Raw genomic sequence first — 50,474 nt, forward strand, 5'->3', positions numbered from 1 at the left:
CCATTTGGTGCGGTCAATTACTAGATATAGTATTTCTTTCTCTTCAAAGTATGTCTCTAACCACACTTCAATTAATGGTAGCCATATCTTCTTAATTGTCAATTTTGATCAGGAACATAAAATACCCTATCACCACTGGTAACTTCATACTCCCAAGCACCCTTATAAACTTTCCCTTTTAAAGGAAAAACCCGCTTAGGTTGTCTAGTTGTTGGTGCATTACATAAATCTTCATAACAACGAATACAATTTTCTGGATAAAGTTGCATTAAAGCTTCCCACTCTCGATTAACCCTTTTATTTTTAGCAACTACTAGCCAAGTTATAATTGTTTGAGATAATGCAGGTGCAGATAATTTTACTTGTGGGGGTTCTACATTATCCATTAACTCATTTTCAGCAGCATTATCCGACCTAAAAAATCACACACCGTTTTTATTCATAGGTGGTGTTAAAGGCATTTCATCACTCTCATCCTTAAAAGCTGCTGCTAACTCAGAACTACTAATAGCTATTGCACTTTCTTTCCACTCATGAATGATTGCATCAATCAAATCCCAAGCCTGATTAGAAGTATCAGTTAAACGAAAAGCCTCACTCACTTCTTTAATAAAATCTTGCAATTCATCAGCATCAAATACGCTTAACCAACCATAGGGATGTTCAGACCCTATTTCTTGACTCAACAACAACCGAAACGCTACTGATAAAACCTCAAAAACCGCCTTACTTTGATTTATTCCTTTCACTAAATAACCCACATCTTCACGGCGCAATAGCGCAAAAAATTGGTCATTTCTAGTAATAGTAATTGGGCGTTCATAAGCCTTATCTAAAATCTTTCCAGGTTGACGATTTAACTCAGTAGCAGTCACTAACTCATCTGAGAACGCATTACTAAAAATTGCCATTGACATGATACTGGCGTTTTCCAGAAACGCTGAATTAAAACTTATAGGTTAAATGGCTATACGTATAATAATACGTATCTCTTATTTTTTGTCAATAGGTAATATTAAAAGCCTCTTACTTTGCGTCTTTGCGTCTTTGCGTGAAATCAAAAATATTGATAATTGCTATACTCTAAACATTATTCCATACTAACTATAAAAAGATATGACTCTTAACCAATCTCACCCCTATCTTTCCCCAGAAGAATATTTAGAATTAGAGAAAAATAGCCCTATTAAACATGAATATATTCAAGGGCAAATTTACGCAATGGCTGGTGCTAGTGATGCCCATGTGACAATCACTACTAATCTAGTAGCCCTTTTAAGAAATCATATTCGTGGTACAGGATGCCGTCTTTACGTTGCTGATATGAAAGCTAGAATTGAAACTCTGAATATTTTTTACTATCCTGATATCATGATAACTAGCTATTCCAGAGATACAGAGTTTGATTATTTTAAATGCTATCCTAGTTTAATCATTGAAGTTTTATCACCTGCAACTGAAGCCTTTGACAGAGGTGATAAATTTAGCGACTATCAAGAATTAGAAACATTGCAAGAATATGCTTTAGTTAGCCAAAATCGTCAAAGAATTGATTGTTTTCGTCGCAATAGTCAAGGAAGATGGGAACTTTATAGTTATAGAGAAAATCAAGAATTAGAGTTAAATAGCGTGAATTTTAAATGTCTTTTAACTGATGTTTATGAAGACGTTATTTTTACAGATAATATGAATAAATAAATGTGAATTCGACGAAAATAGTATAAATATCTACACCGACTTTGCTGTACAGTGTAGGTTTGTTCACACTAGAGGAATTACCTCTGTTGTTTCAAGTAAAATCCAAATTGTGTAAACGGGTAAAGTTTAGCTTGAACTGACAGAAGCCTCTCGCTCACTGCGTTCGCGTTAGCGTTCCGAAGGAAAGCAGGAGCGATGAGATGAATGGGTCTTGTGTTGACGACAGTTCCCCGACCAATGCCGATAGGCGTTCGCGTAGCGTCTCGTAGAGAGGGAAGGGAGCATGGAGGAAACGAACAATTCTTAATCTTCTGGTTGTTGCTGATTTTCAATGTATTTTTTCAAAGTTGAAACGGTAACACCACCACAACTAGCGATAAAATAAGACCCATTCCAAAAGACATCTTTGCTATAAAAAGTGTTTAAATGTTCAGAAAATTCTTGTCTCAATTTTCTAGAGGAGATAGACTTTAAGTTATTGACTAACTTACTAAGTTCTAGATCAGGATGGTATTGGAATAGAAGATGTATGTGATTGTCTTCACCGTTGAACTCAACAAGCTTGCAATCCCACTTTACTAATAACTCCTCAAAGATAGTATGCAGGCGTTCTAGCATTGCTGAGTTAAACGCTTTGCGCCTGTATTTTGTTGTTAAAACTAGGTGAGCTTTCAGGTCACTAACAGACCTCCCTTTGGAAACAAAATCATTTTTCATTGGATGTAGACTTAAGATAAAATCAGTGTATACTAAAAACATAGCACTGATTTACAAAGGTGGTGATAAACAGTTGAGGACGGCATATCAGTACAGATTACGCCCGACAAAACAACAGGTGACAGAAATAGATAGATGGTTGTCTATGTTGTGCGCTCAGTATAACTATTTGTTGGCAGATAGATTTAATTGGTATGAGCAAAATCGCTGTCCTGTAAATGCCTGTTCTCTTGTTTGTCACCTTCCAGAATTAAAAGATAATCCAGACTATTACTCTCAAAAAAAGACATTACCTGAACTCAAAAAAACTCATCCTCATTATGGCGATGTTTATTCACAAGTTCTACAGGATGTAGTTAAAAGAGTTAAGATAACTTTTGATCGTTTTCTCAAGGGTGATAGCAACGGAAAACGCAGTGGTAAGCCGAGGTTTAAATCTAGAAGTAGATACAAAACCTTCACTTACCCACAAATTAAAGATGGTTGTTTACAGGGTAATTTAATTGATTTACCAAAACTAGGTAAAGTTAAAGTTGTGCTGCATCGTCCGTTGCCTGATGGCTTTAAGATTAAAACTGCTTCTATCACTAAAAAGGCTGATGGTTATTACTTAACTCTCAGTCTAGAAGATTCTACAGTCCCAGAAATTAATCCGGATATTAATCCAGAATCAATAACTGGTATTGACATGGGATTAAAAGAATTTTTGACAACGACTGATGGTGAAACAGTAGCTATCCCTCAACACTATCGCAAAACACAAAAACGATTAAGAGTTATCCAGAAGCGTGTTTCACGACGCAAGAAGGGTAGTGTTCGTAGAACAAAAGCTGTTAAACAACCGGGTAAACAACATAAAAAAGTTGCTGACAAGCGCAAAGATTTCCACTTTAAAACTGCTAACAACTTATTGAAAAAATATGACGTAATCGCACATGAAGATTTAAACATCAAAGGACTTTCAAAATCTAGACTTTCAAAATCTGTACATGACGCTGGTTGGGGAAATTTTTTATCAATACTGACAAATAAAGCCGAAAATGCTGGTTTGTTGGTAATACCTGTTAAAGCATCTGGTACAACTCAAGAATGTTCTAATTGCGGTGCGAAAGTACCAAAAAAATTACATGAACGATGGCATGAATGCCGTTGTGGTTGCTCTTTGGATCGTGACCATAATGCAGCCATTGTCATAAGAAAAAGAGCCGAGGGGCATCCGGTTCTTAAAGCCAAGAGTCTCCTACGCAATAGCCGGATTGTCTTGGAAGCCTACACTGTATGCGTTGGCGAAGCCTCTCGTAGAGAAGCATCAGCGTAGGAGTATGTCACTGTAGTGATTAGGATTTACGCTTGCGATTAACCAGTACGTTTAAATAAAGTGAGCAGATATTTATGACAGTGCCGTGGCTGGGTTAAGTCCCAGTTTGGATAATAAGCGGTCAATGTCAAAATGTTCTGTCATCAATTGACGGATGTATTCCACTTTGACGGGTTCATGAACACGAACCTGGCCAAATGTGCGGTCTACGATTTCAACGGTGGTCAAGGTGTCTAGATCCACTGACAAAATCGGGATTTCTAGCTCTTCAGCGCGATTGAGGATAAAGGGTGGTGGTGGTAGTTGTCCGGTGAGGATGAGACATTGGGTAGAGGTTTCTAAGGCGGCTTGTTGAATTTCCACACGATCGCCCCCCGTCACCACAGCCATATTTCGCCGTTTGCGGAAGTATTTCACTGCCGCGTTGACATTCATTGCCCCAATGGCCAAACTTTCCACTAATAAATCCAAGCGATCGCTACGACACAGCACTTCCGCATTCAACTGTTTCACCAGTTCACCCACGCTGACACTGCGAAGTAGGTCACTCTTGGGTAACATTGCCAAAACCGGAATCCCCTGCTGTTCCAAAAATGGCCGCAGAATATTATTTCCCGCTTCTAATTGTTCTGCGGGTACTTCGTTGATCACCACACCAATCAAGCGATCGCCCATTCTTTGTTTAGCAGACAATAAGCCTTCCACAGACAGCAGTGACTTATAGCGTGATACCAAAAGTACCGCCGCGTCTAATCCTTCTGCTACCTGCAACAAAGATAAACCAAATAAATTACCTTCCGACAAATCACCAGGCCCCTCCAGCAACACCAAATCACCTCTGGGGACTTGCAAATACTTTTGTACTAGTAGTTCCTGATAATCGGTTTTGTCATTCCCTTTTAACCGTTTGTGTACAGTTAATTCATCTAAAGATAACAGCGTTGGAGCTACACGGTTTTCAGTGAGATTCAAGCTATCAGTAATGAACTGGACATCTTCTTCAACGACAGTTCCCGTAGAGGTCTGCAAACAAGTCCCCAAGGGTTTACCGTAAGCAATATCCAGTCCTTTTTGTTGTAGCTGATGAGATAAGCCTAGAACCGTTGCGGATTTGCCACTGTAAGTCTCAACGGAGCCAATTAGCAAATATCTAGCAGATGTCGGCACACATGCACTCCTAATTTCAAACGTCTGTAGAACTCAGCTAGGTGTTTACTAATTTTAGTTGCTTCTGGCAAAAGGCTGATGCTATGACTAAATCAGTTTTTTCTCAAAATTGAGCCAATCCGCCTTTTTATTCATCCACGCGCAGCAGTTTGCGGTAAAAAGACTTAGAAAAATCACTAATGCGATAGCGTCGATAATTTTCGAGCAATTCAATTAAAAAGCTAATATATTCAAAACTGGCCATCATCACTTCATAATTTAATTCCCCATTGCCGTCAAACTGGATACGGCAACGAGTTAAATCTGAGGGTAGAGTAGCCACATTCCAAGTGGCGACAAAAGGAATATTATCACTGGACTCGATTTTGCGTTGTCCTTCCAAAACACCTTTTTGATAAAGACTGATGGCATAGGGTAATAAAGTCCGCTTACTACCCTGAATATAAGGCAGATAAACCGTTGCTTGTTGTTGACTAACAGGCTGAAGTTGATCAATAGACATATTTATAGCCTCCCTGACTGCTCAAATCCATAAGTATGTTTAGTTTTCACCAATTAAGTATGCCCATAAATGAGTATGTACACACAACTCCAGGTCTGTTATGGTAAAACTTCACCACTGGCGTAGCATTTTTACTTTATTGGAATTAATTTAGACCAAATTAGCTTCCATATCTGAAGATACATTTCTTGATGTATATTAATGACATAGCTCACGGTTTCTTTACCGTCTTTAACAGCTATGTAGACAAAATACTGGTTTTTTAATCAAATAACCTATGCCAGCGAATTCCTGGCCCGACAACGATTCTTACCATAGCAACTCTGATCCGATTAACTCCCTATTATCTGAGCTATCAGCAGATACGGAGCCAGAAGTAGAGACTGATACTGAGTCTTTACCATCATCTCGGTTTCAAGGACGTAGAGGTAAAGCCGCTCTAGTTTTAACCATCGTCTGGGGTAGCACCATTGCCCTACATTTAGTGTCTTGGTCTGCCATTTTTATCCTTGGACTGACGACAATTTTAGGCATTCATGCCATCAGGATCATTTTTGCCAGACCACGCCATCATTCCAAAGCGATGCAGGGAGACTTGCCTTCTGTCTCCATACTAGTAGCAGCCAAAAATGAGGAAGCGGTAATTGGCAGATTAGTCAAGAGTCTTTGTAGCCTGGAATATGCCAACGGGCAGTACGAAGTTTGGATAATTGACGATAACAGCACTGACAGCACCCCGCAGTTATTAGCCCAATTACAAGAAGAATACAAGCAGCTGAATGTTTTTCGCCGCTCTCCCCAAGCGAGTGGTGGTAAGTCAGGGGCGCTCAATCAAGTCCTACCCTTGACTAGAGGCGAAATTGTTGCCGTTTTTGATGCTGATGCTCAAGTAACGCCAGATTTATTGTTGCAAGTTGTACCTTTATTCCAAAAAGACAAAGTAGGGGCGGTACAGGTACGAAAAGCGATCGCCAATGCTAAAGAAAACTTTTGGACTAAGGGACAAATGGCAGAAATGGCCGTTGATACTTGGTTCCAGCAGCAACGCACAACCATTGGTGGGATTGGTGAATTACGCGGCAATGGTCAATTTGTCCGCCGTCAAGCCTTAGCTAGCTGCGGTGGTTGGAACGAGGAAACCATTACCGATGATTTGGACTTAACAATCCGTCTCCACCTACACAAATGGGATATAGAATGCGTGTTCTATCCACCAGTGGAGGAAGAAGGGGTAACCAATATAGTTTCCCTGTGGCATCAACGTAACCGTTGGGCAGAAGGAGGCTATCAGCGTTATTTAGATTACTGGGATCTCATCCTCAAAAACCGGATGGGTACACGCAAAACCTGGGATTTGCTGATGTTTTTCCTGACTATGTATATATTACCAACAGCAGCAATACCGGACTTGCTGATGGCAATAATTAGCGATCGCCCTCCAATTCTTGCGCCTGTCACCAGTCTATCTATTACTATGTCAGTAGTGGGAATGTTTGCTGGCTTAAAGCGAATACGTCAAGACCAAGAATTGAAAGGCTCGACCTATTGGCTATTAATCCTACAAACCATTCGTGGCAGTTTATATATGTTGCACTGGTTAGTAGTTATGAGCAGCACCACTGCCCGTATGTCGATCCGTCCCAAACGCCTGAAATGGGTCAAAACCGTACACACAGGCGCACATTAAAGAAGATAGGAAAGAGAACTCAAAAGGAAGATGAAGGAGAAAATTTTCACACTTCATCTTCTTTTATTAGGGAACAGGTGACAGGTGACAGGTGACAGGTGACAGGTGACAGGTGACAGGGAACAGGGGGCAGTGTTAAAAGCTGTCTGTTGCTATAAAACCTAATCATCGTCGTACTCATACACCTCTAAATCAGTTACAGCGATCGCATCTGGTAACTCCATCGCGTCATCATCCAGACGAATAATTTGCCCCTTAAAAAAATCTGCTAGGCTTTCTGCGGCTTTTTTCACCTCATCATGATCCCAATTGGATGGAGAAGGTTTAGGTTGGGGTGGTGGTGTAGTGGGGACTGGTACAGTTTTTGTGACTGGAGGCTCAATTCTCGCAGGTTGTGGTGTGGGTGTAGGGACTGGTGGAGGTGAGGGTGGAGGTGTGGGTGTGGGTGTAGGTATGGGTGCTGGTGAAGTAATTTGTGGCTTGTAAATAGATGTTGGTGGTTGTTGAACACGGGTGGAATCTTGGGGTGAAGAGTAACTTCTCGCTGATGTAGCTGTAGCACCAGTGGCTTTTTCCAAAAAGACTTGAATTTCCCGCTGATAAACCTGTTGGAAAGCCCCAGTAATTATCGCCGGTAGGGAAGATTTATATCTTTCATACCATGCAGCTTTAATGGCCACGCGGGCCACCTGACCATCAAAATCAGCTAAATGGCTCATTTGGCTGAGTAAGGATTTGGTTGATCCCTGGGGAATATAGGTACAAACTTGTTGCCAAATCTGATTTAAATCAAATTGTGGTTGGGTTAAATTTTCCTGGGGTGGGATCTGTTCTACAGATGGAGCTAATGTTTCTGTAGTGGTGGGGGTAACTGGTTGTGTAGCTGCTGTTTGATGTGGTTGGGTGACAGTGGCTGCAACAGAGTGAACACGAGAGTTTTCATTAACTGGTGTGTGAGTAGCTGCTGGTGATGGAACTGAACTATGGGTGAAATGATGGGGTTGGGAATTAAGGGGAGTATGAGCGGGAACGGCTGGATTTTGGCTTGGTTGAGGATGATTGACTGGTGGGGAAGAATTAATAGCAGGGGCAGCAGGTGTATTAATTTGTGGTGGTAGAGTTAATACTTTGGTAGGAATATTGGCACTAGGAAGTAACCCCAGTAATGTGACTTCTAACCATAAATGTGGCTGGGTGGTATTTTTCAGTTGGACTTCCGCACTTCTCAAATGCTGTTGTCCCTGCAAGATAGTGGTGATTTCTAACTTGTGAGCAAAACTAACTAATGCTTGCCAAGTTTCCTTGGTACAAGCCACTAAATCTTGGCGATTGGGTGCTGTTTTCGCTATCAGTAAATCTTTGTAAAAAGCCGCCAGATTTTGGAGAATCGTCAGCGGTTCACGACCACGATCTAAGATTTTGCGAGTACAATCTAATACAGTTTCTGGATGGTCTTGAGCGATCGCTTCTAATAATCCCAGTAAATCCTGTTCACTCACAGAACCGACCAAATCCCACACCTGGTGAGGTCTGACTTCTCCCGATAATAAAGCTAATTGATCCAATAAACTTTCCGCGTCACGTAATCCCCCTTGGGAAAGTTGGGCAACTAAAGTAACAGCATCAGGTGAAATTTGAATATTTTCATTAGCAGCAATATTGCTCAAATGCTTCACCATCGCTTCTAGCTGAATCCGGCGAAAATCAAACCTTTGACAGCGAGAAATAATCGTTGGTAATACTCTTTGGGGGTCGGTTGTCGCTAGGACAAAGACCACATGTTTAGGTGGTTCTTCCAGGGTTTTCAGTAAAGCATTGAACGCTGCCGTACTGAGCATGTGACATTCATCAATCACATAAACCTTATATCGACACTGTACAGGAGCAAATTGGGCCCGTTCAATAATTTCGCGAATATTATCAACACCAGTATTACTGGCAGCATCAATTTCTATAACATCAAGAGTGTAACCTTTGGTAATGCCTTGACAGGTATCACATACACCGCATGGCTGTGCTGTGGGTTTGTCACTGTTGAGGCAGTTGAGGGATTTAGCGAGAATGCGAGCGCTAGAAGTTTTGCCTGTGCCTCTAGGCCCAGTAAATAAATAGGCAGGAGCGATTTTGGCAGAATTAATAGCATTAGTGAGGGTAGTGGCGATCGCTTCTTGGCCCACCAGTTCAGCAAAACTCTTTGGGCGATACTTATGGTGCAGGGGTTCGTAAGACATGGAGGGAGATGTCAATGCCTTTGATAGTAGAGTCGTAGCACCCAGTCGAGTTTGGGGTTTAAATATTCTAACAACTGAGGCACATTTCCTTGTACGGCAAAATTAACTACGGATTTACAATTGATTACGATGTAGCAGCTTATCATCTAGGTCGCTACAATTTGAAGAGGCAAAAATTATTGGTACAGTAGATGCTCAAGCGGCTAATTCAGTGGATAAAAAGATTTTTTCAACGCTTTTTGGGGGGGAAAGCACGTCCTACTCCTGAGAGCAAGGCTGTACAAATAACATCAGCACCACCTCTAAGTGATACGGATCTGGAATTTCTCTTCACAGAACTTTTAGAAGGAGTTCATCAAGCCAGAGGCCAAACTTGGGCGCAAAAGTGGCTAAATAATCTTGAGCATCGGGTCAACACTGAACGCTGGTTAAGTTGGTTACAAGGATTTGGCGAAAGACTATTAGCAACACAAAATCCCCATAATGAATTAGCTGCCCGCTTAGTACAGTTGGGAGAATTAAATATCGGCCCAGTGGGCGACCTAGCTTATAATATTGGTATGCAGTTATTGACCCGGCATCAAGGCGAACCCATTTGGGAATATGATGGGCCAGACACTGTAGGTCAAACCGCTCCAGAACCAGCAATTGCCGCTTCTACCCAATCAGAAGAGTTTCCAGACGCAGAGTACCAAACCATTACTCTTGAACAGTTACTTGTACTGTTGCAACAAGATGAAAATCTGCGTCAACAAATTGCTCAACAGTTGTCCCTGGAAACCGATGATCCACAATTGATTATTCAGACCTTAGTTCATCAAGCGCAGATGGAAGAACAATCCTCTGTAACAGAAGATTAATTGGGCATCTCCTCATCTTTACTGCCTTCTCAGTGTAAGATTACCAATGTCATTTATGTTCCCCTCCTCTCTTCGTCCCTATCTTCAGGCACAAAAAGAGTAAACTGGGGATTGTCAATGATACCCTTTTGTATAGTTTTTCACTAACTCCACCATGCAGCTTCACCTTAATTACTTTGTTTTTTCCGTAATTCATGATTTTTTTGACACAACGATGGCTACAATCTAGGAGAAAGAAAATCCGAGAATGTGGCAGATGTTCAGGTGGCTATCGCAGTGGCTTAACAGTGTTTTACAGTATCTTCCTCACAGTCTTCCCCTGAAGGATATCAAGACTGGGAGAGAGGAGAATTTGGTAGATTCACTGCCAGAACTAACTAATGCGGATCTAGAATTTTTGTTTACCGAACTGCTGGAAGGTGTGCAACAAGCACGGGGCCAACAGTGGGCAGTAAATTATTTACAGCGGATGCAACCGCGTATTAGTGAAGAGCGGTGGTTAGATTGGCTGCTGATGTTTGGTGAACGATTATTAGCCTCTCCCGCACCTAATCATCACCTAGCTGGAAAGATGATTAAATTGGGTGAACTGGGTGTTGGTAGAGTTGGTGATTTAGCCTTTGATATTGGCATTCGACTCTTAAGACGGGATTTTGTTCAAGATACTGCTAATAGTAGGGTTGTAGTTGCAGTACCACCAGCAACAACAGTAGCAACAACACCTGTAGTCGATGCATCTTTAGATAGTCCTGGGCAGCAATTAATCCGGGAATTAGGTGAGCAGTTATGGGAATATGATGGGCCGGATGCACCCAATGTCGCTTCAGTAACTAGTCCGGTGGCAGAAGAATACCAATTCACCACGAATTTCCATATCCAAACACCAGCACCAACAGAGTCGGACAATAATGAAGTTTTCATCTATGAATATGCTGTAGATCCTGAAGCTGGGGTAGTTTTTGAATATACAGAGCCAGCTAGAACCGCCACAAGTGAGCCTGTAGAGGATAATAGTTTATATTCCCCATCTACTGATTTACATTCCTCTAGAGCCAATTTAGAGCCGGATACCATAGCCCAAACTTTAGATAATTTGGCTAGCAGGTTAGAAGAAAACACGAATCTTGTTCAACAAATTGCTTCGGAACTAGCCTTAACCAGACAAGGGCTGATTGAGCCGGCTAAGGCGCAAATCACCTTGATGAATCAGGCCCAAGTCTTTTTCTATGAAGGTTTAAAGCAGGCGAAAATCGGAGATTTAGAAGGGGCTTTAGCTTGTTATGGTCAAGCTACTAGGTTGCAACCAGATGCCTATGAATATTGGTTTAATCAAGGGTTGATTCTGTTTCATTTACACAGATTTGATGAAGCATTGGCAGCTTATGACCGCACCTTGGAGTTAAAACCTGATTTTTACACGGCTTGGTATAACCGTGGTGGTATTCTAGGGGAAATGGGCGATTTTGAAGGAGCGATCGCATCATTTGACCAAGCCATCAATGTGAAGCCAGATGATTCAGGAGCTTGGTCTAGTAAAGGTTTAGCACTACTGCGGTTAGGACTAATTTGGGAAGCAGTGGCTAGTTATGACCAAGCTTTGCAATTACAACCAGAAGACCAGGAAATTTGGTATTACCGGGGTGTGGCCTTGGCTGTAGGTGAACAATATGAAGATGCGATCGCTTCCTATGACCAAGCCTTAGAAATTCAACCAGATTATGATGAGGTATGGATTGACCGGGGTGTGGTTCTGTTTAATCTCAAACGTTGGTCACAAGCCATTGAATCTTGGGATAAGGCCCTAGCTAACCAGCCAGAACTATATTTAGCTTGGTTTAATCGGGGTGTCGCTTTAGATAACTTAGGCAATCAAGGGGAAGCCATCGCTTCCTATCAAAAAGCCATTGCTATTAAATCAGATTTCCACCTGGCCTGGTACAACCAAGCAGTCGCACTTTTCCATCTGGAAAGATTTACAGAAGCGATCGCTTGTTATGATAGCGCCCTCAGCATCAAACTAGATTATTGGGAAGCTTGGATTGGCAGAGGTACAGCCGCAGGTCATTTAGGTCATGAACACAACTCCCTCAGTTTAACTAGTGCGATCGCTACCACTAATCCTGCTTTAAATGTAGGCGGTTATGAAGGGAAAATCGCCAGTTATCAAGAAGGATTAAAACATCTCCGTCCCGACACTCACCCAGAGGGTTGGGGAAGATTGCATATCGTGATTGGTAACACCGACTATGAGCAAGGAAAGAAAGAAGATTTACCCCGTCTGTACTGGCAAAATGCCGTCCTTGCCTATCAACAAGCATTATTTACCCTCACACCTACAGATTTCCCGGAATTACACCTAGAGGTTTTACAATCCCTCACCAAAGTGTTAATTAGTTTAGGAGAAATCAGCGTTGCCCAAGCCTCTCAAGTCCAAGCAGTAGAAGTATTACAAGAACTCCTCAATCAAGCTGTTCGCAGCGATGAAAGTAAAAAACAATTGGCTTTGCGATTTGCAGGTTTAGGACAATTAGCCGTAGATTTGGCAGTAGACGCAGGTGACTTTGTAGAAGCGTGGGAAATAGCAGAACAAGGGAAAAATGATTGTTTGCAGTGGCTCTTATTTGGTTGGAGTGATTATGTTCACTCTACTAAATACAAATCGGTTCAAAAATTATTAAATCCCTCTACAGCTATAGTTTTTTGGCACCTTAGCCCTGCGGCACTACATACATTTATTATCAAAGACCAAGCACCATCACCGATATTAGTATTTACACCCATTCAAGATGTCCAAGCCATCCCAGAAGGGGTACAGCGGCTGATTGAGTTTGAAAACTGGCTAGCTGATTGGCAAGGTATGTATTATGATTACTGCCAAAATCATCAAGATGCAGAGAATCAGCATCATCCTTGGCGTGGGGAAATGGAACAGAAGCTTTTACATCTGAGGAGCATTCTGAATATTTCCACAATTGTGCAGGAACTAGAAGGGATAAATAATTTGATTTTAGTTCCCCATCGTGATTTAGCTAAGTTACCTTTACAAGCACTTTTCTCATTATCTTCTGCCGCTACGAGCAACAATTACACTATTTCCTATCTTCCTAGCACTCATTTAGGTATTACTTCCAAAATAGATATATTATCTGATTGGCAAAATCAGAAATTATTGATTGTTGAACAATCTAGTCTAGCAGGTGAATCTGAACTAAATCCGCTGCAATTTTCAATAGAAATAATTGGCAATTTATTTACTAATAAATATAGGTTACCAGGTTATCAAATTAATAAGAATTATCTCGATTCCTGGATAGTGAATGGCTACAATATCCTGCATCTAAGCAGTCATGCCCAAAATAATTTAAATCAGCTTGACCAATCACAAATTATTTTGAGTAATGAAGAAAGGCTAAATTTGACAGAAATCGTGCAACAATCACTATTCAATTTAAATTTGGTGACTTTAGCAGATTGCGCTACAGTTTATCAGAGCAATCAACATATCAACAGTGAATATTTAGGGTTAGAAACCAGTTTTATGAATGCGGGAGTGCCCTATGTCCTCACTACAATTTGGGATGTAGAATCCACAGCACAAGCTTTGGTGATGATTGAATTTTACCGCCAGTTGCAGTTGCAGCAGTCACCAGTGATAGCTTTAGCTACAGTTACCAATTGGTTAAAAGAAATAACTAATAAAGAATTAACCCAATGGTATGAACATCTACTAAATAATCTGCCTGGAGAAGAATTCAAGGTGAGGAATTATTTAGCTACACAACTGTATCAAACTAGTAAGCTGCCAGCAGACCAGAAGTTATATGATCATCCTTATTATTGGGCAGGATTCATACTTCTCGGTAAACCGTAGAAGCACATTTTCAATTTATCTGACATTTCTTGCCCAAGGGCAAATTTTGGCCATGGACTGAAAACCCATCCCTGAGGTTTTGTCCCAAACCATGATCTAGTCTATTCTTAACGTAATCTTTATAGTTACTAATAATTATTCCTCAGTAAATATACTATATATAATAATTCCTAATCAAATGCTGAAAGCTATTACTGAACAGATGATAGGGCAATGTTGACTATCTTATAATTGGTAGCAGACTTCTACTCGAATGGGTTTAATATTTCACTAGATGAATACCACTACTTGCACTCCCGTCATTCCGGGTTACCACATTAGCAAACTACTCTATGCAGGACATAGAACCACAGTCTATCGAGGGATTAAACAGCTAGACCAGCTACCAGTAGTCATAAAACTATTAACTTCCGAATACCCAAATTTCAATGAGTTATTGCAATTTCGTAACCAATATACAATTAGTAAAAATTTGTATATTCCTGGTGTTGTGCGCCCATTGTCATTAGAAGTATATGGCAATGGTTATATTTTAGTAATGGCAGACCAGGGGGGAATTTCCTTACGAGAGTATATCAAAACAAATTACCTGAACCTGGAAGAATTTTTAGCGATCGCCATCCAATTGACGCAGATTCTCCATGATTTACATCAAAACCGTGTTATCCACAAGGATATCAAGCCAGCCAATATCCTGATTCATGCACAAACAAAACAAGTTCAACTGATAGATTTTAGTCTTGCATCTCTGTTACCCAAAGAAACCCAAGAAATCAAAAATCCTCAGGTTTTAGAAGGAACACTGGCTTATATTTCCCCAGAACAAACCGGGAGAATGAATCGCGGTATAGACTATCGCAGCGATTTCTACTCTTTGGGAGTCACGTTTTATGAATTATTGACAGGCAAGTTGCCATTTAGTAGTGATAATCCCATGGAGTTGGTGCATTGTCATTTAGCCAAGTTGCCTAGTTATGTATCGGATATTAAACCAGAAATTCCCCTGGTAATTAGTAAAATCATTCATAAACTCCTGGCTAAAAATGCCGAAGACAGATATCAAAGTGCTTTGGGATTAAAGCATGATTTGGATAATTGTTTATCTCAACTTAAAAATACAGGGAAAATCACAGATTTTGCCATTGGTAACAGGGATTTGTGCGATCGCTTTCTCATCCCAGAAAAACTATACGGCAGAACACAGGAAGTTACCAGCCTCTTACAAGCTTTTGAGCGGGTGACTGATGGCACATCAGAGATTTTGCTTGTAGCAGGATTTTCAGGGATTGGTAAAACCGCAGTTGTTAATGAAGTTCATAAACCAATTACTCGTCAGCAAGGGTATTTCATTAAAGGTAAGTTTGATCAATTCAATCGCAATATTCCCTTATCGGCCTTTGTTCAAGCCCTCAGGGATTTGATGGAGCAGTTATTATCAGAATCGGACAGCCAATTAGCACAATGGCGGAGTAAAATACTCGCTGCGGTGGGGGACAATGGCCAGGTACTCATTGAAGTGATGCCAGAACTAGAACAGGTCATCGGTCAACAACCCCCTGCACCAGAATTAGCAGGAACAGCCGCCCAAAACCGTTTTAACTTATTATTTCAAAAATTTATCGCCGTCTTTACTACACCAGAACACCCATTAGTCATGTTTCTGGATGACTTGCAGTGGGCAGATTCTGCTTCCTTGCAGTTGATTAAACTGCTGATGGTAGACCAAAGTTATTTGTTATTGTTGGGAGCTTATCGAGATAACGAAGTGTCTCCTACCCATCCTTTGATGTTGACCTTGGAGGAACTCAAAACAGGGGGTACAACGATTGAGACAATTACCCTCACACCCCTCACCCTGAGTGATACCAATCAGTTAGTAGCAGATACCTTGCATTGTACAACTGAGCGATCGCTACAACTAACAGAATTAATCACCCGCAAGACCCAAGGTAATCCCTTTTTTATTACCCAATTTCTCAAAGCCTTACACGAAGATGGGCAGATTACCTTTAATCGTGATCATGGTTATTGGGAATGTGATATTGCCCAAATTCATGGCCTTTCCCTCACCGATGATGTGGTGGAATTTATGGCCCAGCAGTTACAGAAGTTGCCCAGTCAAACCCAACACATCCTCAAGTTAGCTGCTTGTATAGGTAATCAATTTGATTTAGCCACCTTAGCAATTGTTTCTCAACAGTCACAAGCAGACACAGCCGTAGCTTTGTGGAAAGCATTACAGGAAGGATTAATCCTGCCCCAAAGTGAAGTATATAAATTTTATTTATCTCAGGATAAACAAGACGAGAATCATCCACAAGTCCAGAACTTAACCTATCGATTTTTACACGATCGTATCCAACAGGCCGCTTACTCTCTCATTCCTGATGCCCAAAAACAAGCTACTCACCTGGAAATCGGTACTTTATTGTTAGCTAATTTATCAATTGCTGACAGAGAAGAACGTGTTTTTGAAATCGTTAACCATTTAAATATTGGCCAAAAATTACTCGCTCAAGCCAGCCAAAAACAAGAACTTGCCCAACTCAATTTATTGGCAGGTAATAAAGCCAAAGCATCTACAGCTTATGCTGCGGCTTTAACATACATTACCGCGGGAATGGAACTTTTACCCCCAGATTGTTGGCAAAGCGATTATCACCTGAGTTTGTCTTTGTTTAAAGCCAGGGCAGAAGTTGAGTATTTAAATGGCAATTTTGCCGCAGCAGAAACCTGGTTACATCAGACTATAGAGCGAGCCACAGCACCTCTAGAAAAAGCCGAAGTTTACAATATGGCGATCGTGCAGTACACCCTGCAAGCCAAGTATCCACAAGCCATTCAAGCCGGTCGTCAAGCCCTAGCTTTAGTCAATATTGACTTACCCGAAGCAGATTTTGACCTTGTGCGTGATGCCGAACTAGCAACCATTCAAGCCACCTTGCAATCTCGGTCATTTTCTGAATTGATTGATTTGCCCATCATGAGTCAACCAGAGCAAAAAATGGCCATCAAGTTATTAATTAGCATGGGGCCACCGACCTATCGTTCCCATCAAAGACTCTGGTCTGTCATCTGTGCCAAAGCCGTGAATTTGTGTTTACAGTATGGGAATACCCCAGAAATCGGCTATATTTATCCAGCCTTTGGAGGCTTACGGGGATATGCCTTGAATAATTATCAGGGTACTGATGAATTGCTAGATGTCACCCTGCAATTAATGCCAACATTTAATAACAAATCGGCGGAGAGTGTCGCTTATTTAATGATTGGTAGTTCCTTGCGACATTGGTCTCATCCCTTGGAGATGGCAACCCAAGATTACCTCTCATCCTATCGCGTAGGTTTAGAATCCAGTAATTTGCAATATGCAGCTTATGCCTTTGGGCATAATATGTACTGCCGGTTTTATCAAAGTGTTCATCTCGAAAAACTATTCACAGAAATATCTGAATCCTTAGCATTTAGCCGCAAATATAAAAACCAGTGGGCAATAGACCTATTTTTAGGTGGACAGATCATCCTGGCAGAATTAATGGGGCAAAGCTTTGAATTGACTGAGTTCAACTATTTAGAACAATGTCGCCAGCATAAAAATTGGCAAGTGATTTGTATCTACAATATTCTCAAAAGCCAAGCACTTTTTTATCATGAACAGATAGAAGCGGCATGGCGCTATAGTGAGGAAGCAGAAGCCGAAATCATCAATGTGGCTCCCCAAGGATTACTGCCCTATCCTTACCATTGCTTTATCTATACACTGTTGTCCATTGCCCGCTATCCTGACCTGTCGGACGCAGAAAAACCAAGTTGTTGGCAAAAAATTTCTACCTATCTGCAAAAACTAACAGTTTGGTCAGAAAATAATCCTGTGAATTTCCGCCATCTTTATTGTTTGGTGAAAGCGGAAATGAGCCGAGTCCAAGGTGATATGGTGGGAGCCATAGAAAATTATGATCATGCCATTGCAGAAGCGAAAACCAATGGTCATCTTCAAGTAGAAGCCTTAGGAAATGAATTAGCGGCTAAGTTTTACATCAACTGGGGTAAAGAGAAAGTAGCAGCTAGTTATATGCAAGAAGCTTACTATAGCTATGCTCATTGGGGTGCAGTAGCTAAAATTAACCATCTAGAAAGCCGCTATCCCCATTTACTACGTCCTATTTTCCAGCCAGGAACACCAACCCTCAACCCCTTGGAAACCCTAGCGGCTATGGTTACTCCTCATGTTTCCATCCATTCTTCGACCAATGGAACTCCCTCTACTAGTCAGGGAATTAATGTCGTTTTAGATTTTGCCACTATTCTCAAAGCCTCTCAAAGCTTATCTAGCACTATTCAACTGGATGAATTGTTGCACCAACTCACTCAAATCATTCTCCAACATTCTGGAGGCGATCGCTGTGCTTTAATCCTGCCCAATCACGAGGGAGAATGGCAACTGCAAGCGATCGCTACAACCTCAACCACAGAACTGTGTTCACAACCTCTAGAGGGTAATTCTCAACTACCAGTGAAGTTGATCCAGTATGTGAAGAATACCCAAGCAGTGGTGGTCATTAATGAACTCAAAACCGATTTACCTGTGATTGATGAGTATCTACGTCAGCACCAACCCAAAAGTGTGCTGTGCTTACCAATTCTCAATCAAGGCAATCTGATCGGCATTGTATTTTTGAAAAACTGTACTACTAGTGGGGTGTTCAGTAGCGATCGCCTCCTCATTCTCAATTTCCTTTGTACCCAAGCGGCTATTTCTCTGGAAAATGCACGCCTTTATCAACAATCCCAGGCCTATGCTCAAAGGTTGGAAAAATCCCAACTGCAAATTATCCAAAGTGAAAAAATGGCATCTTTGGGTAATTTGATGGCTGGAGTTGCTCACGAAGTCAATAACCCCATCGGCTTCTTGAATGGTAGTATCAGCAATGCTAAAGAATACGTAGAGGATTTAATTGGACATCTAGAACTGTACCAACAAAACTATTCTCAACCGATAGATTCAATTCAAGACAACGCGGAAGATATTGATTTAGAATTTTTAGTTGCAGATTTACCGAAGCTGCTGAATTCCATGACCACAGCTACTGAACGGATTAAATCTATTAGTACCAGTCTGCGTAACTTCTCCCGTGCTGACAAAGACTACAAAGTCATGGCTAACATCCATGAAGGTGTGGATAGTACCCTGCTGATTTTAAAATACCGCCTCAAAGCTAATGAACGTCGTCCGGCTATTATCATTGAGCAAGCATATGGGGATATACCGCTCATCGAGTGTTTCCCTAGCCAGTTAAACCAAGTGTTCATGAATATTTTGGCTAATGCCATTGATGTGTTTGATGAAATGGCACAAACTCAGACCTTGGCCAAGATGGAAAATCATCGTCAAACAATTACTATTCGTACAGAAGTAATTGGTGAGCAAGTGAAAATCGCCATTCGAGACAATGGCACAGGAATGAGTGCTGATGTGAAAAACTGCATATTTGACCATTTATTTACAACCAAACCAGTCGGTAAAGGCACAGGATTAGGACTAGCGATCGCTCGACAAATTGTCACCGAAAAGCATGGTGGGAAAATTGAAGTTGATTCCACCTTAGGAGAAGGTACAGAATTTGCGATTTTCCTACCTTTGAATTCACCAACCTAACTGTGGAGAATTCTTGCCTTTACTGTCGGGGCGGGTTAACAAGTACCCTGGTTGAGGAATTCAAGATATTGATAAACCCGCCCCTACTATATTGACTGTAGTACCCTGGTTGAGCAATTCCCTATATTGATAAACCCACCTGTACAAATTATTTCCATAATATAACTATATGGTAGTATAATATATAAATATGAATAGCTAGTTAGGGAACAGGTGAGAAAATGACCAATTACCCATGATCAACCTTAACTAGACATCTTGACACTGAGATTATTATCTCTGCGTTCATTCTCCTTTGGGAGTGGAAAAAATGACAACGAATAAAAAACGCTTATTAATAGTTGGTGGTGTTGCAGGTGGGGCTTCATGTGCAGCGCGATCGCGTCGGTTATCAGAAACAGCCGAAATCATTATTTTTGAACGGGGTCAGTTTGTCTCCTTTGCCAACTGTGGCTTACCTTACTATGTTGGTGATGTAATTACAGATGAACAAAAGCTCGTAGTCGCCAATGCAGATTTATTCAAGCAGCGATTTAATATTGATGTCCGTTTAGAAAACGAAGTCCTAGAAATTGACCGAGAAAAGGCTGTAATTACCGTCAAAAACCGCAAAACCGGGGAAATTTACCCAGAAAATTACGATGCTTTGGTACTAGCACCAGGAGCAGCTTCCATTCGTCCACCCTTACCAGGTATTGATTTACCGGGAATTTTTGCCGTTAGAACCATTCCTGATAGTCGTCGTATCCGCGAATGGATTAGTACAAGGGAAGTAAAACGGGCTGTGGTGGTTGGTGGTGGCTTTATTGGTTTAGAAATGACTGAAAATCTTGTACATCGGGGAATTTCCGTCACTTTATTACAAAATCAAACTCAAGTCATGGCTCCCCTTGATCCAGAAATGGCTACCCCAATACATGATTTATTAGTATCTCATGGTGTCACCTTGGGCTTGGGTGACGGTGTGGTAGGGTTTGAGGCCAATGCGGATGGTAGCATTAACGTTATTACCCAATCAGGGGCAACCCACGCCACAGATTTAGTCATTTTAGCCATTGGGGTACGTCCAGAAACCACCCTGGCAAAAGCAGCAGGTTTAGAAATCGGTGAACGGGGAGGGATTAGAGTTAATGCCCAAATGCAAACCAGTGATGAGAAAATTTGGGCTGTGGGGGATGTGGTTGAAGTACAGGATTTTGTCACCAAGGAATGGACATTTATTCCCTTAGCAGGGCCAGCTAATCGTCAAGGAAGAATAGCCGCAGAGGCCATTTTTGGCAGAAATACCCAATTTAGAGGCGTGCAAGGAACATCTGTCTGTGGCATTTTTGGTTTAACAATTGCCACCACTGGTGCAAATGAAAAGACACTCAAACGCTTGGGGTGGAATTATGACAAAGTTTACCTGCATCCAGGGCATCATGTCGGCTATTATCCCAATGCCAAACCGATTAATATGAAATTGCTGTTTTCTCCTGGAGATGGCAGAGTTTTAGGAGCGCAAGCAGTCGGGGAAGCAGGGGTAGAAAAGCGCATTGATGTAATTGCCATGGCAATTCAACTGGGGGCAACAGTATATGATTTGGAAGAAGCAGAGTTATGTTATGCACCCCAATTTGGTGCAGCTAAAGACCCGGTAAATATTGCGGGAATGATTGCAGCTAAAGACTTGCGAGAAGATGCACCCCTAGTACATTGGGAAGATTTGCCTAAGTTAGATGGAATGCTGCTGGATGTGCGAGAAGCATATGAGTTTGCGGCAGGTCATGTAGAAACAGCAGTGAATATACCGTTATCGGAACTGCGTCAGCGCATGGTTGAGTTACCAACCGATCAAGATATTTGGGTATATTGCCAAGTGGGACAACGGGGTTATTATGCTACTCGTGCGCTGCGGTTAAATAATTTTCGGGCTGCCAACCTGAGTGGAGGTTTTAAAACCTATCAAGCTGGGAAATTTAAATTAAACCAATATCTTGTTTGAGTCTGTATTCAGGCAAAATACGATTTATTTTTGCTGTTTCTAAGTTTAAATGACGCTCTAATAATAGGTAAATTACATCACGAAAATCCGTGGTAATCGCTAAGTCTCGTTGTTGATATAGCTGGGAAGTAGATAAACCTGGCCATTCACCGTAAACTTTTCCACCCTTAGTTTGACCGCCTAATACCCACATAACATTACCGTGACCATGATCAGTGCCACCATTGTTATTTTGTCGTAATGTCCGGCCAAATTCAGATATGACAACAATTGTTGTGTGTTGATAAAGATTCCCTAAACCTTGAACTAATGCCGCTAAACCATCTCCCAGTTGCTTGAGATTACCAGCTAGTCTACCTTGAGTGCTGCCTTGATTGACATGGGTATCCCAACCACCTAATGCCATAAATCCTAATTGGATGCTGGCATCTTTGACCATCAGTTGAGCTAATCGTTTAGCATCACCGACAAATACATAAGGTAACGGGGCACCATTGTTTGCAGCTTGCATTTCATCTGCTAAGTTTTTCATCAATGTTTGACGAGCAATCTTACCCTCACGATAGGTCTGACTTAAGCTGTCATTGCCGCTATAGAGTTGGTCAAATCGATTGGCTATCTGCGGTTTGTCTATGGCTAGAGGCTTGCTAGCATTGACACCAGATGCCAAATTAGCTACAGGCATCCGACCAGACAAAATCCAAGGAATAGTTGCCCCCACACTTACTGCTTGAATAGGGCTATGATTAGCGATCGCACTCAACAAGCGATTCATCCAGCCATCTTGAGTCCGTTTATTCCCAGGTGTCCCATTTTCCAAAAACTGTTGAGCATCAAAGTGGGAGCGGGTGGGGTCGTGGGAACCGCAAGCATGGACAAAGGCTAAAGTTTTGTTTTGCCACAAGGGCATTAGTCCAGATAGGGAGGGATGCAAGCCAAACTGACCATCTAAATCCCAGGCTCCATTGTCTTGACCTGGTTGGGGAATGGCAATTTGTGGTCTCGCTTGGTAATAAGCTGCTTCTCTATAGGGAACAACTACATTCAGACCATCAACTGCTCCTCGCAGCAGAATCACAATTAAGCGTTGAGGATGGGGATTTGCAGCGCGAGCTACCCAACCATGATTACCAATGGTGGCAATAGTGGTTGCGGAAAATAGTCCGCCTTGAATGAGGAAATCACGTCTTTTCATGGTGGGATGGGCAACTAACGACGCATAAATTCTGGACTACCTAGAATTAAAGCACTACGAATGTTTTGAGGACTGGAAGCGATCGCATTTTGAGTTTTGGCAGAAAAATTATTACCCAAGGTCTGAGCGAGTATCTCACTATCTACTGGTTTGGCAATATTGGCTTGACTATTTTTGCCTGAGGAAGAAAAAGGTAAACTGCCATTAGCGATCGCTGTGGCAAAATTTAACCGTCGAGTCATGCCATCGGCATTGAGCCAAGCCCCTTGGGTATTTTTATAACCGTCAGGAGTGGGACAACGATAAACGGGCATTCCTAACTGTTGCAAAATATTGACTATTGGACTGACGTTTTTCACCTCCACCCCAGTGGCCCGCACGGAGGAAATTGCATATTGATAGGGAGTTTTAAATTTATTATTGATATTTTTCGCGTCCCAAAACTCAGGACTACGAAAAAGAGTATTGAGGACTGCTCGAATATTGCCGTCAGTAGTTAGATAAGTCTGACTCAGACGTTTTACCAAACTCGTGGGGGGGCGATCGCTGACAAAATACTGTGCTAACTTATAACTTATATGCCTTGCCGTTGCTGGACTCTTTGCCAATATATCTAAGGCTAATTCACCCTCAGCTTTGCCACTACCCTTGATTTTTTGTTTTAAAAAAACCTTGTCACTAAAATCATGATTTTTTGGATAAAATTCAAAGCCAAAAATATGATTACTTGTCTTTTTAGGAGCAATTATACCCCAACCACTCAAAATCTTCGCCAGAGCAGTTACATCTCTCTGAGTGTACCCACCATCCACACCTAAGGTGTGTAATTCCATTAGCTCACGGGCATAGTTTTCATTTAATGGGGAAATTTTACCTGGAGTTGTCTTCCCACCAATCACTCGATTTTGTGAATTATCTAAATAATGTAACATTGCTGGATGATGGGCTGTAGCTCCCAACAAATCACGAAATCGACCTAACACAAAAGGTCGAATTGCTTGTTGTTCATAAGCTCCCACCCAAATATTGCCTACACCTTTACTGGCATCAACATTGAAATGGTTATACCAAAAGTCCACCATTACTTCTTGCAGTTGTCGGGGACTATAAATAGCTCTTAACAACCTTCCCCGCACAGCTTGTTGTAGCAGTTGGTTAGACCGCATTCGTGACAAGCTTTTCTGCATTTCTGTGGGGTCTTTAATGCCGATAGTAGTGGCATAGTCCCTCAGTTGTACAGGGGTCAAAGCCAAAGCATTTAACTGTGACAATTGAACCGACAGACTTGCGGGTTCTACAATTTTCTCTGGAGCCAGTTGCTCTTGAATATAAGCTTCTATACCAACATGTTCAACCTTGGCAATATCTCCCGGACGTGGGCCAAAGCTGAGACGATTAATAATATGTAATATCTTGGGGTCAACTGGTGGAGAATCTGCCTGAACAGGATTAATAACTGTCAGTAATATAAATACAGACAATACCAAATGTTTAGGCTTTAACATAGGTTCAATTTGGTTGAGAGGAAATCGCTTGACGACGAGCTTTGTACATAAACTCAACTAGCTTTTGTCTTTGGTTGGGAGTTAAAATCTCTCTGATGGCCAGATTATTTTCAAACTCTGCATCTGCAAGTTGCTGTCGCAAATTCTTAATTTGATTAAATTTCTTTCGCAATTGAGCCTGGGTAGCAGAACCAGCCATCATATTCATTAACTCCTGTTGTGCTTGACGCAATGCCTTAATTTTGGGAGTCATTTTTACTCTGGCTTGATTACTGATTCTTTTAATGCGTTCCACTTGTTGGGGTGATAAATTCAGTTCTTTGAGCCATCCATTAACTTGTGGGGAATTGAGCTGAGGTTTGTTGGCAATAGTTTCAGCCACTGCTTGAGGTGAAACAAGATGAGTTTGGGTGATAGCGAGAGTACCTCCCACACTCATCACCATCGTCGCTAAAACCGGAAGATGACGTAACCACATTAGCAATTTACTCCTTGGTTATTGGTATTGATTACTGACTTCTGTCATTTGGAAGGTGTCGCTATGAGCACTGTCAGTGACAACAGTGTGCCAATTATCTTCCATGAATTTTTCTAGGTTATTAAGTTCCTGGAATTTGTTTTGCGTATCAGCTATTTGTTGTTCAGGAGTAGTTAATGGCTCATTCAAGAGGATGGTGAAAGATCCAGCAAAAACCAGGAATGGAACCAACCAAAATCTCAAACTATGTTGCTTTTTCTGAATGGGTATAGCTTGGACTTGAGATAAAATGCGTTGAGCCAATTGTGGATCAGATGGAGGAACTGGGGGACGATTTTGGCGGAGGAAATTCACTAAATCTTCATCATCATCGCTAAATTTAGTCATAGTTGCACTCCTTGTTGTTGGAGAAATTGACGCATTGCAGCACGCGCATGAAACAAACGTGACTTAACTGTACCGATGGGAATATCTAGTATTTGCGCTACTTCTTTTTGAGGAACTTCTTCTAGGTCATGTAAAACTAAGATAGTACGGTGGTCAAAGCTGAGATGAGCTAGCCCTTTTTGGACTAAATCTTGATAGTGCAAATTCAACAGGTTGGGCGCTTCCTGTTGCTGAGGAGTCTTTTCACTGAGATTTTGTATTTGCTCTCGTCTTTTCATCTCTGCCTGTCGCTGATCATAAGCGAGATTCCAGGCAATACGATAGAGCCAAGTTGAGAATTTTGATGTTTGGCGAAATTTTGGTAAACCTTTCCAGGCTCTTAAAAATACTTCCTGTACTAAGTCATCAAGATAAGAAGGTCCACAAAGTTGAAACAGAATTGATCTGACTCTCTGTTGATGACGACGATAGAGCTTTTCATAGCTTTGGGTGTCGCCTTGTAAACATTTTTGAATATGGAAATTATCGCATTCACAGCTAGAATTTTCGGCTGGGAATTGACTATCTTGGGAAACCTGGATTGGCACGCCTAACACCTGAGGTATTCTCCTATGCGTTTTTTTGAGTCGCAATTAGTTAGACTCTCACAAAATAGGAAAAGTTCAAGTCATTAGTGAAAAAATAGAGAATGCCAAGATGTTAAGCCGGTAGGAGTAAGAGTTAAATCAGCATTTCTTAAATCTTGGCAAATCTCTTAGTCAGCTCTGATATTTAGACCGGGGGGATGTGTGAAAGGTTCAAAATTTTTTTATTATCTGGTTCAAAATTGATTAACCCTGACTCCATCTAGGTTCCTGTCTCTTGGGACTGAGAATGTCTATAAAATCTGGTACTTAAACAAATCGCTGAGTAAATTCGCACATTAAATCTACCCTACCTTTCCGTAACATAGCTGGATCTAACCGTTCAGTGGTATTACAAGTCATAAGGATCACTAAACGCTGCTGAATTTGTATTCCCATTTCATCGATGACGCTTTGATACAAAGTTCCATCTAACAACGCCAGTATATGTTCGGTTTTGTTGTTGTATTGTGCAACTTCGGATGAGCGGTCTTGTGCTAAGTTATCAGCTTCATTAATGATGATACAGATGCGCTCTAAATAGGTGGGTGGGACAAAGTTGGCGATCGCATCATGATCTAAAATAAAAATCACATACCCCAACGGTACTAAAATTTCCTTGGCTACAGCTTGAGTCCACGCAGTTTTTCCCGTTCCCGGTTCTCCATGCACTACCACAGCTAATTGATTTTGATTCAGAACTGCTTGCTGTACTGAGTCGGTAAAACTCTGGATTTCCTGCGGAAAAGAGCGAATTAAAAATTGGCTATGTACTTTACCTACTCGATTTTGATATCCACTCAGCATCACCGCTAAATCATAAGTGGCCTTATTAATAAAGGGTGCTAGCTGTTGTGCCATTAAAGTATATTGCCTTCTGCCGCGATCATAAGGATCTATCTGTAGCCAAATATCATGTTTAGACCAATAGGCATAAACTGTATTAATTACATCTAGTCTTTCCCAACTTACAAACTTTTCCACAGGGAAATAAAAATCCCTCTCGGAGTAATATTGGGTAATGATGTCAGGACGACCTAATAACTTTAAAACACGCAAAACAGTAATTTCTTGCAACAAATTCAGCACATAATCAATGGGAATACTGTTGCGGCTCACAAATTGGACAAGAGGTGTTTCCGTGCTCAAAACATCTTTGTAGCGGTGATCCGGCATGAGCGGCTCTGGTGTAATATAATTCCAGAACTTCTGCCATTCACCACGAGTATAATCAGAAGCCAAATTTAAAATATTTGCCCACCAAGCATACTCTTTTCTTGCTAAAGCATCAGCATAGTAACTAGCTAAATTAATACTTTTTTGTCCTAACTCCTGGGTATCGTGACAAATAATCTGCCAAAAATAGCCTAAATCAAAGTCTCTATGAAATGGTCTCCATCCACTGGAGAGCAAATTTTGACGGTTGTTATTTGCGGAATTGCTTTCATTACCACGAAAATAATCAAAATCCATAGTGATGTTCTGTAATATTAGTTTTATTTGATACTAGTAATGTCTTTAAGCTTTTTTGTACTATAAATCAATATTTTGCAAGTTGGTAGAGGAACAATACACATGCAGGCCAGTCCACCCCACTAGTAAAACTACACAAACTTGGACTCCTCATGGTTTTCACATGCGAACTGGCTTGTTCTCTGCCACCTTAGGGTGAAAAGACAAATACCTTCAATCACTTAATATAGCTAGTAAACAGCAAATAAAGTACACATTTAGACAAATGTAGGGAATATAAATAGACATTAATTAAATAATCATATACTTGTGTACTACAGTTTATTACATACGTATATTATTGTCAAGTGTCCTCAGTTAATCATCCTAAAATTGTGGATTATCTGTGTAGTTTATTCATTTTTTATAACCATGAAAATTACCTATTTCTTTGATTTTCCAATCAAAAAATCAAATTATAGCCAAACTTATCTAGCTTTAGTTGGGTTTACCGAACCAAAATAAATACGGTTTGCCACACCTATATGAAATGAGTTTTTTATGTTCGGTTATTATCATTAAATCAGTGATAAAAGCCGAATTTACATTCATGTTTTCAGTTCATAAGATAATAAGCACAGGCAAGATTGAACTCCCAAAAATAGTTAATACCACTCAAAGAAGGAAGAAAAAAATATGTTGATTCGCTATAACCCTTGGCAAGAATTGACCACCCTACAACGTCAACTGGATCGTTTATTTGAAGATCCCAAAATACCATCTCCATTATTTGATAAAAATTGTGTGAAAGTCCCTGCGGCTGAATTAGCAGAAACTGAAGATGCAATTCATCTGAAACTAGAATTACCAGGAATAGCAGCTAAAGACATAGATGTACAAGTAACTGAAGATTCTGTTTCTATTAGTGCTGAAAGAAGAACTGCAACTGAAACAGAAGAAAAAGGTGTGAAAAAGAGTGAGTTTCACTATGGTAAATTTCACCGAGTAATTCCTCTACCTACCCTTGTGCAAAATACTAAAGTTGAAGCAGAATACAAAGACGGTATCTTGCATTTACATCTGCCAAAGATGGAGCAAGAAAAGCCCAAGGTTGTGAAGATTAATTTAGAGCAACCGAAAGCTGAAGGGTCTAAGTTTTAGTTTTTGGCAAAATTAGCCATAAAACTACTGGGTCTAGTCTCCACTTAACATAACGTCAAGATTACAGTTAACCCATTAATCTGTCGTTATATTAATGCAAAAACCAGACCCAGTATTAAATTTTAGATTTTCACACTGTTGACCTTAGCGTTTCCGATAGGGAACTGCATTGAGGTAATCAATGTCAAAAGAAGATAGTTTTTGAGCGTAGTTGCCCTTACCAGCGAGAGAAGCAGCTAAATCTGCAAACTTGCGAGGATCGCCTTCTGCCAAACGACGCTCTTGGAACTTCTGAGTGTAGAATTTTTCCAAAGTAAAGCGCCAGTCGGTTCTGACTGTACCTGCTGTTTCTTGGAAATCTGTGCCGTAGCGAGGAGTGACCAAGTTGTAGGGACGACCTTCTAAACGCTTGCGTTGGTAGGGTACAGTGTTATCACCAAAGTTGGTTGTGTATTCTTCGCTGTCTAATAAAGCATCAACGAAACCGCTGAAACCTTTGGTTCCAATCACAATAGACCAAGCGATCTGCTCATCTTTGTTGTAAGAGGAACGGCCTAAAAAACGCTTTAAGGTGATGTCTACTAAACGGTAGTTATTATTAACAGAAACCACGAGGCGATAGAAAGCCTCAGATTTAGCTAAACCTCTGATAAAGTCACGCACGGACAAAGAACCGTTTTTCAGTTGAGACTCCAGAGTAATTTGACGGTTGAACTTGAGAATCTCATGTTCGCTGAAAACTTGACGATAAGCCGCCCAAATGATGTTTTGGATATCAGTGTAAGAACTAACATCTTCAATGCGGTAGATGTATGGGGTATCTTCATCTATGTCAGCTACACCAAAGCTGCTGACGCGATGATTTTGTGTGGTTGGCTTGTAATCAAGTAATGGTAGTGCCATGCTACGTTTTTCCTTGTGTTAACAAATTATAAGTTTGCGACTGGAATGAGGCTTGATTTCTCAAAACCTCACTCCTGCTTTACTTATTTTCTCGCATTAGGGTAAGTAGCCAGAGTTAATTCCGAACCAATTTAGTACGACCAAGAAGGCGACACCTGCGGTAATTGCCAGTAATACTGCTGACAATGCCGCCAAATCGACTTTTTGTCCAAATGGTTGGGGTAAAAACCCGTACCATTGGGTGCCATACCATTTTTTGCGGATGATACCAGCGCGATCGCGATAGTCCGCACCATAGCGAGGAGTAAAGCTAAAGGGCCGGTCTGTGGTCATACGTTTACGCTGATAAGGTACGGTGTAGTCACCAAAGTTTTCTTGGTACTCTGCACTATCAATCAAGGCATCAACAAAACCACTCCAACCTTTTGTAGCTATTTGAATCGACCAAGCAATTTCTTCTTGACGATTGTAAGGAGCACGACCCAAGAGTCGTTTGAGGCTCATTTCTACCAGGCGATAGTTGTTATTGGGTGTAACGACTAGCTGGTAAAATCTGGCTGATTTAGCTAACCCGCGAATAAAGTCTTTAACCGTGATTGACCGATTTTTTAGTTGAGTTTCTAAACCAATCTGGCGGTTAAATTTGAGAATTTCCTGTTCGTTGAAGAGTTGGCGATAGGCTGCCCAAATCAGTTGGTCAATTTCGCTGCTGGAGTTAGCAGTTTCCAGACGGTAGATATAGGGGCTATCGTCATTGCTATCTGCCGTACCAAAGCTATGAACTCTTTGATTTTGGGCTGTAGGCTTATAGTCAAGTAAGGGTAAAGCCATCTTGAAAATCTACCTTTGCTACAAATTTGGCATCTGAGGCAGGTCTTCAGGTTGGTAAACGCAGGCATCCTTGAAAAAAATAAACCTGATGATCCTTAATGAACCTTTGTAAACCTATAGCCACACACCACCTGACAACGGTTTATCGCACGGGGAAGCCAGCACTAGGATTAATGGAAACGGGAATACCTTGAGGAACAGCTGGCCGCGTTGTGTCAGGGATTTTGATGTTGGCGGTACTGACTGGCGTATAGGTCACTGTCTTAATATTAATGGAATTCGCCATTGCCAAAAAGTTTTTAATGTCACCCCATTTGTAACGTGCGTCTTCTAATTTGTCGCGCCAGTAGTTACCGTAGCGGGGTGTGACTAAATTAAAGGGTCTGTCTTTATAACGTCTTCTTTGATAAGGGACGATGTTCTCACCAAAGTTAGAAGTGTATTCTTCTGAATCTAACAGAGCATCAACAAAACCACTCCAACCTTGGGTAGCAATTGTGATTGACCAAGCTATTTCTTCGTCTTTGTTATATGGTGCACGACCTAAAAGACGCTTGAGGCCAATTTCTACGAGGCGGTAGTTAGAGTTGGACTCAAACACTAGGTTTTGGAAAGCTTCTGACTTAGCCAAGCCACGAATGAAATCGCGAACGGTAATGGCTTTGTTTTTTAATTGGGATTCTAAATTAATCTGACGATAAAATTTGAGAATGACGTGTTCGCTGAAAACTTGGCGATAGGCTGCCCAAATCAGTTCTTCAACTTCACCAGCGAAAGCATAGTCTTCTATGCGGTAAATTCTGGGGGTGTCTTCGTTGGGAACTTCGTAGCCTTCTACACGTTGGTTTTGTGAACTGGGCTTGTAATCAAGTAAGGGTATGGACATAGTGGTGAATCTTAATTCAGGGGATTGCCAGGAATGTAACGATAAGGCAGGGCGACTGCTACAGGTTTGACAGTTACTACTTCTTTGGAAGTTGTCCGAGAAGTGTCAGGAATATCTAAGGTGCGGACTTGGGATCTAACGGAGTCGATGGTGCGTTGATAGTTCCGTTCACCGGTGATGATTTTTCCTGCCATCGCAAAGAAGTTGGCGGGAACCGCGCGACGAATATCAGCGGTGGTGGCGTAACCAGTGGTGCGGGCGCTGTAGAAGGAACGACCACCGAGGAAAATTAAAGTTTGGCGATCGCGCCAGTAGCCGTCATAACGGGGGTTAACCAAGTTAAAGGGTCTGTCTTGGTAACGACGACGTTGGAAAGGTACGATGTTATCACCAAAGTTTTGCTGGTATTCGTCAGAATCCAACAAAGCATCGATGAAGCCATGGACTCCTTTGGTGGCAATCACAATAGACCAAGCAATTTCCTCGTCTTTGTTGTAGGCCGCACGTCCTAAAAACCGCTTTAAGATGATGTCTACTAAGCGGTAGTTAGAGTTGAGTTCTGCTACTTGAGTGCGGAAAACCTCTGATTTACCTAAACCCCGAATGAAATCACGAACGCTAATGGCCCGATTTCGCAATTGGGATTCTAGGGCTTTTTGGCGATAGCTGGATAAAATTAGGTGTTCGCTGAAGATTTGGCGATATCCAGCCCAAACAATGCTGTCAATATCTGCATCAGTTGTATCAGCATTGAGGCGATAAATAGTTGGGGTATCTTCGTTAGGAACTTCGTAACCTTCTACACGCTGGTTTTGCGTAGTAAATGGATATTCTAGCAATGGAATTGACATCTTGACTTTTACCTTGTTTTATGGTACTCAAGCATTCTATTGGGTGTAGGCCAATCGAACACGGGCGCGAACGGCTTTTTCACGATCGCTGTGCAGCATATCTGAGAATTTTGCCACAATGGTTTGCTGTACTTCTGGTACTTTGGCCAAGGCTTGTAAACCCACTACTGCCGCATAACGAATTGACCAATCTGCATCTTGGGAAATAAACAGCAGTGCTTCTAGGGCACGATTGATGGCTAATTGACGTTGGGAAACATCTAATTTGTGCCAGTTGAGGTGGCCTAGTCCTTTAGCAGCAGCACGACGTACACTAGGCGCAAAATCAGTAGCAGCAGTTGAGATTAAAACATCTAAAGCACGGGGGTCAGCGATCGCGGCAAGAGTGCGAATCGAATAAGCCCGTGCGCCATAGTTATAATCATCAATTTGATTCAGCAATTCTGGAACGGCTAAGTCACCAAACTCTGTTAAGGCAGCTACCGCCACTGCGGCGGCGGCTGGGTTGTTGTAACCAAATACCGCGATGAATGTAGGAATTGCTGCTGGATCTTTGGCTGCTGCTAAGTTTTTGACCGCCGTCACCATTTGGTTGGGTGTGTCTGCCTGATTAACGGCACGAATTAGTTCATTCATTTGTCAGTTGCCGATTGTCGGTTGCCAGTTATTAGCTGTCAGGGGCTGTTGCAACTGACTACTAACGACTGACCACTGACTACAAGAGTGAATCCATCAAGTTCATGACCCGAATTGCCTCTGGGGAAATACTAGGATTATCCAACTCATCAGGCAGTTGATTTTCTAGCAATCCTTTCAGGGCAATGAGTTTGAAGCTATTTTCTACCTGAGCCTGGGCGATCGCATCAGCCGCCCCTAGATACCCAATGGCCCCCAAGTCCCCTAAAACAACACGCCGTAACTTCAGATCGCCATCAGCCAACATTTTCACTAAAAATTCCCCATATACTGGGTCTTGTGTCAGTTGGTATAAGGATCTGGCGGCGGCGCATTGCACTCGTGGCAATGGGTGTTCCAGAAACGGCCGAATGAGAGAAATCGCCTCAGTTGCGCCAATGGCACCTAAGGCTTCTAATACTGCTTCATAGGGTTGGGTGAGATGGGGGCGACCCGGTACTTGCACGGCTTGAGCCACACCCCCATCTAATAGCTGGATTAATTTTGGTACTGCACTTTTGTCGCCAAGCAGGGCCAAGGATTCAGCCGCAGCTTCGCGCACATAAAAGTCTGAGCATTCCAAACATGTAATCAAACCTGGAACAGCTTTACAGTTTCCCAATTTACCTAAAGCTCTGGCTGCATTCCGACGGAGAGGATAGCCACCTAATTCTGTTCTATCGGCCTCATCTTCGAGGGCTGCAATCAGGGCATCAACAGCTTCTGGCTGACTGACGCGATTTTTACCCAACCACCATGCAGCATAATAGCGGAGACTTAAATCTGAGGATTGCAGATTAGCGATCGCCCCTTCTGGTGTCAGCTGTGTCCCATTATCGGCAGAATATTCTTCCGTACCGGTTTCTATCATTGCCAGGACAAGGGTTTTATTCTGCTGCGCTTAATGGTTCAATCTTGACGATTTTGCCACCAAGACGGCTAATCCGTTGCATCTCTTCATTCATCCGGCTATAGGGAACAGTGATAAAGATGCTACCGCTGTTCCGAATGCTGAATTTATTTTTGTCGCTTTCTGAATTTTGTCGTAGTCCGACAACTTCGTAACGGAATACTCGGCTAGCAGATGAAGAAACGCTACCAGCACCAAGTGTGGTTTGACCGAACATTACTTCTATATCTCCTAATGATTGAGTTTGTCGGTGAACAACACCTAACCTTACGTGGACGTAATGCTGACGATTTTACCGCCTTGCTTGTGGATTTGCTGGATCTTGTCAGAGAGTCGCTCGTAAGGTACGATAAAGGCTGTGCTGCTCCGCCGCACGCTGGGGTAGCCTGGATTGCGAAGACCTGTAACTTCAACGCGGTAAACGCGATCCGATGCCCCTACGCCATTACCTAAATTTTGTTTGGGTGCTATATCCGCAGAAGCACGGAATCCCCAATTATCGTTGCTGCCAGAAGGACCTACGATGGAAGAGGTTGTATTGCTGGCTAATTCCCGCGCTAACCGAGAACGAGTTCCTTCTACTTGAGCGCGATCGCTATTAGCATAACCACGATATAACCGGAAAATCCGATTAAATCCAGCAATTTTTTGACCTGGTTGTGTTTCAAATCCACGATAGTAAGGTACAACATTATCGCCGAAACTGTTTTGATACTCCTGAGAATCAATGTAGGAGTCAATTTCTGCATCGTACCCTTCATTAATATACAAGTCGAGGTGGTAAACCACTTCAGACTCATCATAGGGAGCGCGACCCAACAAATGTTTATAGTTGAGTTCGATCAGCCGAGTTTGGAAGCTGTTGTAGAAGAACTTGGCTTTGTATAACTCGGACTTAGCAACACTACGGACAAATTCCCGCACTGTCAGATTGCCATCCCGCAGTAAAGATTCTGCACTGACAAGACGATCAGATGCCAGGACATAATCATTACCTAATACTTGCCGATAAACGGCATTAATTACCAATTCTACTTCTTCTCTACTGGCGTTGGGGCGCAGTTCAACGCGACGTGCCTCGCTAAAAGGCTCTGTTCCCAGCCTGGATGCTGCTGTTGTAATTGCCATGGTTTCCCCTTTTTTATTTACACTGCGCTTCCTGGTACCGAGTGCAGTATTTCTACATAAAACTATGCCCGGAACGAGATGCAACTGCTAGGTGACTTCATCCAGCACTTGTACCCCTCTCCGGGCATGATGCTATCTAGCTGAGAGCGTTGATAGCGTAGTCGATGTAGGTGTTAGCTTCGTTAGCAGCTTGACCGCTCAAGCCATGGTTAGCTTTGATGTACTTCAGAGCTTCTACGTACCAGCTGGGAGACAAATCAAATGCGCTGTTGATTTCAGCCAAACCAGCAATTAGGTATTCATCCAAAGGACCAGTACCACCAGCAACCAAGCTGTAGGTGATGATGCGGAGGTAGTGACCAACGTCACGAGCACACTTAGCTTTACCACGAGCATCAGAAGCAAACTGATTGCCAGGGGTAGAGGTGGTGTAGGGGAACTTTTGGTATACAGCTTGGGTTGCACCGTCGATTAAAGATTGAGCCTTGGAGGTCAATACACGAGCAGCGTCTAAGCTGTCACCAGCGCGGTCAAAACGACCTCTAGCTGCTTGTAATTCGGTGTTGCTTAAGAAACGTCCTTGGGTGTCAGCAGCTGCAATAGCTTCGGTAATTGGGGTCTTAACCATGATGTAAAATCTCCTGAAGTAATTTGTATTTTTGGCCTAGATACCTAAATTGCTTAGGTCTGATTTATTGGTGTTGCTATTACACAACAGCAGCAGCAGCACGGTCAAAGTAGCTAGCTACTTCAGAAACTAGAGAAGAGCAATCGCCTTTGCTGATACCATTGGGATCGTTAACAATGCTGATAGCAGCTTCTTTCATTTTTTGAACGCCAACAGCTACGGAAGAACCAGGAGTACCCAATGCTTGGTAGGTTTCGCGTAAACCGTTCAAGCAACGGTCGTCTAGAACACTAGCATCACCAGCTAATGCAGCGTAGGTAACGTAGCGCAGGATGATTTCCATGTCGCGTAAGCAAGCAGCCATACGACGGTTGGTGTAAGCGTTACCACCAGGAGCGATCAACTGGGGTTGTTCTTCAAACAAAGAACGAGCAGCGTTGGTAACGATCGCAGAAGCGTTGCTTGTGATGCGGTTAACAACGTCCAAACGCTTGTTGCCTTCTTTAACTACTGCTGCCAAAGCATCGATTTGTTCGCTGCTCAGGAATTCGCCTCTAGCGTCTGCTTGAGAAACAACCTTGGTAAATACATCTAATGTCATGGACTGTGACTCCTAATTTACTGAGTTGAGAGAAGTTTTTGATTGAAAATGCCAATATTTGGAGCAATTGGTCATAGCTGACAACAGACTCTAACTAAACTGCCTCTATCTTCGTCTCACTCTTACTTCCTCTGATGAATCATCAGAAATTATGAGAAACAGAGACAGGTTTATGAGAAACAAGCAAACTTTTGTGGATTGGTTGACTCGTTTAACTTTGGTCTGTTGTTTAACCCCTCCAGCTTATGTTTATACACTGCTATAGAGCCTTTATTTGTTACAAATTATGAATAAATAAGTTACAGGAATAAGAAAAGCCTCAAAACCTTTACATATAAGGACTGTGCCTGAGAAAAGTGGCGGTTTTTCTTAACATTACTTCATAAACAATTGCTTTCACGAAGGTCTTAAGTAATTTCATCTTTTTTTTAAATTCTCAAAAACACTGATTACGTAAGATTTATGAGTTGTAATATGTCTTGAGAGGTAGAAGGTTTTTTATTACAAAATACAAAGTTTATATTTCTAAATATTGCTTGAAGTTACTTTATTTTTTGATTTGAGCTTCGGAAAAGGACTAATCAATAGGTCAAATAAATTAGGCAAAAATGCGAAAAATTGAAATTTTTATGTGTTTTTTGACATTTATTGTTGATTTTGGGTTAAACAAAAATCATTTTCTGTCATGGGTATAAATGATTAATAGTCACGACTCATAATTCTGTATCAACTCTTTAACATATAGACAATATGATGCAGAGTAAAAACAAAGGTGAAATCAAGATTATACCTGCTTAAGCGAATAAACCTGAATCATGTGACAAAGTATTTACTTTCGATTAAACGAATCTAATAATAGTTATATGCGTTATGTTTCATCTTTATCCTTTAGTGCATAAAGTGCATAATTAGCTAACTAGGTGCTGATATTTCCCAACTAATGGAACACTTCAAACCAAATAATCTACCAACAACAACTAGTAAAGTCATTAACCAGCTAAATATCAGCAAAAAAGCTACTTAATTTGCCCCGATATTTACTGATACTGAGAGCTTAGTTACTCTAGTAAAATTATAGAATGAAGGTCAGCATTAAATTGTCAGCATGTGGCAAAACTTGCCAAGCTCGGCAAACAGTATTTATTCACAACCCAAAATTTCAATAAATTGCTAATTTTTTCTGACTGTTAGCTCATATCCGACTAATGAGTGGTAAAGAATAAAAAGTACAATTCTGCAAGGAAACATGGACAATAGTCAGAGTGTACAACAGGAGCCAGAGGAACCAAAAGATGGAAATTTAGAGGTGGTCAAAAGTAAAACCATACCTCGACCCTGGCTCAAGAATTATTTTTTGCTACTGTTATCAGGTATGGTGGGGATTTCTGTAACAGTATCAGTATTTGCGTACTACCAACTGATTGAGATTGGAGATGTACCACCAACCAAACCCGAAAAAATTAAACGTGCTACTCCAAAAGTTCAAACCCCATTACCACCTGATAGCACGAATCCTCTTCCTGTGTGGATGGTAATTGCGATCGCTCTTTGCTGTGGTACGGGGTGTTTGGTGATATTTCGCTTACTCAAACTACCAAAACAAGTTTAAATATATCCGGTATCCTGTAAAAATTCCAAAATTGCTGTATTCACAACTTGTGCTGCACCAGTTGACGCATCATGGTAACAGTTATTTAAGATTTTCAATTGTGAATTGGGAAGATATCGATGTAATTTTTCCCCATGAATAGCTGGAAACCAACTATCTTGATCACCCCACAAAATTAAAGTTGGACATTCAAGTTTATGCAAGTTATTTTGAATATGAGTGAGCATATTAGGCTGATTAGCCTGTAAATTTTCGATTTCTTTAGCTGCTAACTGCAAATCTTCAGCTACCTTCACCAAAGTTCCTGGTAATTCAATAAATGGATAAGTAATCCAATAAACATCTTCTTCGGTAAGAATAGAGGGGTCAAATAGCACTTTACGTCTTTCTATACCCATAATTTCCCGCACTAATGGTGCAAATAAAAATGGTAACCGTAAAGCATCAATGCTTTGGATAATTTCTATAGGAGTTTGTGCCAATATTCCCATAGCCCAATGGGGTAATTTATCTGTAAATACTGGTGCATTAATGACTACTAATCTGCCGATTAATTCAGGATTTTTTGCTGCTAAGGCTAAAGCAACTAATGCTCCCAAAGATTCGGCTACAATTATGGGTGGTTGGTCACATAGTTCTTTAATAATTCTTTCTAATTCAATTAATTGATGACCATTTTTTTCACGACGCGCAATCGGCTTTTCTGAAAAGCCAAAGCCTTTAGCATCAAAACAAATAACGCGACAATATGCAGATAAGGTATCAATACTATTACGCCAATTGTAGCTCCAACTGCCTAAGCCATGTAATAGCATCAGTGGTCTACCTGTACCTTTTTCTCCATAGGCAATTTGCACGGGATAGCCATCTATATCATTAATAATTAGATTTTGTTGACCTTTGGGAAATTTAGTCTGCCACCAAGTTTTCATTCTTTTTAAAAAATAATCATTCTATCTAACTAGCTGTGAAAGCTGTCCATACCATTCTAATGATTGCTATTGGTATGGCGATTAAAACTATCAGTAATAGTAATAATCCAGCTATTAAAGCAATCATAAACCACTTGTCAGATTTTTGTTGCCGATTGGAAGATTTTAAAGATTCTTCTAACAACTGGATATTGTAAGTGTTGGCTTTCCAAGCAAAATCAAATAAGTCTCCTAACATGGGAATAACACCAACTAAGGAGTCAAAAATTACATTAACAATCATTCTCCCTATAGTGGCTTTGGCAACTCCTAAACGCGCTGATTCTATAATGATGTAAAAAGAAAGTGCTAATCCTAAAAAATCCCCACCAACAGGTAGCAAGCCGATAATTGGGTCTAAACCAATTCCAACTTGTGTACCAGGAATAGTAATAGCATTATCTAGTATTTTTGTCAGTTGGCGGAGTCGTTTTAAAGTTGGTGCATAGCCATGGGATTCTGGAAGGAATGGATCAGCAGAATTAGGCATAAGGTTATTTCTTTAAACTCATTTTTCGGTAGGAGTGCATATCTTCACCTACAGTGACATTAACTTGATAACCGACCAGGAGAACAAAGGCACTCATCCACAACCACAACATTAAAACAATAAAGGTTCCTACTGTACCGTAGACTTTATTATAATTTCCGAAATTAGTTACATAAAGACGAAAAAGTGCGGATAGAACTGCCCAGGAAATTGCTGCTAAAATTGCTCCTGGCATGATTGGTGTTCCAGGGCTTCTCTGACTGGCCCCGTAGCGATAAATAAAAGCAAAGGTGGCTGCAACGACACACAAGGCTACAGGCCAAAGCAACAATTGCCACAGATGTAATAAGAATATTAAAGCAGGATGACCAGCAACAACCATTCCTAATAAAAAATCGCTAATAAATACTAGGAAAGAAGCCAGCATTAGTAATAAAATTGTCCCAATCGTTAATCCTAGAGAAACGAGTTTTGCTTGCCAAAAGGGACGCATTTGATTTGGGTGTATTTGCTGGATTTGATCAAAAGCGGTCATTGCGGTACTGACAGCACCAGCAGCTGACCAGAGAGCGATCGCAAAGCTGAGGGAAAATAAACTACTATTCTTAGAGTTGGCAATTTCTTGGGTAGCAAAATCACTAATTAGTTTCCAAGCTTCTTGGGGTACAACTCGACTCAATTGCACAGCTAGTTGAATAAAGGTATCTTGCACACCTGTGAAGAGGCCAATGGCTGTGAACAATGCCAGAATCGCTGGAAATAAAGATAACATGGCGTTAAAAGCTATTTCCGAAGCTAGTCCTAGTAGTCTTCTTTCTATGGTTCTTGTGAAAGTAAGATGTAGTGTGTGCCTATGTAAATGCTGGAAAAAACGAATAAAGCGAGGCAAAAACATGATATTTGGTTAGTTAGGCTGGGTTTACTCAGGGTAAATGATGAAAGTTCTATACTGGCCTTAGAGGAGGCTACACTAGGACTTTAATCTTAGCTAGGATGATTTTGCTCAAAAGGTGGCCTGATTTCAAACCCTAAATTTTTTACTTTTTGTCATATTTATTTACTACAATTAACTCAAGTCATGACTGACAGTATTGATAAACCTGGGTATTTAACACAGCAATGGTTAGGGGAAATCCAGTCTCTAAAACAGCAGATGATTCAACTTCAGCGAGAACGAGACGAAGCGTGGGAAAGTTCGCAAAAATGGCGACAACTATACAATACTGAAGCTGAACAGAGACGCGCTGAGGCACGAATGCACCAACAAGCGATCGCTTCCCTGAAAACTGAACTGCAAAAATTCCAGGGTATCAACTATGAAAACCTAGCAGAAACTAATACTAGAACAGCGATTGAACAAGAAATATCAAAACTGAGTTCTCTAGAGGAACTGCAAGACAAAGTGATTACCCTCACCCAAGAACGCGATCGCTTGTTACTAGCGTTAAAAACCGAACAAACTAACCACGAACAAACCCGAAAAAGTCTAACCACAGCTTTAGGTGATGCTATTGACAGTTTGGCAAAAGCACGAGTATCCGGTAAAGAGGTAGAAGAAATAAAAGAACAGGTAAACAGTAGTGAATCTGAGACCAAGCCTGTTTGATATCATATTCAACCAGATAGAGATTTAATACCATCTCGTACAATCTCGACATTGACAAAAAAAGTTTATCTGTTTTGTGCACACAGCATCATAAAGTATTTGTATTATTGACAAAATTATTAATACTTAATGTGCCGGTTAATCCTGTAACTTCAATAATTGCATCAGCAGCAGCATTGAACCCTGTTGTGGCATCATTAATAGCGACAAAATTCCTATTTCCTAAACTAAACTGTGCTGCAAAGTTCGCTTGAAAAGCAGCGGTCGTTAATTTGCTGCTAATATCTATGGCATTTAGAGAGCTTACTGTCCCCACATTGACAAATCCTGCTCTCATAATAGTTATACCAAATAAATCATGACCATTATTAGCGTTGAAGTTGCTAATCACATCAAATTCACTTAATAGAGAATCTGTTAAAGTGTAGAAATTAAAAAAGTCGCTACCAGCACCACCAACCAGGGTATCTTTGCCAATACCACCAATTAAAGAATCATTGCCAGCACCACCATTTAAGGAATCATTACCAGCACCACCATTTAAGGAATCATTGCCATTATTCCCAGCAATAGAATCATTTCCTGCTAATCCATCAAAGATATCATTATTATTAGTCCCAGTAAATAAATCATTATTAACAGTACCGATAAACGGTGCTGTCAGTAACCTATCTAAATTCCAACTAGTTCCATTGGTAAATTCTACTCTTTCAATTTGACAACTACTACCATAACCCCAGTTTTTAATTGTCAGTTTATTGCCATTTTTGATGTTAGTTAAATACAGATTATTTTGGTCTCTTGTGAGGTTGATATCTGATGAATTAATTCCGCTGCCAAAACGGATAATATCATTACCACCTGAGTCATAAATAATATCTTGTCCAAAGCCTTGAGCGAACTGGTAAAAGTCATCACCACCATCACCATTTAAGGAATCATTACCAGAACTACCGATGAGGAAATCATTACCTAAACCACCGATGAGGATATTATTACCAGAACTACCAATGACATAATCATTACCTACAGCACCATTTAAGGAATCATTACCAGTACCACCAATGATGTAATCATTACCATTATTGCCAAAAATTGTATCATTACCTCCTAAACCGTAAAAGTCATCATCACCATTGGTACCAAAAAATGAATCATTTCCATTAGTACCCACAAAAATTGCTGTCAGTAATTTAGCCACATTCCAAATCGTACCATCAGCAAATTCTACCTTTTCAATTTGGAAGCTATTACCAGCACCCCAATTCTGAATTGTCAGTTTATTGCCATTTTTAATATTCGTAAAATAAAGATTATTTTGGTCTCTGGTAAAACCAACTTCCGATGAATTAATTCCCGTACCAAAAAGGATGGTATCATTACCACCTGAATCGTAAATAATATCTTGTCCAAAACCTTGATTAAACTGATAAATATCATCACCTGCACCACCAACTAAAGAATCATTCCCTGTACCACCAACTAAAGAATCATTCCCTGCACCACCAACTAAAGAATCATTCCCTGCACCACCAACTAAAGAATCATTCCCTGCACCACCAACTAAAGAATCATTCCCTGCACCACTATCTATTGTGTCATGACCATCACTGCCGGATATACGATCATTGCCTGCTAATCCGTAAAAGATATCATTGTCATTAGTACCTGTAAAAGCATCATTATTATCATTTCCCATGAAAGGTGCTGTGAGTAATTTAGATAAACTCCAACTACTACCATCAGCAAATTCTATATTTTCGATTTGAAAGGTTCCACTGTAACCCCAATTTTGAATTGTCAGTTTATCGGTGCTACTGCCAAAGCGGAAATAAAGATTATTTTGGTCTCTAGTTAAAGTGATATCAAATGAATTTATTCCCGTACCAAAACGGATGGTATCATTACCGCTGGAATCATAAATAATATCTTCCCCAAAACCTTGAGTAAACTCGTAAATGTCGTTATCACTACTACCATTTAAGGAATCATTACCAGTCCCACCAAGAAGAATATCATCACCTGTACCACCGTTTAAGGTATCGTGACCATTTTCACCATTTAAAGAATCATTACCATTATTGCCAGAGATACGGTCATTACCAGCTAAACCATCAAAAATATTATCTTCATGAGTACCTGAAAAAGAATCATTATTAGCTGTGCCAAGAACGGGTAATATGGTTAATTTTGCTATATTTTTATTATTGTTAGTGGGTGAAATTTTGGATGTTGCATTGTTTTGATTTGTCATTGTCAGCACCTTAAGCAATTTCTATTGATTGTGATATAAGCTTTGAATTGAATTGAGCTAGATTAATTTCAGTGTTCATCAGACTTGATCAGTTTGTATATGTATTTAATAGAAAATAAATTTTATAAAAATCACTCCTCATTCAATCGAAAATTCATATATCAGGAGCGATCGCTTGTTTGATAAATCAATACTCTTGATATTACCGTATAAATACTGCGGTAATTTTGAAGATTACTTGTTGAAAGCGTATTGATACCTTAATTTTGTCATTGATAATACCTATATATCAACAACCAATATTAGTGAGTTAAAATATATTTTTTTATAAAAAAATGTTTTTAATTAAAATTCAACATGGTTTATACGCATTAATTAAAAATAATATACATCTGCATATAATTAATTATTGAAGGCAGATAAACGCAGATAATCAACAGGATTTTGTACAGACTTACATAAATATTGATACAGGCATTACCCATAGTGGATTACTGGGGATAAGCACACCTGAATGGATTTAGAAAAATTTGTTTTTTTATGGGTTAAATAGTAAACTATCCCCCCGTTTGGGGGGATGGGAAATCTAAATTTTTGTCCATTGGGGACAATTGCCTCAAAATCCCATTGCTTCTGCTACAGCTTTTAAGTCTGCGGGAATACCTTGTTTAAACTGTGCATGACTGTGCTTGATGGCTGTATCTGGATCTTTTAACCCGTTACCAGTAAGAACACAAACTACTGTTGCCCCGGTGGGTACTTGGTCTTTCACCTTTAATAACCCAGCTACAGAAGCAGCACTAGCAGGTTCACAGAAAATTCCTTCTGATGATGCTAACAACCTATAGGCATCTAAAATTTCTTCATCGGTGACTGCATTAAAACTACCTTGACTAGCTGATTGGGCAGCGATCGCTTTATCCCAACTTGCAGGGTTGCCAATGCGAATAGCTGTAGCGATGGTTTCTGGATGGGACACTGGTTGACCGTTGACTAGTGGTGCAGCACCAGCAGCTTGGAAGCCCATCATTTTTGGCAAGCGATCGCATTTACCAATTTGGTGATACTGACAAAAGCCCATCCAATAGGCTGTGATATTACCTGCATTGCCAACTGGAATGCACAACCAATCGGGTGCATTACCCAAGGCATCTACCACTTCAAAAGCCCCGGTTTTTTGTCCTTCCAACCGATAGGGATTGACAGAATTCACCAATGTGATGGGATAGCTTTCTGCCATTTCCCGCACGATTTCTAACGCGCGGTCAAAATTACCCTGAATAGCTAGGACTTCTGCCCCGTATAGCAATGCCTGTGCTAGTTTACCCAAAGCCACATAACCATCGGGAATTAACACAAAAGCCTTCATACCCCCACGTCGCGCATAGGCAGCAGCAGCAGCAGAAGTATTGCCAGTGCTAGCACATATCACCGCCTTGGCCCCAGCTTCCTTGGCTTTGGTAATGGCCATGGTCATGCCCCGGTCTTTAAAACTACCAGTTGGGTTAAGACCATCATATTTAACGTACACCTGTACCTGTCTGCCAATGCGTTCTGCGATCGCCGGCACGGGAATTAAAGGTGTGTTACCTTCTAGCAAAGTGACAACAGGGGTACTTTCGCTGACAGGCAAATATTCACGATAGGCTTCTATCAGCCCGGGCCAGGGTTGGCGATGAGATTTAGCAACAGACAAGCTCAAAGTCACGGGATTAAAAACTGCTTAACGACAAATTTAAAGATTTTTGCTCGGCAATGGAAAGACTAGTGATCAAGGCATTGCACTTCTTAATTGTATTTTACTTATGGTGTCAATAACTTTACCATGGAGTAGTCAATGTCATCTCTGGAACAGAGTGATTATGATCGTAGTCTCTTATCACCAAACAGGAAATCTATTAGACTATGTGATGGAAAGTATACAATGATTTAACAAAGCTTAAAATCACATTATTATAATATTTATTCCTAAATGGTGTGAGTGTGGATTAAATGACCATGACTATTTCCAGTGTGACTGATACTGAATCCCGCGCAAGCTTAGTTAGTAAGTTAACCAAAGCTTACTATCGAGACGACCAACAGGAGAAGTTTATGGACTTGCAAGCAGAGATAGATTCTCTGTTGCAACAATTACAAAACCTGAAAAATCAACGGGAAGAAGTTGATAGCCAAGGGGATGCAAACTAAACCTATTGGTTGCTACTCAAACAGCCCTTTATTAGATGACCACCGCTTAAGGCTATATCTGTGAGCATCTTCTACAAGTAAAGCTAGAGATTGGCCTTCAGCGAGTTGAGCGATCGCTATCAACACTTGCTGTGATTTTGGCGCCAAGTCGCTATAAATAACCTTACCCCTATCCGAGAAAATTAAAGTTCGGGGTCTAACTTCTCCATCTACTGCCTCGGAAACATCACCTGCTGACTGTTGCAATGATGCAATAGCACTAGCAGAGATAGTTAATACAATTTCTTGTTGACCATCACCAGTTAAATCAATTAACTGCACAGGCCAATCCCACATGAGTGTTGCCATTTCTGAAAAACTAGGAACACTTTGAGTAGTAATTTCCCCGGACTCCTGTAAAGACCGCCATACAGTTGATAAAATATTCTGTACTTTCCCTGTATCTTGTTGAGAAACTTCTTTGATAGTAATTGGAGATGGCTGCACCCATTCCAATGCTGTAGTGGTTAAAGCTAAGGGCTGAGGATAGAGAGAAGTATCTTGTATCTGAGGAATTAATGGCCCCGCAGCTAACAGACGTAATCCTCCTCCTTGTAATTGGAAAGCTTTAATTGTGGCGTTGGTCGTGATTTGTTGTTCGCCATTTTCTAGCCAAACAACAATTTGAATAGAGGACTGAGAACTCAAACCCAAAATATTTGCTAATAATTTACTAGATTTTATAGAAGTCAAATTTAATTTGGTAAAAGGATAATTTAACCAACTCTTACCATCATAAAAACTGCTCACATCTATCTCATACCACACTTGATTATCTGTGAGAGTGAGATTGGTTGCCGTGTCTAAAGGTAGCCAATCATTCTCATTCACCTGGGAGACTTGCTTCACTCCCCCCACAATCTGACTAGAATGGGAAGAAAATTCCGTATTTGTTGTTTCACCATAGAGATTCGCTAACAGGCTATGAATATAAAGCAGAGTCGTGGGATTGACATTAGGCTGACTTTGCAACCATGATTTAGCCCTCTCCTCTCCCCTCTGGGCTGCTAATATCAATGTTAACCAACCTAAAACAGACCTTCTTGTGGGATTTACCCGCAAAGCCGCAGTTGCCCGATTCCATAATCTACCTTGATCAGCCTTAAGTAAAGTGGCTATTTCTTGGGCATTATTTGAGGATGCGGCAAATACCTGGATAGCCTTTTCCCAGCGACCATCGATTAAATCAGCTAGTACCTGTTGACTAGGGTTAGCCCAAGTTTGATTGGCGTGAGTTTTTGTAAATTGAGAATGCAAGCGAATAAAATCTATTTGGGCCTGTGCTGCTGGTGGCAAAGGATTTTTTTGCTGTTTTTGGAAAGTTTCTAACCAAGCTAAAGCTGGAGACCATAATCCATTGCGGGCTAGAAAGAGAGATTGCTGAAAAGCAAAAGCAGGTAATGCTGGTTTTTTGATGTTAATGGCTTCTAGTTGGAGAGAATTAGCTACTAACTGGCTAGATTTGATTTGATAAACTTGCAGTTGTGGTTCTAAATCCACTGTTTGATCTATCACCAATTCTTTTACTTTGCTACCAGTCACCTGTTGCCATTGAGGTAGTTTACCGTTGGGATTGGTCCAAGTTAATAATTGCTGCAAACTACTGCGACTGGGGTTGTAGTGAACAATTTGACCATAGGAGAAAGGTTTGTCTTTGTGTTGTGTTTCACCCCACACATGAAACCAAAATCCCGATGAAAGTGTGGGATCTGCGAAGGCTTTCACTTGAGTTAAAGGTAAGTGTACTGGGGAGTCAGATTCTGATGGTGTTTCATCCACACCAGTCTCCAGAACAGAGACTGTTGGCCCAGTTATAGGTAATTGACTAGCGAGACGGTAGTAAGTGTCTGGTTGTGATTGAAAATTTTCATCTTCTGTCCGTTGATAAATCCTTAACTCTACTAGGAATTGGCAATTAGATTGACAATTAGGACGTGCTTGAAATATTGGTAGTAAAAATAAATTATTTTGCTCATCATCCAAATAGAGGATTTCACCGGGAGTACGTTGCTGCTGAGTCAAAAGGATTTGGATTTCCGAGAGGGTGTAGGGGCGATCGTTATTATTTAAGGGTATTTGTGCCCATGTTGGTAAATATTTATTCACCCATATCACTTTTTCGGGTTTAAAAATGAACAGCACACTCATCCAGCCAAAAGCCATAAACAGACCCGCATTGCTTAACAAGAGAGTCATTGCCAAAATTGACGACAACAAACTACGCTTTTGAGGGCGTTTCCGCATTTTTTTGGCAACTCGCTTACTTCCACTTCCTTGCGGACGAGTTGTAACGATTTGCGAAGATCGTGTCGTGAGTTTGGACGAGTGGTTTGTCATCTGATTTTGTAGTCAATTTGAATAGACTATATGCACCCAAGATTTTTTTGTTTATACTTGCCCTTTGAGAATTTGTCCATAGCTATTGACTAACCATTGACCTCCCAAATCATGCCAATTAGGGCACTAAACTAACCGCTGACACCTTATGCTGATATCAGACTATAGCCAAGATTAGCACCTTATTTCTCAATCTATTTAGCTAAAATTGTGACAACAAACTCAACACTTTTCGACAGTGTGTTACCCCTCCCCGCATCTGTGTCCATCTCATACTAGCTACAGGAGTTCGTAGTTAAAACCTGATGATGCTTGAGTCTGACATTGTTTAACCTGTCCGTCTACTAGCTATGTAGATACATAAATTTGTTTTTTTCACTTGTTGTAACTACCATTTCCCAACAACAAATTGATTACTAAATTAATCTTCTTATTTCTATACAAAAAAGGTTTGGTTCACCACCAAACCTTAATGTAAATCCAGTGCATAACAACATCCCAACCTAATTTAACCTTTTTGTCTTTTTTCCAGCATCTTCCTATGGGATGTATGCAAATTACGGTAGACCTGATAAGCAGTGAAGAAAATGAAATTCACCAATGTAAAAATTAGATTAATGAGTATCTTGCCAATGCCAAATAGATACACTAAAAATTGTGTAAATTAGATCTACCTTACCCCATTTTTGAAAAATTATATGCAGATGAAAATGTATTCCTAATGACAATAAAAGACGGGTAAAACCCGTCACTACTAATAGCTTGAAAGTAGGAATACACCTTGAAAGTTTGAAGAAAAATTATAAATAAAATTAAATAGGTTGCTAGGATAGTAAATGGTATCAACTATCTTGAGGATGTTTACGCCGTTTTTATCCTTGGCATTTACCAATATAGCATACATATTTTTCGGTATATCTGCCAAAATGCCCAAATACATCACCAATAAAAAAGACGGTTTATTTCCCGTCTTGAGTATAAACATGAAAAACATCTTGGTAATTTATTGAAGATAACAAGTTTTTTGAGATGAAGTTGCCAAAATGCCAAGTTTTGGCCAAATACTGATTAAACATTAGAAATGAAGAATCGGTATGATTAGTAACTTATATTACCTGTATATAATTTTCAGCTATTATTAATTTTTATATAGTAAATGAATATCAAATCAAAGGCAGATAAACACAGAGATGAAGAATTTTATGGTTGTGAGGATTATTTGTAGTCGCACATAAAATGGGTATGATATTTTATCTGCCAGGGATTAAATTTGGTCATGGACAAGACAGAATAATTTACAATATAAAATTGTTAAACATCATTGTTGAAAATTAAATACTGTTAAATATGGAATCTCAAAATACTTTCTATCATTTATATTGCCAATATCTGCAACAAGCCATTCTAAATATTGATGAGAAGATATTAAACCCAATTGCGTTGATGATAGAACATACTAATTGGGATAGTCCTATTTCATCAACTGAATGGAATAACTGTGCTGTACTAGCATTTATTGAAGCAGAAAAAAGCTCTGATGATTTAGCGGTGCGTTCTATTTATTTGGAGATGGCAGTTGAAGCTTTGAATAATGGTATTGCCATAGATGCTAATCCCTTGTGTGCTGCTCATTTGGCTTTAATATATAGCATTATTGGTGAAACAGATAAAGCTATTAATTCAGTATTTAATATCATTATTCATACTGTACATCCTGCTGATGTAGGTTCTAATGTCTATACACCTGGATTAATTTATATTTTTACTTATTATCAAAAATTTATTGGACAGGACGATCAAGAATTTAGCAGAGTTTTGTTATCTCAAGATATTTACGAACAAGCATTTTTTGTTTTAAGTGAGGTAATTTGTAATGTCCAGACAATTTTTGTGAAACCGGAAATGCGACGCTGCTTGTATATAGCCAATCAGCTTTTACCAAAGGTATTACATATTAAGTTAAAATTGGCATTATCGATTTTGATTTGTCAAGAAGAAGAAGGAATTATATATTTACACCAAATTAGAAAATTAGTACCTGAGTATATACAAGTCATACAATGTTTATATTTGGCCTATAGAGATTTAAAGAAAATCGAATTCGCTAACTACTGGCATCAGTTAGGGCAAACTTTACAACCCGAATTATACTGGACACAAGTACCTGCAAATAGTGAGTTTACTTATATTAATGTAGATAGTAATTTAGTCATGGCTGTTGAGCCAAGTTTATATAGTATTGTAACCAGTGTTTTAATTACAGACAATCACTGGTTTGAGAAAGAGATGGAGTTTTGGTGTCACCATATTCAACCTGGTATGACGGTGATTGATGTTGGTGCTAATGTGGGAGTTTATACCTTTAGTGCTGCTGTTAGGGTTGGTGCAGAAGGAAAAGTATTAGCTGTCGAACCATTTTCCAAATGTATCAACTGCTTGTATGAAACTGCTAGCATCAATCAGTTATCGTGGGTGAAGGTTTGTCCCGGAGCAGCAAGCGATCGCACTGGTAGTGTAAAATTAATTCTCAATCCTGCTAATGAGCTAAATCGACTAGCATTGGATGGTGAAACCGATAGTCTGACTTCAGATAATTTTGAAGAAGTGAAGTGTTTTACTTTAGATAGTTTGATAGAACAAGAAAATATCACAGCAGTAGATTTTCTCAAACTCGATGCAGAAGGTCATGAAATGGCGGTTTTGATGGGAAGCCAACAACTATTGCATCAGTTTTATCCTGTAATTATCTATGAAAATTTGGCGGGTGAGCAAGGTATAAATGTGGGAGTTAAAGAGTTTTTGATTCATCAAGGATATCAGCTATTTTATTATGAATCTTATACAGAAAAACTGATAGAAGTAGATGCAGTTGATAATGTTATACAAGAGTTAAACGTTATCGCTATTCCCCAACAAAAACTGGCTCAATTTAACTTATAATTATCTATTTACACTGAAGGGGGGACAAAACAGTCTAAAAGACAGATTGTACAAGGCGCATAGCCCTTTGACCCTGTTGATAATACTTGCGCTTATTGGGATGAAGTCTCATTAATTGGGTGACTAAAGATTG

General features: G+C 40.5%; 40 protein-coding genes. 12 read left to right on the forward strand and 28 right to left on the reverse strand.

All coding sequences use genetic code 11. The features are described 5' to 3' along the window. Positions 1–98: 98 nt before the first annotated feature. Positions 99–386, reverse strand: coding sequence for a hypothetical protein (locus tag H6G73_RS20390; protein WP_190607793.1), 288 nt, complete (start codon positions 384–386; stop codon positions 99–101). A gap of 36 nt (positions 387–422) precedes the next feature. Further along, positions 423–911 (reverse strand): hypothetical protein, encoded by a 489-nt coding sequence (locus H6G73_RS20395; protein ID WP_199317799.1) that lies wholly within the window; start codon positions 909–911, stop codon positions 423–425. Positions 912–1,116: 205 nt separating this feature from the next. Here H6G73_RS20395 and H6G73_RS20400 point away from each other — a divergent pair, with 205 nt between their 5' ends. Next, a complete protein-coding gene (locus H6G73_RS20400) occupies positions 1,117–1,698 on the forward strand; it encodes a Uma2 family endonuclease (RefSeq protein ID WP_190607796.1) in 582 nt (193 codons plus the stop codon). A gap of 303 nt (positions 1,699–2,001) precedes the next feature. Here the strand turns inward: H6G73_RS20400 and tnpA are convergent, their stop codons facing one another. Then, positions 2,002–2,415, reverse strand: a complete 414-nt coding sequence (tnpA, locus tag H6G73_RS20405; protein ID WP_190607798.1) for an IS200/IS605 family transposase — start codon at positions 2,413–2,415, stop codon at positions 2,002–2,004. A gap of 73 nt (positions 2,416–2,488) precedes the next feature. Between tnpA and H6G73_RS20410 the strand changes: the two genes are divergently transcribed. Continuing rightward, the gene (locus H6G73_RS20410; RefSeq protein WP_190607863.1) at positions 2,489–3,733 is read left to right on the forward strand and encodes an RNA-guided endonuclease InsQ/TnpB family protein; all 1,245 of its coding nucleotides are present in this window, start codon (positions 2,489–2,491) and stop codon (positions 3,731–3,733) included. A 72-nt stretch (positions 3,734–3,805) separates the two neighbouring features. Here the strand turns inward: H6G73_RS20410 and H6G73_RS20415 are convergent, their stop codons facing one another. Both H6G73_RS20415 and ebsA read right to left on the reverse strand, forming a co-directional pair. Continuing rightward, positions 3,806–4,900, reverse strand: a complete 1,095-nt coding sequence (locus tag H6G73_RS20415; RefSeq protein ID WP_190607800.1) for a phosphotransacetylase family protein — start codon at positions 4,898–4,900, stop codon at positions 3,806–3,808. A 127-nt stretch (positions 4,901–5,027) separates the two neighbouring features. After that, positions 5,028–5,402, reverse strand: coding sequence for a type IV pilus biogenesis protein EbsA (ebsA, locus tag H6G73_RS20420; protein ID WP_190607802.1), 375 nt, complete (start codon positions 5,400–5,402; stop codon positions 5,028–5,030). A gap of 277 nt (positions 5,403–5,679) precedes the next feature. On the opposite strand from ebsA, the gene H6G73_RS20425 reads away from it, so the two are divergent. Continuing rightward, positions 5,680–7,089, forward strand: coding sequence for a glycosyltransferase (locus H6G73_RS20425; protein WP_190607803.1), 1,410 nt, complete (start codon positions 5,680–5,682; stop codon positions 7,087–7,089). A gap of 161 nt (positions 7,090–7,250) precedes the next feature. Here the strand turns inward: H6G73_RS20425 and H6G73_RS20430 are convergent, their stop codons facing one another. Beyond that, entirely contained in the window at positions 7,251–9,320 is a 2,070-nt protein-coding gene (locus H6G73_RS20430; RefSeq protein ID WP_190607805.1) for a DNA polymerase III subunit gamma/tau, read from the reverse strand. Positions 9,321–9,511: 191 nt separating this feature from the next. On the opposite strand from H6G73_RS20430, the gene H6G73_RS20435 reads away from it, so the two are divergent. From H6G73_RS20435 to H6G73_RS20450, 4 genes are all read left to right on the forward strand, one after another. Then, positions 9,512–10,180: a hypothetical protein gene (locus H6G73_RS20435; protein WP_190607807.1), complete on the forward strand. Its 669-nt coding sequence runs from the start codon at positions 9,512–9,514 to the stop codon at positions 10,178–10,180. A 247-nt stretch (positions 10,181–10,427) separates the two neighbouring features. Then, the gene (locus H6G73_RS20440) at positions 10,428–14,051 is read left to right on the forward strand and encodes a CHAT domain-containing protein (protein WP_190607808.1); all 3,624 of its coding nucleotides are present in this window, start codon (positions 10,428–10,430) and stop codon (positions 14,049–14,051) included. A gap of 274 nt (positions 14,052–14,325) precedes the next feature. Then, positions 14,326–19,707, forward strand: coding sequence for a trifunctional serine/threonine-protein kinase/ATP-binding protein/sensor histidine kinase (locus H6G73_RS20445; RefSeq protein ID WP_190607810.1), 5,382 nt, complete (start codon positions 14,326–14,328; stop codon positions 19,705–19,707). 310 nt (positions 19,708–20,017) lie between these two features. After that, positions 20,018–21,691: an FAD-dependent oxidoreductase gene (locus H6G73_RS20450; RefSeq protein ID WP_190607812.1), complete on the forward strand. Its 1,674-nt coding sequence runs from the start codon at positions 20,018–20,020 to the stop codon at positions 21,689–21,691. Here H6G73_RS20450 and H6G73_RS20455 read toward each other — a convergent pair. From H6G73_RS20455 to H6G73_RS20480, 6 genes are all read right to left on the reverse strand, one after another. Then, positions 21,666–22,886, reverse strand: coding sequence for a DUF1501 domain-containing protein (locus H6G73_RS20455; protein ID WP_190607814.1), 1,221 nt, complete (start codon positions 22,884–22,886; stop codon positions 21,666–21,668). The genes H6G73_RS20450 and H6G73_RS20455 overlap by 26 nt on opposite strands. 14 nt (positions 22,887–22,900) lie before the next feature. Then, positions 22,901–24,391 carry a DUF1800 domain-containing protein gene (locus H6G73_RS20460; protein ID WP_190607816.1) on the reverse strand — a complete coding sequence of 497 codons (1,491 nt, stop codon included), beginning with the start codon at positions 24,389–24,391 and terminating at the stop codon, positions 22,901–22,903. Positions 24,392–24,395: 4 nt separating this feature from the next. Next, positions 24,396–24,869 (reverse strand): Spy/CpxP family protein refolding chaperone, encoded by a 474-nt coding sequence (locus H6G73_RS20465; RefSeq protein WP_190607818.1) that lies wholly within the window; start codon positions 24,867–24,869, stop codon positions 24,396–24,398. A gap of 18 nt (positions 24,870–24,887) precedes the next feature. Continuing rightward, a complete protein-coding gene (locus H6G73_RS20470; protein ID WP_190607820.1) occupies positions 24,888–25,256 on the reverse strand; it encodes a hypothetical protein in 369 nt (122 codons plus the stop codon). Beyond that, entirely contained in the window at positions 25,253–25,843 is a 591-nt protein-coding gene (locus H6G73_RS20475) for a sigma-70 family RNA polymerase sigma factor (RefSeq protein WP_244997493.1), read from the reverse strand. The genes H6G73_RS20470 and H6G73_RS20475 overlap by 4 nt, the downstream gene beginning before the upstream one ends. Before the next feature lie 306 nt (positions 25,844–26,149). Then, complete coding sequence (locus H6G73_RS20480; protein WP_190607824.1) at positions 26,150–27,352, reverse strand: AAA family ATPase; 1,203 nt, start codon at positions 27,350–27,352, stop codon at positions 26,150–26,152. A 675-nt stretch (positions 27,353–28,027) separates the two neighbouring features. On the opposite strand from H6G73_RS20480, the gene H6G73_RS20485 reads away from it, so the two are divergent. Then, the gene (locus H6G73_RS20485; protein WP_190607826.1) at positions 28,028–28,492 is read left to right on the forward strand and encodes an Hsp20/alpha crystallin family protein; all 465 of its coding nucleotides are present in this window, start codon (positions 28,028–28,030) and stop codon (positions 28,490–28,492) included. Between the two features lie 144 nt (positions 28,493–28,636). On the opposite strand, the gene H6G73_RS20490 is transcribed toward H6G73_RS20485, so the two are convergent. The 10 genes from H6G73_RS20490 to H6G73_RS20535 form a co-directional block, all read right to left on the reverse strand. After that, on the reverse strand, positions 28,637–29,395 hold the full coding sequence (locus H6G73_RS20490) for a phycobilisome rod-core linker polypeptide (protein ID WP_190607828.1): 759 nt from the start codon (positions 29,393–29,395) through the stop codon (positions 28,637–28,639). Positions 29,396–29,491: 96 nt separating this feature from the next. Next, positions 29,492–30,226, reverse strand: a complete 735-nt coding sequence (locus H6G73_RS20495; RefSeq protein WP_190607830.1) for a phycobilisome rod-core linker polypeptide — start codon at positions 30,224–30,226, stop codon at positions 29,492–29,494. Positions 30,227–30,368: 142 nt separating this feature from the next. Next, on the reverse strand, positions 30,369–31,112 hold the full coding sequence (locus H6G73_RS20500; RefSeq protein WP_190607832.1) for a phycobilisome rod-core linker polypeptide: 744 nt from the start codon (positions 31,110–31,112) through the stop codon (positions 30,369–30,371). Positions 31,113–31,123: 11 nt separating this feature from the next. Then, a complete protein-coding gene (locus tag H6G73_RS20505; protein WP_190607834.1) occupies positions 31,124–31,963 on the reverse strand; it encodes a phycobilisome rod-core linker polypeptide in 840 nt (279 codons plus the stop codon). 36 nt (positions 31,964–31,999) lie between these two features. Next, entirely contained in the window at positions 32,000–32,599 is a 600-nt protein-coding gene (locus tag H6G73_RS20510; protein WP_190607835.1) for a HEAT repeat domain-containing protein, read from the reverse strand. Between the two features lie 79 nt (positions 32,600–32,678). After that, positions 32,679–33,509, reverse strand: coding sequence for a HEAT repeat domain-containing protein (locus H6G73_RS20515; protein ID WP_190607838.1), 831 nt, complete (start codon positions 33,507–33,509; stop codon positions 32,679–32,681). A 16-nt stretch (positions 33,510–33,525) separates the two neighbouring features. Beyond that, positions 33,526–33,765 (reverse strand): phycobilisome linker polypeptide, encoded by a 240-nt coding sequence (locus H6G73_RS20520; RefSeq protein ID WP_190607839.1) that lies wholly within the window; start codon positions 33,763–33,765, stop codon positions 33,526–33,528. Between the two features lie 50 nt (positions 33,766–33,815). Beyond that, on the reverse strand, positions 33,816–34,676 hold the full coding sequence (locus H6G73_RS20525) for a phycobilisome linker polypeptide (protein WP_190607841.1): 861 nt from the start codon (positions 34,674–34,676) through the stop codon (positions 33,816–33,818). Positions 34,677–34,812: 136 nt separating this feature from the next. Further along, on the reverse strand, positions 34,813–35,304 hold the full coding sequence (cpcA, locus tag H6G73_RS20530; protein ID WP_190607843.1) for a phycocyanin subunit alpha: 492 nt from the start codon (positions 35,302–35,304) through the stop codon (positions 34,813–34,815). 79 nt (positions 35,305–35,383) lie between these two features. Next, a complete protein-coding gene (locus H6G73_RS20535; protein ID WP_190607844.1) occupies positions 35,384–35,905 on the reverse strand; it encodes a phycocyanin subunit beta in 522 nt (173 codons plus the stop codon). Between the two features lie 1,246 nt (positions 35,906–37,151). On the opposite strand from H6G73_RS20535, the gene H6G73_RS20540 reads away from it, so the two are divergent. Beyond that, positions 37,152–37,514 (forward strand): hypothetical protein, encoded by a 363-nt coding sequence (locus tag H6G73_RS20540; protein WP_190607846.1) that lies wholly within the window; start codon positions 37,152–37,154, stop codon positions 37,512–37,514. Here H6G73_RS20540 and H6G73_RS20545 read toward each other — a convergent pair. The 3 genes from H6G73_RS20545 to H6G73_RS20555 are packed head-to-tail and all read right to left on the reverse strand — an operon-like array spanning position 37,511 to position 39,870. Beyond that, the gene (locus tag H6G73_RS20545) at positions 37,511–38,446 is read right to left on the reverse strand and encodes an alpha/beta fold hydrolase (RefSeq protein ID WP_190607848.1); all 936 of its coding nucleotides are present in this window, start codon (positions 38,444–38,446) and stop codon (positions 37,511–37,513) included. The two genes, H6G73_RS20540 and H6G73_RS20545, sit on opposite strands and share 4 nt — an antisense overlap. A gap of 25 nt (positions 38,447–38,471) precedes the next feature. Then, positions 38,472–38,975 carry a DUF4112 domain-containing protein gene (locus tag H6G73_RS20550; RefSeq protein WP_190607849.1) on the reverse strand — a complete coding sequence of 168 codons (504 nt, stop codon included), beginning with the start codon at positions 38,973–38,975 and terminating at the stop codon, positions 38,472–38,474. A 4-nt stretch (positions 38,976–38,979) separates the two neighbouring features. Then, a complete protein-coding gene (locus H6G73_RS20555; RefSeq protein ID WP_190607851.1) occupies positions 38,980–39,870 on the reverse strand; it encodes a YihY/virulence factor BrkB family protein in 891 nt (296 codons plus the stop codon). A gap of 183 nt (positions 39,871–40,053) precedes the next feature. On the opposite strand from H6G73_RS20555, the gene H6G73_RS20560 reads away from it, so the two are divergent. Beyond that, entirely contained in the window at positions 40,054–40,581 is a 528-nt protein-coding gene (locus H6G73_RS20560) for a hypothetical protein (protein ID WP_190607853.1), read from the forward strand. Positions 40,582–40,669: 88 nt separating this feature from the next. On the opposite strand, the gene H6G73_RS20565 is transcribed toward H6G73_RS20560, so the two are convergent. Further along, positions 40,670–42,835 carry a calcium-binding protein gene (locus tag H6G73_RS20565; RefSeq protein ID WP_190607854.1) on the reverse strand — a complete coding sequence of 722 codons (2,166 nt, stop codon included), beginning with the start codon at positions 42,833–42,835 and terminating at the stop codon, positions 40,670–40,672. 616 nt (positions 42,836–43,451) lie between these two features. Then, positions 43,452–44,543 carry a threonine synthase gene (thrC, locus tag H6G73_RS20570; protein WP_190607856.1) on the reverse strand — a complete coding sequence of 364 codons (1,092 nt, stop codon included), beginning with the start codon at positions 44,541–44,543 and terminating at the stop codon, positions 43,452–43,454. A 284-nt stretch (positions 44,544–44,827) separates the two neighbouring features. On the opposite strand from thrC, the gene H6G73_RS20575 reads away from it, so the two are divergent. Continuing rightward, positions 44,828–45,025 (forward strand): hypothetical protein, encoded by a 198-nt coding sequence (locus H6G73_RS20575; protein WP_190607858.1) that lies wholly within the window; start codon positions 44,828–44,830, stop codon positions 45,023–45,025. Between the two features lie 12 nt (positions 45,026–45,037). Here the strand turns inward: H6G73_RS20575 and H6G73_RS20580 are convergent, their stop codons facing one another. Further along, positions 45,038–47,308: a hypothetical protein gene (locus tag H6G73_RS20580; RefSeq protein WP_313948769.1), complete on the reverse strand. Its 2,271-nt coding sequence runs from the start codon at positions 47,306–47,308 to the stop codon at positions 45,038–45,040. A gap of 1,440 nt (positions 47,309–48,748) precedes the next feature. On the opposite strand from H6G73_RS20580, the gene H6G73_RS20585 reads away from it, so the two are divergent. Next, positions 48,749–50,341, forward strand: a complete 1,593-nt coding sequence (locus H6G73_RS20585; RefSeq protein ID WP_190607861.1) for an FkbM family methyltransferase — start codon at positions 48,749–48,751, stop codon at positions 50,339–50,341. The last annotated feature ends 133 nt before the right edge of the window (positions 50,342–50,474 follow it).

Source organism: Richelia sinica FACHB-800 (assembly GCF_014698825.1).
Classification (GTDB): domain Bacteria; phylum Cyanobacteriota; class Cyanobacteriia; order Cyanobacteriales; family Nostocaceae; genus FACHB-800.

Excerpts from the sequence above, each read along its gene's own strand:
- H6G73_RS20390 (WP_190607793.1), bottom strand. The coding sequence starts at position 386 with ATGGATAATGTAGAACCCCCACAAGTAAAATTATCTGCACCTGCATTA.
- H6G73_RS20395 (WP_199317799.1), bottom strand. The coding sequence starts at position 911 with ATGGCAATTTTTAGTAATGCGTTCTCAGATGAGTTAGTGACTGCTACT.
- H6G73_RS20400 (WP_190607796.1), top strand. The coding sequence starts at position 1,117 with ATGACTCTTAACCAATCTCACCCCTATCTTTCCCCAGAAGAATATTTA.
- tnpA (WP_190607798.1), bottom strand. The coding sequence starts at position 2,415 with ATGAAAAATGATTTTGTTTCCAAAGGGAGGTCTGTTAGTGACCTGAAA.
- ebsA (WP_190607802.1), bottom strand. The coding sequence starts at position 5,402 with ATGTCTATTGATCAACTTCAGCCTGTTAGTCAACAACAAGCAACGGTT.
- H6G73_RS20425 (WP_190607803.1), top strand. The coding sequence starts at position 5,680 with ATGCCAGCGAATTCCTGGCCCGACAACGATTCTTACCATAGCAACTCT.
- H6G73_RS20430 (WP_190607805.1), bottom strand. The coding sequence starts at position 9,320 with ATGTCTTACGAACCCCTGCACCATAAGTATCGCCCAAAGAGTTTTGCT.
- H6G73_RS20435 (WP_190607807.1), top strand. The coding sequence starts at position 9,512 with ATGCTCAAGCGGCTAATTCAGTGGATAAAAAGATTTTTTCAACGCTTT.
- H6G73_RS20440 (WP_190607808.1), top strand. The coding sequence starts at position 10,428 with ATGTGGCAGATGTTCAGGTGGCTATCGCAGTGGCTTAACAGTGTTTTA.
- H6G73_RS20445 (WP_190607810.1), top strand. The coding sequence starts at position 14,326 with ATGAATACCACTACTTGCACTCCCGTCATTCCGGGTTACCACATTAGC.
- H6G73_RS20450 (WP_190607812.1), top strand. The coding sequence starts at position 20,018 with ATGACAACGAATAAAAAACGCTTATTAATAGTTGGTGGTGTTGCAGGT.
- H6G73_RS20455 (WP_190607814.1), bottom strand. The coding sequence starts at position 22,886 with ATGAAAAGACGTGATTTCCTCATTCAAGGCGGACTATTTTCCGCAACC.
- H6G73_RS20460 (WP_190607816.1), bottom strand. The coding sequence starts at position 24,391 with ATGTTAAAGCCTAAACATTTGGTATTGTCTGTATTTATATTACTGACA.
- H6G73_RS20465 (WP_190607818.1), bottom strand. The coding sequence starts at position 24,869 with ATGTGGTTACGTCATCTTCCGGTTTTAGCGACGATGGTGATGAGTGTG.
- H6G73_RS20470 (WP_190607820.1), bottom strand. The coding sequence starts at position 25,256 with ATGACTAAATTTAGCGATGATGATGAAGATTTAGTGAATTTCCTCCGC.
- H6G73_RS20480 (WP_190607824.1), bottom strand. The coding sequence starts at position 27,352 with ATGGATTTTGATTATTTTCGTGGTAATGAAAGCAATTCCGCAAATAAC.
- H6G73_RS20485 (WP_190607826.1), top strand. The coding sequence starts at position 28,028 with ATGTTGATTCGCTATAACCCTTGGCAAGAATTGACCACCCTACAACGT.
- H6G73_RS20490 (WP_190607828.1), bottom strand. The coding sequence starts at position 29,395 with ATGGCACTACCATTACTTGATTACAAGCCAACCACACAAAATCATCGC.
- H6G73_RS20495 (WP_190607830.1), bottom strand. The coding sequence starts at position 30,226 with ATGGCTTTACCCTTACTTGACTATAAGCCTACAGCCCAAAATCAAAGA.
- H6G73_RS20500 (WP_190607832.1), bottom strand. The coding sequence starts at position 31,112 with ATGTCCATACCCTTACTTGATTACAAGCCCAGTTCACAAAACCAACGT.
- H6G73_RS20505 (WP_190607834.1), bottom strand. The coding sequence starts at position 31,963 with ATGTCAATTCCATTGCTAGAATATCCATTTACTACGCAAAACCAGCGT.
- H6G73_RS20510 (WP_190607835.1), bottom strand. The coding sequence starts at position 32,599 with ATGAATGAACTAATTCGTGCCGTTAATCAGGCAGACACACCCAACCAA.
- H6G73_RS20515 (WP_190607838.1), bottom strand. The coding sequence starts at position 33,509 with ATGATAGAAACCGGTACGGAAGAATATTCTGCCGATAATGGGACACAG.
- H6G73_RS20520 (WP_190607839.1), bottom strand. The coding sequence starts at position 33,765 with ATGTTCGGTCAAACCACACTTGGTGCTGGTAGCGTTTCTTCATCTGCT.
- H6G73_RS20525 (WP_190607841.1), bottom strand. The coding sequence starts at position 34,676 with ATGGCAATTACAACAGCAGCATCCAGGCTGGGAACAGAGCCTTTTAGC.
- cpcA (WP_190607843.1), bottom strand. The coding sequence starts at position 35,304 with ATGGTTAAGACCCCAATTACCGAAGCTATTGCAGCTGCTGACACCCAA.
- H6G73_RS20535 (WP_190607844.1), bottom strand. The coding sequence starts at position 35,905 with ATGACATTAGATGTATTTACCAAGGTTGTTTCTCAAGCAGACGCTAGA.
- H6G73_RS20540 (WP_190607846.1), top strand. The coding sequence starts at position 37,152 with ATGGACAATAGTCAGAGTGTACAACAGGAGCCAGAGGAACCAAAAGAT.
- H6G73_RS20545 (WP_190607848.1), bottom strand. The coding sequence starts at position 38,446 with ATGAAAACTTGGTGGCAGACTAAATTTCCCAAAGGTCAACAAAATCTA.
- H6G73_RS20550 (WP_190607849.1), bottom strand. The coding sequence starts at position 38,975 with ATGCCTAATTCTGCTGATCCATTCCTTCCAGAATCCCATGGCTATGCA.
- H6G73_RS20555 (WP_190607851.1), bottom strand. The coding sequence starts at position 39,870 with ATGTTTTTGCCTCGCTTTATTCGTTTTTTCCAGCATTTACATAGGCAC.
- H6G73_RS20560 (WP_190607853.1), top strand. The coding sequence starts at position 40,054 with ATGACTGACAGTATTGATAAACCTGGGTATTTAACACAGCAATGGTTA.
- H6G73_RS20565 (WP_190607854.1), bottom strand. The coding sequence starts at position 42,835 with ATGACAAATCAAAACAATGCAACATCCAAAATTTCACCCACTAACAAT.
- H6G73_RS20575 (WP_190607858.1), top strand. The coding sequence starts at position 44,828 with ATGACCATGACTATTTCCAGTGTGACTGATACTGAATCCCGCGCAAGC.
- H6G73_RS20580 (WP_313948769.1), bottom strand. The coding sequence starts at position 47,308 with ATGCGGAAACGCCCTCAAAAGCGTAGTTTGTTGTCGTCAATTTTGGCA.
- H6G73_RS20585 (WP_190607861.1), top strand. The coding sequence starts at position 48,749 with ATGGAATCTCAAAATACTTTCTATCATTTATATTGCCAATATCTGCAA.